The organism is Achromobacter dolens (assembly GCF_902859745.1).
In the GTDB taxonomy this organism is placed as follows: domain Bacteria; phylum Pseudomonadota; class Gammaproteobacteria; order Burkholderiales; family Burkholderiaceae_B; genus Achromobacter; species Achromobacter dolens.
In genome coordinates, this window is the sequence record NZ_CADIJW010000030.1 from 1 (window position 1) to 54,238 (window position 54,238).

58 protein-coding genes (1 of these 58 cut by a window edge) are annotated in these 54,238 nt (G+C 67.5%); 23 read left to right on the forward strand and 35 right to left on the reverse strand.

Translation table 11 applies throughout. The features are described 5' to 3' along the window. From tatB to HV783_RS19235, 24 genes are all read right to left on the reverse strand, one after another. On the reverse strand, positions 1-464 hold a 464-nt coding region (tatB, locus tag HV783_RS19120; protein WP_254603959.1), incomplete at its 3' end, for a Sec-independent protein translocase protein TatB. Positions 465-535: 71 nt separating this feature from the next. Further along, positions 536-763 carry a Sec-independent protein translocase subunit TatA gene (gene tatA / locus HV783_RS19125; protein WP_049070561.1) on the reverse strand — a complete coding sequence of 76 codons (228 nt, stop codon included), beginning with the start codon at positions 761-763 and terminating at the stop codon, positions 536-538. 14 nt (positions 764-777) lie between these two features. Beyond that, positions 778-1,146: a histidine triad nucleotide-binding protein gene (locus tag HV783_RS19130; protein WP_049070563.1), complete on the reverse strand. Its 369-nt coding sequence runs from the start codon at positions 1,144-1,146 to the stop codon at positions 778-780. Positions 1,147-1,161: 15 nt separating this feature from the next. Further along, positions 1,162-1,512, reverse strand: a complete 351-nt coding sequence (locus HV783_RS19135; RefSeq protein ID WP_054503738.1) for a phosphoribosyl-ATP diphosphatase — start codon at positions 1,510-1,512, stop codon at positions 1,162-1,164. Beyond that, positions 1,509-1,913 (reverse strand): phosphoribosyl-AMP cyclohydrolase, encoded by a 405-nt coding sequence (hisI, locus tag HV783_RS19140; protein ID WP_025139940.1) that lies wholly within the window; start codon positions 1,911-1,913, stop codon positions 1,509-1,511. Before hisI ends, HV783_RS19135 begins: the two co-directional genes overlap by 4 nt. 2 nt (positions 1,914-1,915) lie before the next feature. Continuing rightward, positions 1,916-2,734, reverse strand: coding sequence for an imidazole glycerol phosphate synthase subunit HisF (gene hisF / locus HV783_RS19145; RefSeq protein WP_006388053.1), 819 nt, complete (start codon positions 2,732-2,734; stop codon positions 1,916-1,918). After that, positions 2,731-3,471 carry a 1-(5-phosphoribosyl)-5-[(5-phosphoribosylamino)methylideneamino]imidazole-4-carboxamide isomerase gene (gene hisA, locus HV783_RS19150; RefSeq protein ID WP_006388054.1) on the reverse strand — a complete coding sequence of 247 codons (741 nt, stop codon included), beginning with the start codon at positions 3,469-3,471 and terminating at the stop codon, positions 2,731-2,733. The genes hisF and hisA overlap by 4 nt, the downstream gene beginning before the upstream one ends. Positions 3,472-3,528: 57 nt before the next feature. Then, entirely contained in the window at positions 3,529-4,227 is a 699-nt protein-coding gene (hisH, locus tag HV783_RS19155) for an imidazole glycerol phosphate synthase subunit HisH (RefSeq protein ID WP_054503736.1), read from the reverse strand. A 37-nt stretch (positions 4,228-4,264) separates the two neighbouring features. After that, the gene (hisB, locus tag HV783_RS19160) at positions 4,265-4,852 is read right to left on the reverse strand and encodes an imidazoleglycerol-phosphate dehydratase HisB (protein ID WP_006388056.1); all 588 of its coding nucleotides are present in this window, start codon (positions 4,850-4,852) and stop codon (positions 4,265-4,267) included. A gap of 12 nt (positions 4,853-4,864) precedes the next feature. After that, complete coding sequence (gene hisC / locus HV783_RS19165; protein ID WP_116791676.1) at positions 4,865-5,956, reverse strand: histidinol-phosphate transaminase; 1,092 nt, start codon at positions 5,954-5,956, stop codon at positions 4,865-4,867. Beyond that, positions 5,953-7,257: a histidinol dehydrogenase gene (hisD, locus tag HV783_RS19170; protein ID WP_054503734.1), complete on the reverse strand. Its 1,305-nt coding sequence runs from the start codon at positions 7,255-7,257 to the stop codon at positions 5,953-5,955. Before hisD ends, hisC begins: the two co-directional genes overlap by 4 nt. 45 nt (positions 7,258-7,302) lie before the next feature. Then, complete coding sequence (gene hisG / locus HV783_RS19175; RefSeq protein ID WP_020925616.1) at positions 7,303-7,977, reverse strand: ATP phosphoribosyltransferase; 675 nt, start codon at positions 7,975-7,977, stop codon at positions 7,303-7,305. Next, complete coding sequence (gene murA / locus HV783_RS19180; RefSeq protein ID WP_054503733.1) at positions 7,974-9,254, reverse strand: UDP-N-acetylglucosamine 1-carboxyvinyltransferase; 1,281 nt, start codon at positions 9,252-9,254, stop codon at positions 7,974-7,976. The genes hisG and murA overlap by 4 nt, the downstream gene beginning before the upstream one ends. A gap of 2 nt (positions 9,255-9,256) precedes the next feature. Next, positions 9,257-9,502 (reverse strand): BolA family protein, encoded by a 246-nt coding sequence (locus HV783_RS19185; protein WP_054503732.1) that lies wholly within the window; start codon positions 9,500-9,502, stop codon positions 9,257-9,259. A 5-nt stretch (positions 9,503-9,507) separates the two neighbouring features. Then, positions 9,508-10,320, reverse strand: coding sequence for an ABC transporter permease (locus tag HV783_RS19190; protein WP_006388063.1), 813 nt, complete (start codon positions 10,318-10,320; stop codon positions 9,508-9,510). Then, the gene (locus HV783_RS19195) at positions 10,317-11,114 is read right to left on the reverse strand and encodes an ABC transporter ATP-binding protein (RefSeq protein WP_175189696.1); all 798 of its coding nucleotides are present in this window, start codon (positions 11,112-11,114) and stop codon (positions 10,317-10,319) included. The genes HV783_RS19190 and HV783_RS19195 overlap by 4 nt, the downstream gene beginning before the upstream one ends. 175 nt (positions 11,115-11,289) lie before the next feature. Then, on the reverse strand, positions 11,290-11,919 hold the full coding sequence (locus tag HV783_RS19200) for an MlaC/ttg2D family ABC transporter substrate-binding protein (protein ID WP_054503731.1): 630 nt from the start codon (positions 11,917-11,919) through the stop codon (positions 11,290-11,292). A gap of 38 nt (positions 11,920-11,957) precedes the next feature. Continuing rightward, positions 11,958-12,761: an MlaA family lipoprotein gene (locus HV783_RS19205; RefSeq protein ID WP_054503730.1), complete on the reverse strand. Its 804-nt coding sequence runs from the start codon at positions 12,759-12,761 to the stop codon at positions 11,958-11,960. 91 nt (positions 12,762-12,852) lie between these two features. Next, the gene (gene mlaD / locus HV783_RS19210; RefSeq protein WP_006392340.1) at positions 12,853-13,353 is read right to left on the reverse strand and encodes an outer membrane lipid asymmetry maintenance protein MlaD; all 501 of its coding nucleotides are present in this window, start codon (positions 13,351-13,353) and stop codon (positions 12,853-12,855) included. Between the two features lie 13 nt (positions 13,354-13,366). Continuing rightward, a complete protein-coding gene (gene mlaE, locus HV783_RS19215; protein WP_006392341.1) occupies positions 13,367-14,155 on the reverse strand; it encodes a lipid asymmetry maintenance ABC transporter permease subunit MlaE in 789 nt (262 codons plus the stop codon). Next, complete coding sequence (locus tag HV783_RS19220; RefSeq protein ID WP_054503785.1) at positions 14,152-14,988, reverse strand: ABC transporter ATP-binding protein; 837 nt, start codon at positions 14,986-14,988, stop codon at positions 14,152-14,154. The genes mlaE and HV783_RS19220 overlap by 4 nt, the downstream gene beginning before the upstream one ends. A gap of 281 nt (positions 14,989-15,269) precedes the next feature. Then, the gene (locus HV783_RS19225; RefSeq protein WP_175189697.1) at positions 15,270-16,337 is read right to left on the reverse strand and encodes an NAD(P)H-dependent flavin oxidoreductase; all 1,068 of its coding nucleotides are present in this window, start codon (positions 16,335-16,337) and stop codon (positions 15,270-15,272) included. 20 nt (positions 16,338-16,357) lie between these two features. Then, complete coding sequence (locus tag HV783_RS19230) at positions 16,358-17,335, reverse strand: Bug family tripartite tricarboxylate transporter substrate binding protein (RefSeq protein WP_054503728.1); 978 nt, start codon at positions 17,333-17,335, stop codon at positions 16,358-16,360. Positions 17,336-17,356: 21 nt separating this feature from the next. Further along, entirely contained in the window at positions 17,357-18,577 is a 1,221-nt protein-coding gene (locus tag HV783_RS19235) for a YbfB/YjiJ family MFS transporter (RefSeq protein WP_175189698.1), read from the reverse strand. A 65-nt stretch (positions 18,578-18,642) separates the two neighbouring features. Between HV783_RS19235 and HV783_RS19240 the strand changes: the two genes are divergently transcribed. Continuing rightward, positions 18,643-19,515: a LysR family transcriptional regulator gene (locus tag HV783_RS19240; protein ID WP_116791679.1), complete on the forward strand. Its 873-nt coding sequence runs from the start codon at positions 18,643-18,645 to the stop codon at positions 19,513-19,515. A gap of 17 nt (positions 19,516-19,532) precedes the next feature. On the opposite strand, the gene HV783_RS19245 is transcribed toward HV783_RS19240, so the two are convergent. Both HV783_RS19245 and HV783_RS19250 read right to left on the reverse strand, forming a co-directional pair. Next, positions 19,533-20,174: an OmpW/AlkL family protein gene (locus tag HV783_RS19245; RefSeq protein WP_054503725.1), complete on the reverse strand. Its 642-nt coding sequence runs from the start codon at positions 20,172-20,174 to the stop codon at positions 19,533-19,535. Positions 20,175-20,303: 129 nt separating this feature from the next. Then, positions 20,304-21,221 (reverse strand): LysR family transcriptional regulator, encoded by a 918-nt coding sequence (locus tag HV783_RS19250; protein ID WP_049070599.1) that lies wholly within the window; start codon positions 21,219-21,221, stop codon positions 20,304-20,306. Positions 21,222-21,479: 258 nt separating this feature from the next. On the opposite strand from HV783_RS19250, the gene HV783_RS19255 reads away from it, so the two are divergent. From HV783_RS19255 to HV783_RS19280, 6 genes are all read left to right on the forward strand, one after another. Then, positions 21,480-22,250 (forward strand): 5-oxoprolinase subunit PxpA, encoded by a 771-nt coding sequence (locus tag HV783_RS19255; RefSeq protein WP_049070601.1) that lies wholly within the window; start codon positions 21,480-21,482, stop codon positions 22,248-22,250. A gap of 39 nt (positions 22,251-22,289) precedes the next feature. Beyond that, complete coding sequence (locus HV783_RS19260) at positions 22,290-22,532, forward strand: acetyl-CoA carboxylase (RefSeq protein ID WP_049070603.1); 243 nt, start codon at positions 22,290-22,292, stop codon at positions 22,530-22,532. A gap of 3 nt (positions 22,533-22,535) precedes the next feature. Further along, on the forward strand, positions 22,536-23,924 hold the full coding sequence (locus HV783_RS19265) for an acetyl-CoA carboxylase biotin carboxylase subunit (RefSeq protein ID WP_064524552.1): 1,389 nt from the start codon (positions 22,536-22,538) through the stop codon (positions 23,922-23,924). Then, on the forward strand, positions 23,921-24,796 hold the full coding sequence (locus HV783_RS19270) for a 5-oxoprolinase subunit B family protein (RefSeq protein WP_175189699.1): 876 nt from the start codon (positions 23,921-23,923) through the stop codon (positions 24,794-24,796). Before HV783_RS19265 ends, HV783_RS19270 begins: the two co-directional genes overlap by 4 nt. Then, positions 24,786-25,775 (forward strand): 5-oxoprolinase subunit C family protein, encoded by a 990-nt coding sequence (locus HV783_RS19275; RefSeq protein WP_049070609.1) that lies wholly within the window; start codon positions 24,786-24,788, stop codon positions 25,773-25,775. The genes HV783_RS19270 and HV783_RS19275 overlap by 11 nt, the downstream gene beginning before the upstream one ends. A 153-nt stretch (positions 25,776-25,928) precedes the next feature. Continuing rightward, positions 25,929-27,266, forward strand: coding sequence for a purine-cytosine permease family protein (locus HV783_RS19280; RefSeq protein WP_064524555.1), 1,338 nt, complete (start codon positions 25,929-25,931; stop codon positions 27,264-27,266). A gap of 34 nt (positions 27,267-27,300) precedes the next feature. Here HV783_RS19280 and HV783_RS19285 read toward each other — a convergent pair whose 3' ends face one another. The 5 genes from HV783_RS19285 to HV783_RS19305 all read right to left on the reverse strand — a co-directional run bounded on the left by HV783_RS19285 (position 27,301) and on the right by HV783_RS19305 (position 35,921). Continuing rightward, positions 27,301-27,828, reverse strand: coding sequence for a chromate transporter (locus HV783_RS19285; protein ID WP_054503721.1), 528 nt, complete (start codon positions 27,826-27,828; stop codon positions 27,301-27,303). Next, positions 27,825-28,403 (reverse strand): chromate transporter, encoded by a 579-nt coding sequence (locus HV783_RS19290; RefSeq protein WP_054503720.1) that lies wholly within the window; start codon positions 28,401-28,403, stop codon positions 27,825-27,827. The genes HV783_RS19285 and HV783_RS19290 overlap by 4 nt, the downstream gene beginning before the upstream one ends. A gap of 143 nt (positions 28,404-28,546) precedes the next feature. Further along, on the reverse strand, positions 28,547-30,013 hold the full coding sequence (locus HV783_RS19295) for a glutamate synthase subunit beta (RefSeq protein ID WP_054503719.1): 1,467 nt from the start codon (positions 30,011-30,013) through the stop codon (positions 28,547-28,549). 8 nt (positions 30,014-30,021) lie between these two features. Beyond that, a complete protein-coding gene (locus HV783_RS19300; RefSeq protein ID WP_175189700.1) occupies positions 30,022-34,761 on the reverse strand; it encodes a glutamate synthase-related protein in 4,740 nt (1,579 codons plus the stop codon). Between the two features lie 368 nt (positions 34,762-35,129). Further along, positions 35,130-35,921 (reverse strand): hypothetical protein, encoded by a 792-nt coding sequence (locus HV783_RS19305; RefSeq protein WP_175189701.1) that lies wholly within the window; start codon positions 35,919-35,921, stop codon positions 35,130-35,132. Positions 35,922-36,152: 231 nt separating this feature from the next. Here HV783_RS19305 and fghA point away from each other — a divergent pair, with 231 nt between their 5' ends. The 3 genes from fghA (at position 36,153) to rpoH (ending at position 38,881) form a co-directional block, all read left to right on the forward strand. Further along, the gene (fghA, locus tag HV783_RS19310; protein ID WP_175189702.1) at positions 36,153-37,016 is read left to right on the forward strand and encodes an S-formylglutathione hydrolase; all 864 of its coding nucleotides are present in this window, start codon (positions 36,153-36,155) and stop codon (positions 37,014-37,016) included. Positions 37,017-37,112: 96 nt separating this feature from the next. Next, entirely contained in the window at positions 37,113-37,802 is a 690-nt protein-coding gene (locus HV783_RS19315) for a hypothetical protein (protein WP_054503715.1), read from the forward strand. A 194-nt stretch (positions 37,803-37,996) separates the two neighbouring features. Then, positions 37,997-38,881 (forward strand): RNA polymerase sigma factor RpoH, encoded by an 885-nt coding sequence (rpoH, locus tag HV783_RS19320; protein ID WP_006388088.1) that lies wholly within the window; start codon positions 37,997-37,999, stop codon positions 38,879-38,881. Between the two features lie 327 nt (positions 38,882-39,208). Here rpoH and HV783_RS19325 read toward each other — a convergent pair whose 3' ends face one another. Beyond that, a complete protein-coding gene (locus HV783_RS19325) occupies positions 39,209-40,003 on the reverse strand; it encodes a phosphodiesterase (protein WP_496350021.1) in 795 nt (264 codons plus the stop codon). Between the two features lie 234 nt (positions 40,004-40,237). Here HV783_RS19325 and HV783_RS19330 point away from each other — a divergent pair, with 234 nt between their 5' ends. Next, entirely contained in the window at positions 40,238-43,084 is a 2,847-nt protein-coding gene (locus HV783_RS19330) for a cation:proton antiporter (RefSeq protein WP_064524562.1), read from the forward strand. A gap of 99 nt (positions 43,085-43,183) precedes the next feature. Here HV783_RS19330 and HV783_RS19335 read toward each other — a convergent pair whose 3' ends face one another. Continuing rightward, entirely contained in the window at positions 43,184-43,990 is an 807-nt protein-coding gene (locus tag HV783_RS19335; RefSeq protein ID WP_054503712.1) for an NUDIX hydrolase, read from the reverse strand. A gap of 294 nt (positions 43,991-44,284) precedes the next feature. Here HV783_RS19335 and coxB point away from each other — a divergent pair, with 294 nt between their 5' ends. From coxB to HV783_RS19355, 5 genes are all read left to right on the forward strand, one after another. Then, positions 44,285-45,442: a cytochrome c oxidase subunit II gene (gene coxB, locus HV783_RS19340; protein ID WP_049070634.1), complete on the forward strand. Its 1,158-nt coding sequence runs from the start codon at positions 44,285-44,287 to the stop codon at positions 45,440-45,442. Between the two features lie 98 nt (positions 45,443-45,540). Beyond that, positions 45,541-47,148 carry a cytochrome c oxidase subunit I gene (ctaD, locus tag HV783_RS19345; protein WP_049070636.1) on the forward strand — a complete coding sequence of 536 codons (1,608 nt, stop codon included), beginning with the start codon at positions 45,541-45,543 and terminating at the stop codon, positions 47,146-47,148. A gap of 35 nt (positions 47,149-47,183) precedes the next feature. Then, a complete protein-coding gene (locus tag HV783_RS29365) occupies positions 47,184-47,312 on the forward strand; it encodes a cytochrome oxidase small assembly protein (RefSeq protein ID WP_020925592.1) in 129 nt (42 codons plus the stop codon). Positions 47,313-47,318: 6 nt separating this feature from the next. Further along, entirely contained in the window at positions 47,319-47,543 is a 225-nt protein-coding gene (locus HV783_RS19350; RefSeq protein ID WP_006392371.1) for a DUF2970 domain-containing protein, read from the forward strand. Positions 47,544-47,581: 38 nt separating this feature from the next. Continuing rightward, entirely contained in the window at positions 47,582-48,457 is an 876-nt protein-coding gene (locus HV783_RS19355) for a cytochrome c oxidase subunit 3 (protein WP_026383359.1), read from the forward strand. A gap of 153 nt (positions 48,458-48,610) precedes the next feature. Here HV783_RS19355 and HV783_RS19360 read toward each other — a convergent pair whose 3' ends face one another. Continuing rightward, complete coding sequence (locus HV783_RS19360) at positions 48,611-48,811, reverse strand: twin transmembrane helix small protein (RefSeq protein ID WP_006392373.1); 201 nt, start codon at positions 48,809-48,811, stop codon at positions 48,611-48,613. A gap of 36 nt (positions 48,812-48,847) precedes the next feature. Between HV783_RS19360 and HV783_RS19365 the strand changes: the two genes are divergently transcribed. From HV783_RS19365 to HV783_RS19385, 5 genes are read left to right on the forward strand one after another with little or no spacing between them, the layout of a single operon-like run. Further along, positions 48,848-49,645, forward strand: coding sequence for an SURF1 family protein (locus HV783_RS19365; RefSeq protein WP_175189704.1), 798 nt, complete (start codon positions 48,848-48,850; stop codon positions 49,643-49,645). A gap of 45 nt (positions 49,646-49,690) precedes the next feature. Next, positions 49,691-50,305 carry an SCO family protein gene (locus HV783_RS19370; RefSeq protein WP_231132921.1) on the forward strand — a complete coding sequence of 205 codons (615 nt, stop codon included), beginning with the start codon at positions 49,691-49,693 and terminating at the stop codon, positions 50,303-50,305. Positions 50,306-50,326: 21 nt separating this feature from the next. Next, positions 50,327-51,361, forward strand: coding sequence for a COX15/CtaA family protein (locus HV783_RS19375; RefSeq protein ID WP_054503709.1), 1,035 nt, complete (start codon positions 50,327-50,329; stop codon positions 51,359-51,361). A 13-nt stretch (positions 51,362-51,374) separates the two neighbouring features. Beyond that, positions 51,375-52,265 carry a heme o synthase gene (cyoE, locus tag HV783_RS19380; RefSeq protein ID WP_006392377.1) on the forward strand — a complete coding sequence of 297 codons (891 nt, stop codon included), beginning with the start codon at positions 51,375-51,377 and terminating at the stop codon, positions 52,263-52,265. Between the two features lie 18 nt (positions 52,266-52,283). Continuing rightward, positions 52,284-52,889: an SCO family protein gene (locus HV783_RS19385; RefSeq protein ID WP_006388101.1), complete on the forward strand. Its 606-nt coding sequence runs from the start codon at positions 52,284-52,286 to the stop codon at positions 52,887-52,889. An 85-nt stretch (positions 52,890-52,974) separates the two neighbouring features. Here HV783_RS19385 and HV783_RS19390 read toward each other — a convergent pair whose 3' ends face one another. Then, the gene (locus tag HV783_RS19390; protein ID WP_054503707.1) at positions 52,975-53,196 is read right to left on the reverse strand and encodes a DUF3717 domain-containing protein; all 222 of its coding nucleotides are present in this window, start codon (positions 53,194-53,196) and stop codon (positions 52,975-52,977) included. A gap of 131 nt (positions 53,197-53,327) precedes the next feature. Between HV783_RS19390 and HV783_RS19395 the strand changes: the two genes are divergently transcribed. Then, positions 53,328-53,981: an outer membrane lipoprotein gene (locus tag HV783_RS19395; RefSeq protein ID WP_175189705.1), complete on the forward strand. Its 654-nt coding sequence runs from the start codon at positions 53,328-53,330 to the stop codon at positions 53,979-53,981. A gap of 43 nt (positions 53,982-54,024) precedes the next feature. Next, on the forward strand, positions 54,025-54,238 hold the 5' end (the start) of the coding sequence (locus tag HV783_RS19400) for a PhaM family polyhydroxyalkanoate granule multifunctional regulatory protein (RefSeq protein WP_175189706.1). Its footprint extends 590 nt past the window's final position; the window shows 214 of its 804 coding nt (coding positions 1-214); it begins with the start codon at positions 54,025-54,027; its stop codon lies off the right edge, out of view.

Consider the following 54,238-nt stretch of genomic DNA (forward strand, 5'->3'; position numbering starts at 1 on the left):
AGGCTCAGGTTCGGGCTGGGCGGCGCGATGGTGCGCGGCGGCTCGGCCGGCTGGGCCGCGTGCGGCGTCATCAGCGGGTCGGCCGACGCGGCCGGCGCGGCGTGCGGGTCCGCGGGGGCGGTGGTTTCGGCGCCGGCCGTCAGCGCGGGCTTGCCGCTGGCTTCCCGGGCGACTTCGTCGAGCTCGGCGCGGAATTGCTGCACCGGCTCCTGCAGCGCGTTGTGCGTATCGTTCAGCGACTGGTGCACATCCTGTGCCGCGGTCTCCATTTCGCTCTTGAATTTGCGCAGCTCGTCCAGCTCGATCTCGCGCTGGATATCGGATTTCACGTCATTGACGTAACGCTGCGCGCGGCCCAGCAGGTGGCCGACCGTGCGGGCGACCTTGGGCAGGCGTTCGGGGCCGATGACGATCAGCGCGACGACGCCGATCACCATCAGTTCAGTGAGGCTGACATCAAACATTCGACGGCCGCTCGGGAATTGAGGCTATGAGGGCCGGCCGGTGCAGGCCGGGCCCGGGGACGCGCAGGCGCTCAGGAGTTGGACTTTTCCTTGGCCTGCACGTCGATGGTGTCGCCGGCCACGCGCTGCTGGGCGATGGGTTCGGCCGGCTTGTCGCTGTTGGCGTCCTTCATGCCTTCCTTGAAGCCCTTGACGGCGCCGCCCAGGTCCGAGCCGATGTTGCGCAGTTTCTTGGTGCCGAAGATCAGCGCCACAATGACCAGAACGACCAGCCAATGCCAAATGCTAAAGCTACCCATGATGGTTCTCCGTATTACGCAGTGGGGGCCATGCGCCCTTTCCAGGGTCGCTGACCGCCGATGATGTGGAAATGCAGATGCGGGACTTCCTGGCCGCCTTCGACGCCAGAATTGATCATGATGCGAAACCCGCCATCAGGGCCCGGGGTGCAACCGTTTTCAGCGGCAAGCCGCGGCGCCAATGCCATCATTCTACCCAACCAACCTGCGTCCTCGGCCGTAATATCCTGCATGGATGTGACATGACGTCGAGGGATCAGCAATAAATGCACCGGCGCGGCCGGGTTGATATCGTGGAATGCAACAAAGTCCTCGTCCTCGTAGACCTTCTTGGACGGGATCTCGCCGGCGGCGATCTTGCAGAAAATACAGTTGGCGCTCATTTTTCCGGTTCCGTGTCAGTCCTGGGGACGGCTGGCCTTTTCGGCCAGGCCCGACAGCCCTTCGCGGCGGGCCAGTTCGGCCAGCACGTCGTCGGGGCGCAGGTTGAAGTGCGTCAGCGCCACCAGGCAATGAAACCACAGGTCGGCGGTTTCGCTGACGATGCGTTCGGGCACGCCGTCCTTGGCGGCCATGACCAGCTCGGTGGCTTCCTCGCCGATCTTCTTGAGGAAGGCGTCGGGGCCCTTGGACAGCAGCTTGGCCGCGTACGAGGCCTTGGGGTCGCCGCCATTCTCGGGGCGGCGGGTCTCCAGCGTGTCGGCGATGCGGGCCAGGACGTCGTGGGCGGTCAGGGGCGAGTTGGTCATTTGTAGATCAGTTCGGGGTCTTTCAGCACCGGGTCCACGGTAACCCAGGCGGCCTGGTCGGTCTGCCCTTCCAGGCGGCGGTAGAAGCAACTGGCTCGGCCCGTGTGGCAGGCGATGCCGCCTTCCTGGTGCACCTTGAGCAGCACCACGTCGCCATCGCAGTCCAGGCGCAGCTCGTGCACCTGCTGCACGTGGCCGGATTCCTCGCCCTTGCGCCACAGGCGCTGGCGCGAGCGCGACCAGTACACCGCGCGGCCGGTGGCGGCGGTCTCGGCCAGCGATTCGCGGTTCATCCAGGCCACCATCATGATTTGGCCGTTGTCGGCGTCCTGCGCGATGGCGGGGATCAGGCCGTTCTCGTCGAAGACGACGTCGGCCATCCAACTGGGTTCGTTGCTCATCGTCATATCCTTACTTCGATGCCCTGCTCGGCCATGAAGCGCTTGCATTCCCCGACCGTGTGCTGGCCGAAGTGGAAGATGCTGGCGGCCAGCACGGCGCTGGCGCGGCCGGTGGTGACGCCGTCGGCCAGGTGCTGCAGGGTGCCGACGCCGCCCGAGGCGATGACCGGCACCGGCACGGCATCCGACACGGTGCGGGTCAGTTCCAGGTCGAAGCCGGATTTGGTGCCGTCGCGGTCCATGCTGGTCAGCAGGATCTCGCCGGCGCCGTAGGCGGCCATGCGGCGGGCCCAGGCCACGGCGTCCAGGCCGGTGGCCTTGCGGCCACCGTGGGTGAAGACTTCCCAGCGCGGTGCTTCGCCCGCGGCCGAGACCCGGCGCGCGTCGATCGCCACCACCACGCATTGCGAGCCGTGGTAGTCGGAGGCCGCGCGCACCAGTTCCGGATTGGCCACGGCGGCGCTGTTGATGCTGATCTTGTCGGCGCCGGCGTTCAGCAGGCGCTGGATGTCGGACACCTGGCGCACGCCGCCGCCCACCGTCAGGGGGATGAAGACCTGCGAGGCGACCTGCTCGATGATGGGCAGGATCAGGTCGCGGCCATCGCTGGTGGCGGTGATGTCCAGGAAGGTGAGCTCGTCGGCGCCCTGCTCGTTGTAGCGGCGGGCGATCTCGACGGGGTCGCCGGCGTCGGCCAGGTTGACGAAGTTCACGCCCTTGACGACCCGGCCGGCGGTGACGTCAAGGCAGGGAATGATGCGGCGGGTCAGCGCGCTCTGGGCGGGCGCGCCCGCCCCGGAGGTACTGCTGGAGGTGGTCATTTGGCCAATTCGTCGGCGCGGGCCTGCGCCGCCTGGAAGTTGAGCGTGCCTTCGTAGATGCTGCGGCCCAGGATGGCGCCTTCGACGCCCTCTTCCTCGACGGCGCACAGCGCCTCGATGTCCTGGATGCCGGCGATGCCGCCCGAGGCGAACACGGGAATGCGCACGTGCTGCGCCAGGCGCACGGTGGCCTCGACGTTCACGCCCGACAGCATGCCGTCGCGGCCGATGTCGGTATAGATGATGGCTTCGCAGCCGTAGTCCTCGAACTTCTTGGCCAGGTCGAGCACGTCGTGGCGGGTCAGCTTGCTCCAGCCGTCGGTGGCGATCTTGCCGTCGCGGGCGTCCAGGCCAACAATGATCTGGCCGGGGAAGGCGCCGCAGGCATCCTGCAGGAAGCCCGGGTTCTTGACCGCGGCGGTGCCGATGATCACGTAGGAGATGCCGGCGTCGAGGTAGCGTTCGATAGTGTCGAGATCGCGGATGCCGCCGCCGATCTGGACGGGGATGTCGTCGCCGACGGCGTCCAGGATGGCCTTGATGGGCGCTTCGTTCTTCGGTTTGCCGGCGACGGCGCCGTTCAGGTCGACCAGATGCAGGCGGCGGGCGCCCTGGTCGAGCCATTGCGAGGCCATGGAGGCGGGGTCTTCGGAGAACACCGTTGCATCGTCCAGGTCGCCCTGGCGCAGACGCACGCAGCGTCCGTCTTTGAGATCGATGGCGGGGATCAGCAGCATGGTGGGCAGCGGGAAAATATGGGGTTGAACGGGCTGGCGCGCGTCGGCCGGGTGGGCTTACGGCTGCCAGTCTACAAAATTGCGATACAGGCGCAAACCGTGCTCGGCGCTCTTCTCGGGGTGGAACTGCACCGCGAAAATGTTAGCTGCCGCCACCGCGCAGGTAAAGGCGACGCCGTAATCGGTTTCACCAACAGTCAGGCTCGTATCGGCTGGGTCGGCGTAATAACTATGGACGAAATAGAAATGCGTGTCGTCCGGAATGCCGTCCCAGATAGGGTGAGAGCGCGTCTGGCGCACTTTGTTCCATCCCATGTGCGGGACTTTCAGGCGCTCGGGGCGGACATCGACCGGGCCGGCCGTGCCGGTGTCGGCCTCGCAGGCCGCGTCGTCGGCCGCGACCGGGTCGGCGAAGCGCGGACCGGCAAAGCGGCGCACCACGCCGGGGAACAGGCCCAGGCACGGGGTGGCGCCCTCTTCGCTGGAATCGAACAGCATCTGTTCGCCCACGCAGACGCCCAGCAGCGGCTTGCTGCGGGCGGCCTTGACGACCGCTTCGCGCAGGCCGGATTCGTTCAGGGTGCGCATGCAGTCGGCCATGGCGCCCTGGCCCGGGAACACCACGCGGTCGGCCGCGTCGATTTCATGGGGCTGGTTGCAGATGCGGATGTCCGCGTCCGGGGCGGCGTACTTGAGCGCGCGCGCGACGGAGTGGAAGTTGCCCATTCCGTAGTCGACGATGGCGATAGTGGTCACTTCGGTTTACCTGATGCGTGGCGGGAGGTCGCGCAGCTTACAGCACGCCCTTGGTCGAGGGGACGACGTCGCCCATGCGCGGGTCGACTTCGATGGCCATGCGCAGCGCGCGGCCACAGGCCTTGAAGACCGTTTCGCATTGGTGGTGGGCGTTGGTGCCGCGCAGGTTGTCGATGTGCAGCGTGATCAGCGCGTGGTTGACCAGGCCCTGGAAGAATTCGCGCGTCAGGTCGACGTCGAAGGCGCCGATGTGCGAACGGGTGAACGGGATGTGGTATTCCAGGCCGGGACGGCCCGAGAAATCGACCACCACGCGCGACAGCGCCTCGTCCAGCGGCACGTAGGCGTGGCCGTAGCGGCGCAGGCCGGCCTTGGTGCCGACCGCCTTGGCGATGGCCATGCCCAGCGTGATGCCCACGTCTTCCACCGTGTGATGCGCATCGATGTGCAGGTCGCCCTCGGCTTTGATGTCGAGGTCGATCAGGCCGTGGCGCGCGATCTGGTCCAGCATGTGGTCCAGGAAGGGCACGCCCGTGTCGATCGTCTGCTTGCCGGTGCCATCCAGATTGATGGCCACGCGGATGCGGGTTTCGTTGGTGTTGCGGGTGATCTCTGCGGTACGCATGTCAGGACTCGATTAGGCACTCAGGATGTCTTGCAGTGCCGATAGCAAAGCGGCGTTCTCGTCCGGGGAACCTACCGAGATGCGGAGGCAGCCGGCCAGGAGCGGATGGGCGTTGGAGAAGTTTCGAACCAATATTTTGCGCTGTTTCAGGGCAAGATGCACGGCGTTGCCGTCCAGCTTGCCGGAAAAGCGCGCGAGTATGAAGTTGGCCGCGGAAGGGAATACCCTGACGCCGGGCAGCGCCGCCAGCGCCGCCGCCAGCGGTTCACGGTCGGCGCGCAGGCGGGCCGCCTGCTCGTCCAGCACCGCTTTGTGGCGCAGCACCGTCAGCAGCGCGGCCTGGGTCAGCACGTCCAGGTTGTAGGGCGGGCGCACTTTGTCCAGTTCGGCAACCCAGTCCGGGTGGCCGGCCAGGTAGCCGAAACGCAGGCCCGCCAAGCCGATCTTGGACACCGTGCGCATCACCACCACGTTGGGCGCGTCCAGCAGGCGCGGCATCCAACTGCGGTCGGTGAACGGCTGGTAGGCCTCGTCCACCACCACCAGGCCGGGGGCGGCGGCGATGATGGCGGCCATGTCGGCGTCCGACCAGGCGCCGCCGGTGGGATTGTTGGGCACGGCCAGGAACACCACCTTGGGCTGGTGTTCGCGGATCGCGGCCAGCATGGCGGGAAGATCAAGGGACAGATCTTCGGCGAGCGGCACGCCGACGAAGCGGGCGTGGTCGAAGCGCGCCGCCATGTCGAAATAGACGAACGACGGCCACGGCGCCAGCACCACCTCGCCCGGGTTGCAGCAGGCCTGCACCACGATGTGGATCAGCTCGTCCGAACCATTGCCGAACAGCACGCCCGCGCCGGCGGGCACGCCGAAGGCCGCCTTCACGGCCTGGCGCAGTTCGGACAGGTCGGCGGCCGGGTAGCGGTTCAGCGGCGTATCGCGCAGCACCCGGGCGAGGTCGTCGCGCACCGCCTCGGGCAGTTCGTAGGGCGATTCCATCGCATCCAGTTTGATGCAGCCTTCGGCGTGCGCCACCGGATACGCGGTCAGTTTGCGGATATCGGGCCGGATGGTGCCGGCGATGCGGCCGGCGACCTCGCTCATGGCTGGTCGATCCGGTACTGGGCGCTGGCGGCGTGGGCCTGCAGGCCTTCGCCCAGCGCCAGTTCGGCGGCGATACGGCCGAGCGTCTGGGCGCCCTGGTGCGAGACCTGGATCAGGCTGGAGCGCTTCTGGAAGTCATAGACGCCCAGCGGCGACGAGAAACGCGCCGTGCGCGAGGTCGGCAGCACGTGGTTGGGGCCGGCGCAGTAGTCGCCCAGGGCTTCCGAGCTGAAGCGGCCCATGAAGATGGCGCCGGCGTGGCGGATCCTGGCGGTCCAGATTTCCGGTTGCTCGGTGGAGATCTCCAGGTGTTCCGGGGCGATGTCGTTGGCGATGCGGCAGGCTTCGTCCAGGTCGCGCACCTGGATCAGCGCGCCGCGGTTGGCCAGGCTGGTACGCAGGATGTCGGCGCGCGGCATGGTCGGCAGCAGGCGCGCGATGGCGGCCTCGACCTCGGCGATGAAGGCGGCGTCCGGGCACAGCAGGATGGATTGGGCCAGTTCGTCGTGTTCGGCCTGCGAGAACAGGTCCATGGCGATCCAGTCGGCCGGCGTCTTGCCGTCGCAGATCACCAGGATTTCGCTGGGGCCGGCGATCATGTCGATGCCGACCACGCCGAACACGCGGCGCTTGGCGGCGGCCACGTAGGCGTTGCCCGGGCCGACGATCTTGTCCACGGCCGGCACGGTGGCGGTGCCGTAGGCCAGCGCGCCCACGGCCTGCGCGCCGCCGATGGCGAACACGCGGTCGACGCCGCTGATGGCGGCTGCGGCCAGCACGATGGGGTTGCGCGTGCCGTCCGGCGTGGGCGTGACCATGACCAATTCCTGCACGCCGGCGACCTTGGCCGGGATGGCGTTCATCAGCACGGACGACGGATACGCGGCCTTGCCGCCCGGCACGTACAGGCCGACGCGGTCCAGCGGCGTGACCTGCTGGCCCAGCACCGTGCCGTCGGCTTCTGTGTAGGTCCAGGTCTCGGCGCGCTGGCGTTCGTGGTAGCGGCGCACGCGCTCGGCGGCGGCCTGCAGCGCGTCGCGCTGGGCGGCCGGCAGCGCGGCCAGGGCGGCGTGCCAGTCGGCCTTGGGGATTTCGAGCGTGTCCGCGGACGCGTGCGGCATGCGGTCGAAGCGCTGGGTGTATTCCACCAGCGCGGCGTCGCCGCGGGCGCGCACGTCGGCCAGGATGCCGGCGGCGGCGCGGTCGATGGACTCGTCCTCGGTGGCTTCGAAGGCCAGCAGCTTGGACAGGGCGGATGCGAATCCGGGATCGCGGGAGTCGAGACGATTGATCAGGGCCATGGCGTTCAGGCGGGTGGCGGCCGCCGCGCGGGGCGGCGGCCTGGGTCAGGCGTTGCGGGAGGCGGCGCGCTCGAAAGCGTCCAGCAGCGGTTGTAGGCGTTCGCCGCGGGTCTTCAGCGCGGCCTGGTTGACGATCAGGCGCGAGGAAATCGGCATGATGTCCTCGACCGCGACCAGGTCGTTGGCGCGCAGCGTGCCGCCGGTGGACACCAGGTCCACGATGCAGTCGGCCAGGCCCACCAGCGGCGCCAGTTCCATCGAACCATACAGCTTGATGATGTCGACGTACACACCCTTGGAGGCGAAGTGTTCACGGGCTGACTGCACGTACTTGGTGGCCACGCGCAGGCGCGCGCCCTGGTGCACCGCGGCCTCGTAGTCGAAGCCGTTGCGCACGGCCACGGCCAGGCGGCACTTGGCGATGTTCAGGTCGATCGGCTGGTACAGGCCGCCGGGCTGCTGCGCGGCGTGCTCGATCAGCACGTCCTTGCCGGCGATGCCGAGGTCGGCCGCGCCGTACTGCACGTAGGTCGGCACGTCGGAAGCGCGCACGATGATCAGGCGCAGGCCGGGATCGCTGGTCGGCAGGATCAGCTTGCGCGAACTTTCGGGGTTCTCGGGCACCTCGATGCCGGCTTCCGCCAGCAAAGGCATGGTTTCTTCGAAGATCCGCCCCTTGGACAGAGCCAGGGTCAGCGGGGCGAGCGGGGCATTGCTCATGCCGATTCCTTGCCGCTAGTGCGTTCAACGACGCGTTGAATATTGGCGCCCAGGGCGCGCAGTTTGACTTCCATCCGATCGTAGCCGCGATCCAGATGGTAGATGCGGTCGACCAGCGTGTCGCCATCGGCGGCCAGGCCGGCGATCACCAGGCTGGCCGAGGCCCGCAGGTCGGTGGCCATGACCGTCGCGCCCGACAGGCGGGCAATGCCGCGCACCACCGCGGTGTGGCCGTCGATGTCGATGTCCGCGCCCATGCGGCGCAGTTCCTGCACGTGCATGTAGCGGTTCTCGAAGATGTTCTCGACGATCACCGAGGTGCCTTCGGCCACCGTGTTCAGCGTCATCAACTGGGCCTGCATGTCGGTGGCGAAGCCGGGGTACTCATGGGTGCGAAAGCCCACGGCCTTGGGGCGCTTCGACATGGCGCCGCGGATCCAGTCGGGGCCAGTCTCGATGGCCAGGCCGGCCTCGGTCAGCTTGTCGAGCGTGGCGCCGAGGATGCCGGCGTCGGTGTTGCGCAGCACGATGTCGCCGCCCGCCGCGCCCACGGCGCACAGGAAGGTGCCGGCCTCGATGCGGTCGGAAATCACGCGGTGCTCGGCGCCGTGCAGGCGTTCGACGCCGTCGATCACGATGCGGTCGGTGCCGTGGCCCTGGATGCGGGCGCCCATTTTGATGAGCAGCTCGGCCAGGTCCACCACCTCGGGCTCGCGCGCGGCGTTTTCCAGCACGGTCTGGCCTTCGGCCAGCACGGCGGCCATCAGCAGGTTCTCGGTGCCGGTGACGGTGACCATGTCGGTGCGGATCGAGGCGCCCTTCAGGCGTTTGGCGCGCGCCACCACGAAGCCGTGCTCGATGCTGATGTCGGCGCCCAGCGCCGCCAGGCCCTTGATGTGCTGGTCCACCGGCCGCTGGCCGATGGTGCAGCCGCCCGGCAGGCTGACGCGGGCTTCGCCGAAGCGCGCCACCAGCGGGCCCAGCACCAGGATCGAGGCGCGCATGGTCTTGACCAGGTCGTACGGCGCTTCGAGGCTGTCGACGCGGTCGGCCTGCAGGGTCACGATGCCGTCGTTGGCGCGTTCGGCGCGCACGCCCATGCGGCCCAGGAGGCGCAGCATGGTGGCGGTGTCGTTCAGGTGCGGCACGTTGGCGATGGTCAGCGGGTCCGCCGTCAGCAGGCCGGCGCACAGGATCGGCAGGGCCGAGTTCTTGGCGCCGGAGATGGTGACTTCGCCATGCAGGCGCGCACCGCCGGTAATGCGTAGCTTGTCCATGGTCACTTGCCCGCCTGGGTGTATTCGGCCGGGGTCAGGGTGCGCATCGACAAAGCGTGGATCTCGGCTTTCATGCGGTCGCCCAGCGCCGCGTAGACCAGTTGGTGGCGCTGGATCAGGCGCTTGCCTTCGAAGGCGGCGCTGACGATGACCGCGTCGAAATGCGAGCCGTCGCCCTGTACGTCGAGGTGTTCACAGGGCAGGCCGTCCGCGATGTATTGGCGGACTTGCGCGGGAGTGGGAAGCATGGACGTCAGTTCCTGAGTTTGTAGCCGCTGGCCAGGAGCCGCAGCGCATAGATCGAAAGCGCGAGGAACACCCCCGTCACCACCGCCAGGCTGCGCCAGGGGGAGACGTCCGACACCGAGAAGAATCCGTAGCGGAAGCCGTCGATGGTGTAGAAGATGGGGTTCCAGTGGGACACGCCCTGCCAGAAGGCCGGGAGCGTATGGATGGAATAGAACACGCCGGACAGGAAGGTGGCCGGCATGATGAGGAAGTTCTGGAACGCCGCCAACTGGTCGAATTTCTCGGACCACAGGCCGGCGATGAGGCCCAGCACGCCCATGATGCCGCAGGCCAGCACCGCGAACACCAGCAGCCACAGCGGGTTGGACGGCACCAGCGAGACGAAGAACAGCGCCACCACCCACACGCACAGGCCCACGGCCAGGCCGCGCACCACGGCCGCCAGCACGTAGGCGGCGAAAATGTCGCGGTGCGACAGCGGCGGCAGCAGCATGAACACCAGGTTGCCGGTGATGCGGCTCTGGATCAGCGACGACGACGGGTTGGCGAAGGCGTTCTGCAGCATGCTCATCATCATGAGCCCGGGGATCAGGAACGCGGTGTACGGCACGCTGCCGTAGACCATGACGCGTCCTTCCAGCACGTGGGCGAACACCAGCAGGTACAGCAGCGCGGTGATGACGGGCGCGGCGATGGTCTGGAAGCTGACCTTCCAGAAGCGCAGCAATTCCTTGCGCAGCAGGGTCGGAAAGCCCGAGCCCGCGTCCAGGCGGGGCTGCACCAGCGGCTGGCTGGCATTGGCGGCGGGCTGCGTCATTGCGGAATCTCTTCGGGTTGCGGGGCGTCGTCCTGGTGCATGATGCGCACGAAGGCGTCCTCGAGGTCGACGCCGCCGACGCGGGCCAGCAGCGCCTGGGTGGTGTCCAAAGCCACGATGTGGCCGCCCTTGAGCATGGCGATGCGGCCGCACAGGGCTTCCGCTTCTTCCAGGTAGTGGGTGGTCAGCATGATGGTGTGGCCGGCCTTGTTCAGGCGCGAGATGAATTCCCACAGGGTGCGGCGCAGGTCGACGTCGACGCCCGCGGTGGGCTCGTCCAGCACGATCACGGGCGGGCGGTGCACCAGCGCCTGCGCCACCAGCACGCGGCGCTTCATGCCGCCGGACAGCGCGCGCATGTTCGAGTTGGCCTTGTCGGCCAGCCCCAGGTTGAACAGGATCTCGTCGATCCAGTCGTCATTCTTGCGCAGGCCGAAATAGCCTGACTGGATGCGCAGCGTCTCGCGCACCGTGAAGAACGGGTCATAGACCAGTTCCTGGGGCACGACGCCCAGCGCCCGCCGTGCCGACTTGTAGTCGGCCACGACGTCGTAGCCACAGACGGTGGCGCGGCCGGCGGTGGCATGCGCCAGCCCGGCCAGGATGGAGATCAGGGTGGTCTTGCCGGCGCCGTTGGGCCCGAGCAGGCCGAAGAACTCGCCGTGCTCGATGTTCAGGCTGACATTGTCGAGGGCCTGGAAGCCGGCGCCAGGCGCGCGCCCGGTGAGCTTGCCCCAGCCGCTGCGGCGCGGCGAGTAGATTTTGGAGACGTTCTCAAGACTGACGGCAGACATGACGGCGGCGAGGGTGCCCGGCAAAGAGCGAATTGATCATTATATAAGCGCCCCGCTACGCGAGGCGCCGATAGCCCCGGCGGCCGTGGGGGCGTGGCGCAATGGTCCGTCCCCAAAATGACAGGCCCGGCGGACCGCAGGGGCGCGCCGGGCCGGGACAAGCCGGACGGGATCGTTACTGGTTGCGCTGGTTCAGCGCCTGGATCAGGCCGTCGATGCCATTCTGGTTGATCTGCTGGGCGAACTGGTTGCGGTAGTTCTCGATCAGCCAGATGCCTTCGACGTTCATGTCGTAGATCTTCCAGCCCTGGGGCGTCTTTTCCAGGCGGTAGTCGACGCCGACCGGCTGGCCGTTGGGCTGGCTGATGAGCGTGCGCACGACCGCGTCGTCGGCCTTGGGGTCGCCGCGGAACGGCAGGGCCGTAATGGTGGTGCCCGACGTGACGCGCGTCAGCGCGCCGCTGTAGGTGCGCACCAGGGTGCCGCGGAAGGCGTCGGCCAGGGCGGTCCGCTGCTGTTCGGTGGCCTGGCGCCAGTAGCGCCCGGCGGCCAGCCGCGTCGTCTTCTGGAAGTTGACGTAAGGCAGGATGTGCTCGTTCACGACCTGGTTGATGCGGGCCGTGTTGCCGGCCTTGACGGCGCCGTCGGCCTTCAGGACGTCCAGCGCCTCATTGGCGGCCGCCAGCACGAAATCGTTGGGCGCGCCGTTGGCGTTGGGTTGCGCCTGCACGGCGGGCGTTGCCGCGAGCCCCAGCAGGCCGGCAAAGGCCAGGCGTTGGAGCAGGGGAAAAAAAGAAAACCGCATGGAAACTCCTTGCTGTACTGAAAACGCAATCCGACAGCTTACTTGGTTGCGGGGTTGGCGACCGGCGCGGCCGCGCCCTTGGCCTTGGCGGCGTCGTCCTCGTCGTCCTCGTAGTTGGGCAGGCTGGATTCGTCATCGACGCGCTGGCCGTTGACCATCGCGGCGCGGCGCTGCAGGTAGGCGTCGCGCACGAAGCTGTACGGGTCGAGCGCCACGCGGTCGATGGTGTCGGTGGCGTTGAGCAGGCTGGCGCGCGTGTCGACCACTTCCAGGCCCCACAGCGAATTGCGCAGGGCCACGTTGTCGATGGCGCTCACGCCCATGTAGCCGCGCATGCGGCCCTGCCAGTCGCCGACCAGGCCGACGCCATCACGCACGCTCGCCGAGCCGAAGAACGGCAGCACCAGGTACGGCCCCTGGCTGAAGCCCCAGACGCCCAGCGTGGTGCCGAAGTCGTTCGGGATCTTGCGCGCGCCGTTGGCCGAGGCGACGTCGAAGCAGCCGCCCACGCCCATGGTGGTGTTGAACAGGAAGCGGCCGAGCGTGTTGACGAAGTCGTGGCCGCGACCCTGCAGGAAGCTGTTGGTGCCCGACCAGAGATCGCCGACGTTGCTGAAGATGTTGTGGACGCAACTGCGCACGGGTTCCGGCGTGACGTAGGTGTAGGCCTGCGCCACCGGCTTGAAGACCGCGCGGTCGACCGTGTCGTTGAACTTGTACACGCCGCGGTTGAAGCCTTCCCAGGGATCGCGCGGATCCGGGTGCTGCGGCGCGGCGCAGCCCGCCATCAGTGCGCCGGCGGCGGCGACGGTGGCAATGCGGGAAAGAGCTTTCGTGTTCATGATCAGGGCATCCCTATCAGCAGATTTCTATTTTTATTGCAGCGTGCGGCGCGTCAAGCTTCGGGTTGTTGCCGGGCGTGACGGGTCCTCTTCAATTCGGGGCTTTCGCGTCGGGCGCGCCAGCCGCGTTCGTGCCTTCCTTCTCGGCCGAGCCGTACAGGAACTTGCTGATGAGCTGTTCCAGCACCACGGCGCTTTGGGTATAGCGGATTTTGCCACCCTCGGCCAGATTGTCGTCTTCGCTGCCCGGCGTCAGGCCCAGGTACTGCTCGCCGAGCAGGCCCGAGGTGAGAATGGCCGCGGAAGAGTCCTTGGGGAACTGGTAGGCGGTTTCCAGGTTCATCGCGACGACCGCCTGGAAGGTCTTGTCGTCGAAGGAGATCTTGGAGATCCGGCCCACCACGACCCCGGCGCTTTTCACGGGCGCGCGCACTTTGAGGCCGCCTACGTTATCGAAATTGGCCGTCAGCGTATAGGTGGGGGCAAAAGAAAAGGTGCTCAAGTTGCCGGCGCGCAACGCCAGGAACGCCAGCGCGGCCGCGCCCAGCAAGACGAACAGGCCTACCCAGAAATCGGTTTTTTCGCGAGACATGATCGATCCGTAATCAGTTTCCAAACATCAAGGCGGTCAGCAGGAAGTCCAGCCCCAGCACCGCCAGCGAGCCCACCACCACCGTGCGGGTGGTGGCGCGGGCGACGCCTTCGGGGGTGGGCTTGGCCTGCCAGCCTTCGTAAAGCGCCACCAGCGTCACCGTGACGCCGAAGACCAGGCTTTTGATGACGCCGTTCAGGACGTCGTTCCAGACATCGACGCCGCCCTGCATCTGCGACCAGAAGGCGCCGGCATCGACCCCGATCATCAGCACGCCGACCACCCAGCCGCCCAGGATGCCCACCATGGAGAACACGGCGGCCAGGATCGGCATGGCGATGATGCCGCCCCACAGGCGCGGCACCAGCACGCGGCGCATCGGGTCGACGGCCATGACTTCCATGGCCGACAGTTGTTCGCCCGCCTTCATCAGGCCGATCTCGGCGGTCAGCGAGGTGCCGGCACGGCCGGCGAACAGCAGCGCGGTCACGACCGGCCCCAGTTCGCGCACCAGCGACAGCGCCACCAGCAGGCCAAGCGATTCCTCGGCGCCGTAGCGGTTCAGCGTGTAATAGCCCTGCAGGCCCAGCACGAAGCCCACGAACATGCCGGACACGGCGATGATCAGCAGCGAAAAGTTGCCGATGAAATGAATTTGCTGCGACACCAACCGCGGCCGCGACAGCGCGATGCCGCTGCGGGCCAGCATGGCGCCGAAGAAACGGGTGAAGTAGCCGATGCCGGCGATGCGGGTGCGCACCCAGCCGCCCAGCGCGCTCACGGCGTTGTTGGATCCGCTCATGCCTTGCGCCCTTGTTGTTGCGACAGCCACTTCTGGAAAGCCGGCGTTTCGGGATACTGGAACGCGACCGGGCCGTCGGGCTCGCCTTTGAGGAATTGCTGCACGTAGGGGTCCTGCGATGCCGAGAGGCTCTCGGGCGTGCCGGCGGCCTTGAGTTGGCCCTGGCCCACGAGATAGACCTGGTCGGCAATCGCGAACGATTCGTGCACGTCGTGGGTGATCAGCACCGAGGCGCATCCCAGGCGGTCGGCCAGGCTGCGGATCAGGCGGGCGGTGATACCCAGTGAAATCGGATCGAGGCCGGCGAAGGGTTCGTCGTACAGGATCAGTTCGGGTTCCAGCACGACCGCGCGGGCCAGCGCCACCCGGCGCGACATGCCGCCGGAGATCTCGGCCACCTTCAGGTGGGCGGCGGCGCGCAGGCCGACGGCGTCGAGCTTGTCGAGCACGCGCGCCGTGATTTCGGATTCGGCCAGCGTGGTGTGTTCGCGCAGCGGGAAGGCGACGTTCTCGAACACGTTCAGGTCGGTGAACAGCGCGCCCTGCTGGAACAGCACGCCCATGCGCTTGCGCAGCGACTGCAGTTCGGCGGGGGTGGCGCGGGCGATGTCCTGGCCGAACGCCAGCACGGTGCCTTGTTGCGCAGTGAGCTGGCCGGTGGCGGCCCGCAGCAACGTGGTCTTGCCTGAACCCGAGCCGCCCATGATGGCGACCACCTGGCCCGAACGCGCTTCCATGGAAATGTCGCGCAAGACGGTGAAATCACCGTAGCCTAGCGCCACACCTTGCAGGCGCAGGGCGAATTCCGGGGTGCTGCGGGTTTGATCGGGCATGGGCAACAAAAGGGTGTTTCGGTGGCGAATGCCCTGCCGCCACGTTCGTGCCTGGGCGGATCATCCGGCCGGCGCGAGCGAGACGGGCTGCGTCGGGAAGCGCCCTGTTACTCATATGCCGGGGACGAGGGAAGACCCGTCGCACCCGGCGGCGAGGGGCCATTGTAGCCCGACGAACTGTCATCGCAGTGCGTTAGGGTTGTCTATGGAACAGTGTTTTCGGCATTGGGAACAATCGGCGGGGCCTGTCGGCCCCCCGGAATCCCTTGCGCCGGCCCCGTTCAGGCCCGGCCGCGGCCGCGCGCCGCGGCGGTTTCGCGGGCCAGCCGCGCCACCAGCGCGGCCGTGCTTTCGCGCCGCGCCAGCGGCGCGCCCTGGCCGGCCCACAAAGACAGGACGGCGACGTTGCCGGCCTGGCCGCCGGCGGTGCGCATGGGGCGGGTCAGCGCGTTCTGCAGCGGGTAAGGCAGGATATCGTCTGAAAGTTGATCGGCGTCGCGCATGAACGAATTCGCGATGCCGCGCGCCGGGCGTCCGGAAAAGGCCCGGGTCACCCGCGACTGTTCGGAACGCGAGGCCGGCAGCACCGCCTTGTAGGCATCGCCGATGCCGGCTTCGTCCGTGGTCAGGAAGGCCGTCCCCATTTGTGCGACATCCGCGCCCAGGGCCAGCGCCGCGGCGATGCCGCGGCCGTCCATGATGCCGCCGGAGGCGATCACCGGGATCGATACCGCGTCGGCCACCTGGGGCACCAGGGCCATGGTGCCGACCAGCGAATGCTCGAAATCGTCCAGGAAGGTGCCGCGATGCCCGCCCGCCTCCGCTCCCTGCGCCACGACGGCATCGACGCCATCCTGCTCCAGGACCACCGCTTCGCGCACGGTGGTGGCGGTGCCGATCGTCAGGATGCCCAGTTCGCGGCAGCGCGCCAGCACGTCCGCGGGCAGGCGGCCGAAGGTGAAGCTCAGGACCGCCGGTTTCACGCGCAGCACGGCCTCGATCTGGCCGGGCAGCGGGTCGGCCTGCGGGCCGGGCGCGACGGGCGCCGGCAGGCCCAGTTGGGCGTGGTAGCGCGCCAGCAGCGCCAGCATGCGGCTGGCGTCGCCCTGGTACGGTTGCTCCGGCACCGCCGCGAACAGGTTGATGCCGAACGCCCGGTCGGTGCGCGCGCGGATCCCGGCGGCCGCCGTCTCGATCTGATCGGGCGACAGGTAGGCCGCGCCCAGCGAACCCAGGACACCCGCCTTGGAAGCCTCCGACACTAGTTCCACCGTCGTCGCGCCGCCCGCCATGGGCGCCTGGATGATGGGGTGGTCAAGCTTGAGCAGATCGGATAGGCGGGATGTCATGGGGAAACCTCCTGGTTGGCTTATTGCAGCTGGATGTTTCCAGCCTGGATGACGTGCGCCCACTTGTCCGTTTCGCTCTTGATGAACGCGCCGAATTCCTCGGGCGTGCCGCCGCCGGCCTGGCTGCCGGTGTCGGCGATGGCCTTCTGCACGTCGGGTTCCTTCAGGATGCGGTTGAACTCGGCATTGAGCTTGGCAATGATGGGCGCGGGGGTTCCGGCGGGGGCGACGATGCCCTGCCAGTTGTACGACTCGAAGCCCGGCAGGCCGGATTCGGCCATGGTGGGCACGTCCGGCAGCACCGCCAGGCGCTTGGCCGAGGTCACCGCGATCGGGTGGATCTTCTGGCCCTGGATGGCCGGCAGCGCCGAGTAGCCCATCTCGAACATCATCGAGATATGGCCGCCCATCAGGTCGGTCGCGGCCAGGCTGCCGCCCTTGTAGGGCACGTGCACGATGTCGATCTTGGCTTGCTCGCGGAACATCTCGCCGGACAGGTGATGGGCGCCGCCCACGCCGGACGAACCGAACGACAGCTTGCCCGGCTGCTTTTTGGCCATGGCGATCAGGTCGGCCAGGGTCTTGACCGGCAGCTCATTGTTCACGCTCAGCACCAGGGGGCTGTTCTCGATCAGGATGACGGGCGCCAGATCCTTCTGCGGGTTGTACGGCATGTCCTTCATCAGCGACGGGTTGACCGCCATCGGCGCCAGGTTGCCGGTGCCGATGGTGTAGCCGTCGGGCGCCGCCTTGGCGATCAGGTTGGTGCCGACCACGCCGCCCGCGCCCGCCTTGTTCTCGACCACGATCGGCTGGCCCAGCGATTCGCCCAGCTTGCGCGCCAGCAGGCGCACACGGGTATCGGCAAAGCCGCCCGGGGCGTAGGGCACGATCATGGTGATGGGCTTGGCGGGCCAGTCGGCGGCCTGGGCGTGGGCGGTGCCGCTCAGGGCGGCGAAGGTGGCCAGGGCGGCGACCAGGGGGCGTAGCGATTTCATGCTGGGTGACTCCTCTTTCTCTTAATGTGATGGTTCCCGGGAACCGATCGCATTATGCCCAGCGTTGCCGCCCGTGGTGCTGATTTTCCCCAAGCGCCAGGCCGACAGCGCCAGCAATGCCGCGCCTGCCGCCAGCACTTGCGGCAGCGTGGCGCCCCAGCGCGCGGCGGCGGAGGCCAGCAGCGGCCCCACGATCTGGCCGGCGGCGAAGGCCGAGGTCATGACGGCCGCGGCCCGTGGCGCGGCGCTGCCGGCCAGTCGTTGCGCCACCAGCATGCCCGATTGCGTGATGACCATGAAGGTGCCGCCCACCAGCAGCGCGGCGACGATGATCGCGGCGATGTCGTGCCATAGCGCCGCCGCCAGCATGCCCAGCGCCATCAACGCCTGCGCCCCGCGCCACACCGTCTTGTCCTCGCGGGCTTGCGCCACGCGCGGCGCCACCAGGCAGGAGAGCGCGGCGGCCAGGCCGAACAATGGCCAGGCCCAGCCGAACACGGCGGGATCGGGAATGATCTCGCGCGCCATGGCGGGCAGGAAGGTGGCGGGAATGATGTAGCCGGCGCCGAACACGCCGTAATGCAGCGCCAGGCGGCCGATACCCGGCGGCAGGCGCCCGGGCGCGGGCGCGGCGGCCAGGTGGCGGGCCGGCCCGGGGCGCTTCAGCCCGGGCCAGGCCAGGACCGACAGCAGCAGCGCCAGCGCGCCCAGCGCGATCCAGTTTGCATTGGCGCCGACGCCGGCGGCCATCAATCCCAGACAGGCCAGGCCGGTCAGCGCGATGCCCGCGCCGACGCCGGCGTAGGTGATGGCCGACACGGCTGGCGCGCGCGGGTCGCCCGGGGCGACCGCGCGCGACGCGGCCACGCAGATGAAGGCGCTGGCGCTGCCATAGCCCGCCGCCAGCCGCAGCAGGCTCCAGGCCAGGACGCCGTGGAACGCCGGCATGGCCAGCGTCAGCACGGCCACGGCCAGCAGGCTGATCGCCAGCATGGCGCGCGGATGGCGCGGCGGCCGCACCGCCGCCGCCAGTGCGCCCAGCAGGTAACCCGCGTAATTGGCCGACGCCAGCCAACTGCCCTGAGCCAGCGACAAGCCGGCCTCCTGCGCCATCAACGGCCAGACCGGCGTGAAGGCGAAGCGGCCGATGCCCATGGCGGCGGCCAGCGCCAGCGCGGCCGGCAAGGCCAGGCGGATGGCGCCGCGCGGGGACGCGGGATCGGGGTGGGCGGCTATTGACATGGCTCCCACTCTACGGCTGTACTAATATCTTGAATAGTGAATTATTAAGAACATGAGTTCTTGAAATGAGAAATTTGGATCTCGACGCGCTGCAGATCTTCAAGGCGGTGGCCGACCACGGGGGCGTGGCGCGCGCCGCGGCCCACCTGAACCGGGTGCAGTCGAACGTCTCGACCCGCCTCAAGCAGCTTGAAGCGACGCTGGAGGCGCCGCTGTTTCGCCGCCAGAACCGGCGCCTGGTGCTGTCGGAACAGGGGCGCGTGCTGCTGTCCTACGCCGACCGCATGCTGCGCCTGTCGGCCGAGGCCCAGGCGGCCGTGCGCGACGGCGCGCCGCAGGGCCTGCTGCGCATCGGCACCATGGAAAGCACGGCCGCGGCGCGCCTGCCCCCTATCCTCGCGACGTATCACGCGGCCTGGCCGAAGGTGCGGATCGAACTGGTTACGGGCACGTCGGGCGCGTTGGCGGCCATGGTGCGCAACTACGAGATCGAGGCCGCCTTCGTGGCGCAGCCCTTCGACGCGCAGGGCCTGGCGCAGCAACCGGCTTTCGAGGAAGAATTGGCGCTGATCTCGCCGCTGGCCTGGCCCGAGATCCATGGCCCCAAGGATGTCGGCGATCGCAGTGTCATCGCGTTCGCGGCGGGCTGTTCGTATCGACGCATCCTGGAATCGTGGTTCGGCCAGGAAGGCGTGGCGCCGGGCAAGGTGATGGAATTCGCGTCGTACCACGCCATCGTCGCGTGCGTGGCGGCAGGCTCGGGCGTGGCGATCGTGCCGCGCTCGGTGCTGGCGCTGCTGGGCGCGGAGCCGTCGCTGCGCGTGACGCCGCTGGCTGGCAGGCACGGCCGCGCGCAGACGCGATTGATCTGGCGCGCGGACGACGAAACGCCTGCATTGCAGGCGTTGCGGCAGCTACTGGCGCAGCGGCGCCAGTAGCCGATGGGACGTGGGTATCAGAAGCGGTAGCCGACGCCCAGCGTGGCGACCCACGGGTTGATGCGGGCGGTGCCGATGTGTTCGCCGTTGAGCTTCACCTTGGACTTGATGTCGATGTAGCGGATGTCGGCGTTCATGAACCAGCGTTCGCTGATCTTGATGTCCGCGCCCAGTTGCGCGGCCACGCCCCAGGAATCGCCCATCTTCAGGTCGGAACCCTTGAGCGCGCCCTCGGCCTTGGTGTCGAAGAACTTGGTGTAGTTGACGCCGACGCCGATGTAGGGTTGCACCATGCTGTCGGGCAGGATGTGCCATTGCAGGCTGAGGGTCGGCGGCAATTGCTTGCTGGAACCGATCTTGCCCAGGCCGCTGCCGCGCACGTCATGCTGGAACGGCCAGGCGCCCAGCAGTTCGATGCCGATGTTGCGCGTGGCCATGTAGGCCAGCGTGAAGCTGGGGCGCACGTTGTTGTTGGCGTCGAGCTTGACGGTGCCATCGAGCACCGTGCCGTTGTTGGACGCGGGGCGTACCTGGGTCGCGCCGACCCGGAACAGGATGTCGCCGGCTTCGTGGGCATGGGCGGGGGCGGCAAGCATCAGGGGGGCGCCGCAGGCAGTGGCCAGGGCAAGGGCGCGCAGGCGCCGAGACATCGCGAACATTTTCCTCTCTCCGTGTATTGCGTGAATGCAGGCATTCAGGTTCGCAGAGGCGGGAAAAGCGGGCCTTGACGTGTATCAAGCGGCAACGCGGCGCGTGGTAGCGGCGCCACAAATACGTACGAATCGGACTCAACGCAAGTTGTCGGTGCCACGCGGCACGGCATACGCGTGGCGGAAATAGTCGCGCACCGCGCGCATCGGGCCGGTGATGTCCGCGCCCTTGCGCCACGCCAGCCCCACGTTCATCGGCGGGATCGGATCCTTCAACTGGATGGTCTCGATGCGCCGGCCTTCCAGCGACCACGGCCGATAGACCATGTCCGACAGCACCGCCACGCCGCCGCCATTGGCCACCATGCTGCGCACCGCTTCCACCGAAGAGGTGCGCAGGCGCACGTCGGGGCGGAACGGCGTCTCGCTCCAGTACCGCAGTGCGGTGTGCGCGGCCTCGTCGACGGTCAGCATGATGAACGGTTCATGCGCCACGTCTTCCAGCGTGACAGTGTCGCGCGCCAGCAGCGGATGGCGCGCCGGCACCCACAGCCGCCGCGGCGAGCCGAAGAAATGCTCGACGGCCAGTTCCGGGTTCACCACGTTCGAGGTCAGCAGCACCGCCATGTCGTAGCGGTGTGCGATCAAGCCTTCCTCGATGGCGTTGCGGTTCAGTTCGTGAAGTTGGATGTCCAGGTTGGGATAGAGCTGCGACAGGCGCTGCAGGTGGTACGGCAGGAAGTAGCCGATCACGGTATAGGACGCAGCCAGCAGCAACCTCCCGCTCTCGCGACCGTCGGCGCTGGGCATGCGCAGCGCCTCGTCGACCGACGACAGGATGTTGTAGGCGTGGTTGAGGAAGCCGCGCCCGGTCTCGGTCAACGCCACGCCGCTGGCACTGCGCTGGAACAGCGGCGAGCCCACGATCTCCTCGAGTTCGCGGATGGCGGTGGTGACGGCGGATTGCGAGATCGCCAACTGGATCGCCGCCTGCGAGATCTGCCCGAGTTCGGCGGCCGCGACGAAATACTTGAGCTGCCGGAGGGTAAGCGACATGGCGGCAATATCTGATTAATAGATAGTCAGCCACCAGAATATCTGTTTATCCGCGCCATGGGGGTGCGCCGAATCTCAGGGAAATCCCTGAAATTTCATAGGAATCCGGTAATCGCCCTGATTTGGTGCGTAATGCAGGGCATCAAAAATTCAGATAACCGTTGATCCGAAAAAAGAACTTTTTATCCCTCGGGCGCTTCGCTACTGTGCAGGCATTGCGCGGGCCACCGGCCCGCAGATGGAAGGAGATCCTGTTTCATGAGCAAGGCGACGATAGACCTGAACTCCGACATGGGCGAGGGATTTGGTTCCTGGAAGATCGGCGATGACGTCGACGACGCCATCATGCCGCTGATCAGCTCGGCCAACATCGCCACGGGCTTTCACGCCGGCGATCCCAACATCATGAACCGCACCGTGGTGATGGCGCGCGAGCATGGCATCGGCATCGGCGCGCATCCCGGCTTTCGCGACCTGGTCGGCTTCGGCCGCCGCGATCTGAACGAGAACGCCGAGGGCCTGGTCAACGACATCGTCTACCAGGTCGGCGCGCTGCGCGAATTTGCCCGCCTCTATGGCCTGCGGCTGCAGCACGTCAAGCCGCATGGCGCGCTCTACATGCGCGCCGCGCGCGACGAAACCCTGTCGCGCCGCCTGGTGCAGACGCTGCGCGACCTGGAGCCCACGCTGATGCTGTATTGCATGGAGAACTCGCTGACCTGCAAGGTGGCGCGCGAGCTGGGCCTGCCGGTGGTGCGCGAGTTCTACGCGGACCGCGACTACGACGCCAGCGGCTCGATCGTGTTCACGCGCTACACCCAGGCGCTCGATCCGGAGCAGGTGGCCGACAAGGTGCTGCGCGCGTGCACCGACGGCAAGGTGCGCACCGTGGATGGCCGCGACATTCCGATCGGCTTCGACTCTGTCTGCATCCACAGCGACACCCCCGGCGCGCTGGCGCTGGTGCAGGCCACCCGCGCCCGCCTGGAGGCGCACGGCATCCGCATCGCGCCGCCGCGGCTGTCCTGATCCGCCCATCATTCCCATACATTCCAAGGAGAAAACCCCATGTCGCAGCAAGAAATCCAGAGCCCCCTGCCCGGCACCTTCTACCGCCGTCCCAGTCCCGACGCCGCGCCGTTCGTCGAGGTGGGCGCCGCCATCCAGCCCGGCGACGTGGTCGGCATCGTCGAGGTGATGAAGCAGTTCAACCAGATCGAGGCCGAGATCGGCGGCGTGGTCGCCGAGATCCTGGTGGCCGACGGCGACCCGGTCGAACCCGGCCAGGCGCTGCTGCGGATCGAGGGCTGAGGCATGGGCGTGCATTCCTTCTACCGGCCGCGCCGCATCCATACCCTGCTGGTCGCCAACCGCGGCGAGATCGCGCTGCGGGTCATTCGCGCCGCGCGCGAGCTGGGCATGCGCACAGTGGCGGTCTATAGCGACGCCGACCGCGACGCGCTGGCGGTGCGCCTGGCCGACGCGGCGGTGCACATCGGACCGGCGCACGCCACGCGCAGCTATCTCAACGCCGAGGCCCTGCTGGCGGCGGCGCGCGAGAGCGGCGCCGACGCGATCCACCCGGGCTACGGCTTCCTGGCCGAGAACGCCGACTTCTCGCAGGCCGTGACCGACGCCGGCCTGGTGTTCGTTGGTCCCGATGCGCGCACCATCCGCAGCATGGGCGACAAGGCTGCCGCGCGCGCCTGCGCCAAGGCGGCGGGCGTGCCGACGGTGCCGGGCAGCGAGGGCGTGGTGGGCTCGCTGGACGAGGCCCTGAGCCATGCGGCGCAGATCGGCTATCCCCTGATGATCAAAGCCAGTGCCGGCGGCGGCGGCCGCGGCATCCGCGTGGCCGCCGACGAGGCGCAACTGCGCGAAGCCATTCCCCTGGCCCAGGCCGAGGCGCGCGCCGCGTTTGGCGATGGTGGCGTTTACCTGGAGCGCTACCTGCCGCGCGCCCGTCATATCGAGGTGCAGGTGCTGGGCGACGGCGAGCGCGCGGTGCACCTGTTCGAGCGCGAATGCTCGCTGCAGCGCCGCCGCCAGAAGGTGTTCGAGGAAGCGCCGTCGCCGGCGCTGAGCCCCGCGCTGCGCCAGGCGCTGTGCGAATCGGCGCTGCGCCTGACCGAATCGGTGGGCTATCGTGGCGCCGGCACGCTGGAATACCTGTACGACGAGACCCGCGGCGAGTTCTACTTCATCGAGATGAACACGCGCATCCAGGTCGAGCATCCCATCACCGAGGCCATCACCGGCATCGACCTGGTGCGCGAGATGCTGCGCATCGCCGATGGCGAGCCGCTGCGTTTCAAGCAAGCGGACATCGTCATGCGCGGCGCCGCCATCGAATGCCGCCTGAACGCCGAAGACCCGGCGCGCAACTTCGCGCCGGGCCCCGGCACCGTGTCGCACGTGCGCTGGCCGGCCGGTCCGGGCGTGCGCATTGACTCGATGGTGTATGCCGGCAGCGTGGTGCCGCCCTATTACGATTCGCTGCTGGCCAAGTTGATCGTGTGGGACGAGGACCGCGACGCCGCGCTGGCTCGCATGGCGCGCGCGCTGGACGAAACCGAATTCGAAGGCGTGCCGTCGACGCTGTCCCTGCATCGCGCCCTGGTGGCCGACGCGGGCGTGCTGGCGGGCGACTATCACACCAACTATCTGGAAAGCTGGATGCAGCAGCGGGAGGGGACCCAATGACGGTGCGCTACACCCATGGCGGCGATGAGTTCATCTTCGCCGAGATCAGCGAATCGATGTCGCTGGCCGCGTTCTTCAAGGGCATGGCGATCACGCGCGCGCTGCGCGAACGCGCCGTGCCCGGCGTCACCGAGATCTGCCCGGCCAACGCCTCGTACCAGATCCGCTACGACCCCGAGCAGGTCGCGCCCGAGGCCATGCTGGCCATCCTGCGCGATATCGAGGCCACCATCGACCTGGACAACCTGCGGCTCGACACCCGCGTCATCCAGGTGCCGGTGCTCTACAACGACCCCTGGACCCACGAGACGCTGATGCGCTTTCGCGAGCGCCACCAGGACCCCGACTCGACCGACCTGGAATACGCGGCGCGCATCAACGGCTTTGCCGATACCGATGCATTCATCGCCGCGCATTCCAGCGCGCCGTGGTTCGTGTCGATGGTCGGCTTCGTGGCCGGGCTGCCGTTCATGTTCCAGATGGTCGAACGCGAACGCCAGTTGGAAGTGCCCAAGTACCTGCGGCCGCGCACCGACACGCCCAAGCACACGGTGGGACATGGCGGTTGCTTCGCCTGCATCTATTCCGTGCGCGGCGCGGGCGGCTACCAGATGTTCGGCGTGACGCCGGCGCCGATCTTCGAGCCCGCGCAGCGCCAGGCGCACCTGCGCGACTCGATGGTGTTCTTCCGTCCCGGGGACATCGTCAAGTTCAAGCCGATCAGCCGCGGCGAGTACGACGCCGCGGTGGCGCGGGTCGAGGCCGGCACCTTCCAGCTCGACATCCGTCCCGTGTCGTTCTCGCTGTCCGAATTCATGGCGGCGCCCGAACAGTACAACGCCCGCCTTCTGGAGACGCTCCATGTCGCATGACGAACCGCTCATCGAAGTGATCAAGCCCGGGCTGGCGACGTCGGTCCAGGATCGTGGCCGCCAGGGCTACTACCACCTGGGCATTCCACCCTCGGGCGCGCTGGACCAGTACGCGCTGGCCGCCGCCAACCTGCTGGTGGGCAACCCCGAGGACGCGGCGGTGCTGGAATGCACGCTGATGGGGCCCGAACTGCGCTTCACCCGCGCGGCGGTGATCGCCGTCACCGGCGCCACCATGACGCCCAAGATCGATGGCCAGGCACAGGCCTGCAACACCGCGCTGGCGGTGCCGGCCGGCGCCAGGCTGTCATTCGATTTCGTGCAGGCCGGCGCGCGCGCCTGCCTGGCGATCGCCGGCGGCATCGACGTGCCCGAGGTGCTGGGTAGCCGCTCGACCTACACGCTGGGCGCCATCGGCGGCTTCGAGGGCCGCCGCCTGCAGGCCGGCGACCGCTTGCGCGTGGGCGCGCCGCGCCCCGGGACGCGGGTCGGCCGCGCGCTGCCGGCGGCGCTCGCCAGCGAGTGTCCGAAGGAACAGGTGCTGCGCGTGGTGCCGGGCCTGTACGACCATCGCCTGATGCCGGAATCGGCCGCATCGTTCTACGAAGACGCCTGGAGCGTGACCTCCGAGGCGGACCGCATCGGCTACCGCTACAAGAAGGGCCGCGCGCTGAAGTTCCAGCCGCGCGAACAGCCGTTCGGCGCCGGCGCCGATCCGTCCAACATCGTCGACGCCTGCTATCCCATTGGTTCGATCCAGGTGCCGGCGGGGGTGGAACCCATCATCCTGCATCGCGATGCCGTGTCCGGCGGCGGCTACGCCATGATCGGCACCGTGATCAGCGCGGACCTCGACAAGGTCGGCCAGATGCAGCCCAACCAGCAGGCCCGCTTCGAGCGGGTCACGCTGGAGACGGCCTTGCAGGCCCGCAAGGACTACCGCGCCCGCCTCGAGCGGCTGCGCGCCGCCCTGGGCTGATCTCCGCCCCGCTTTCCCGTTGATTGCCGCTTTCCTTCCGGCCCGTTCCGACGGGCCGGACGGGCGCGCTCGCGCCTGTGCATTTGAGTTTCACACGCTGCACGCCGTACCCGTCCGCATTCCGCGGTTCTTCAGCACGTCAGGAGAGCCTCCATGGCCAACCTTGCTTCCAGCTCCTCGTCCTCCGACCGGGACACTTCCCTAGCCACCGTGGCCGATGCCGACCGCATGGGCCGATTCCCGCTCACCATGGCCTGGTGGGCCGTGTGCAGCGCCATCTTCTACATCGTGGTCGGCGCCACGCTGGCGCTCAACTACGGCGCCCGCAACGCCATCATCGGCATGGTGCTGTCGGTGATTTCCTATGGCCTGATCAACGCCGTGATCTCGCGTTACGCCATCCGCACCGGCCAGTCGGTGGCGCTGTTCTCTCGCAGCGTGTTCGGCACCTCGGGCGCGGCGCTGGCCACCCTGATCTTCTTTGCCACCGCCATCTATTACGCCGTGTTCGAGGGCTCGGTGATGGCGGTCGCCGCGCACCACATGTTCCCGGCCGTGCCCTACTGGGCCTTCGCGCTGCTGGTGGTCGTCTACAGCGTGCTGCTGATCTTCGGCAGCGTGCAGCGCTGGCTCGACAAGTTCAACGGCGTGCTGCTGCCCTTCTACCTGGGCGGCCTGCTGCTGGCAGTGGCGCTGGCCACGCGCGAGTACGGCTACAGCGACGCCTGGCTGGCATTCGGCCCGGCCGGAGGGCCGGTGGCGGGCGGCTGGTGGGACGCCTACGTGTACTACATGGGCGTGTGGATCCTGATGATGTTCACCTTCGACTACGCGCGCTTCGGCCGCCGCGAAGACGCGCGCTACCACGGCCGCTACAACTTCGGCATGCCGTTCTACCTGGTGACCTTCCTGCTAAACGGCGTGGCCGGCATCTACCTGGTCGCCATCATTCCCGGCGATGGCGCCCTGAGCGAAGTGTCGGTGGTGCTGGCGCTGCTCAAGCTGATGGGGCTGGGCGGCCTGTTCTTCGTCTGGGTGACGCAGACCCGCATCAATACCGCCAACTACTACCTGGCCACCATCAACATGCAGGCCTTCTTCGCGCGCTTCGGCCGAGCGCGCCTGTCCAAGGCCGCCTGGGCGGTGATCGTGGGCGCGGTGTCATACGCGCTGATGCTGTTCGACGTGTTCGCCTATCTGCTGCAGGCGCTGGCCTACCAGGGCATCTTCGTGGTGGCGTGGGTCGCCGTGGCGCTGGTGCACATCCTGGCGGTGGACGAAGCCGCGCCGACGCCAGGCGGGGGCAGCGCCTACAACCGCCGCGGCCTCGGCGCCTGGTTCGCGGGCGCGGCCAGCGGCCTGGTGCTGATGCACCTGAACGGCGTTGCGGCGACCTTCGCGGCGCCGGCCAGCTTTGTGGTGGCGGGCGCGGTGTACTGGCTGGGGCAGGCGGCGGTCTCGGGGCCGCGCATGCAGCGCGGCGGCGCCTAGTCGCGCGGCGTCCCTCGCTGGTCGGGGCGCCGGCTCAGGCCAGCGCGGCCAGGAACACGAGCGCGCCCAGCGCCAGCATGAGGAAGGGGCTGATGCGCGTGTAGACCAGCGCCAGCGTGGAGACCGCGGCCACGCCCCAGGCCCAGGCGCCGCCTTCGGCGGCCCGCAGTACCGTGCACGACGAGGCCAGGATCATGCCGGCGGCCACCGGCACCAGGCCCGCCTCGATGGCGCGGACGCAGGTGGCCTGGCGGTAGCGCGCCCAGACCCGCGCCAGCGCGTAGATCAACAGCGAGCAGGGCAGGAAGATCGCGATCGACGCGGCAATCGCGCCCAGCCACCCGCCCACCTGCCAGCCGATCAGCGTCACCAGCAGCGACGCCGGGCCCGGCGTGATGCGGGACAGCGCAAAGTAATCCAGGAACTGCGATTCGCTGATCCAGCCATAGCTGTCCACCGCCTGGCGGTGGATGTCGGGCAGGATGCTCTGGCCGCCTCCGACCGTCAGGAACGACAGCGGCGTGAACACCGAGAACAGGTCGTGCAGCGTGGCCAGGTTCATGGTTGCCGCTCCCGGCGCCGCAGCCGCGCGTAGGCGATGCCGATCGACAGGGGCGCCATCGCGCCCACCACCCACAGCAGCGGCAGGCGCAGCAGGAAGATGGCGGCGAAGGTCGCGCCCATGACGGCGGCCGGCACCCAGCCCTGCAGCGCGCGCCGGGCGGCGCGCAGGCCGGTCTGCAGCGACACCCCGACCGCCGCCGCCGCCACGCCCGCCATGGCCACGTGCAGGCCCTGCGACTGCGCCATGCTGGCGAACAGCGCGGCCGCGCCGATGGCCACCAGCATCGGCGGCACGGTGATGCCCAGGCCGCCCAGCAGCGCGCCGGCGCCGCCGCGCAGGCGAAAGCCGATCCAGATGGCCAGGTTCACCACGTTCACGCCCGGGAACGACTGCGCCAGCGCCAGGCCGCTGAGGAAATCGGCTTCGGACAGCCAGCGCCGCTGCTGCACGAATTCGCGCATCATCCAGCCGCTCAGGCCGCCGCCGAAACTGGTCAGGCCGACCTTGGCGAAGGCCAGGAAAATCTGCGGCAGTGTCGGCGGGGCGGCAACGGCGGGGTCAGCGGAGGACATGGCGGGCGGCGCGATGGGGTCAATGACCGCATCTTACGCAATGCGAAATGTCGGCTGGCTGAAAGAATTTCGCCGCCGGGCACGACGTGCCGGGCGGCGAAAGCGGGGGCCGGGTCGGTGACCGGCGCGGCAGCGCGGCGCGCTCAGCGCGGCAAGTCGCTCGACCCCATCAGGTAGGCGTCCACCGAGCGCGCGCACTGGCGGCCTTCGCGGATGGCCCAGACCACCAGCGACTGGCCGCGACGCATGTCGCCGGCGGTGAAGACCTTTTCCACGTTGGTGCGGTAGTCGTCGGTGTTGGCGCGCACGTTGCCGCGCGCGTCGCGGTCGACGCCGAAGGCATCCAGCACGGCCTGCACGGGCGACACGAAGCCCATGGCAAGCAGCACCAGGTCGGCCTTGATCTCGAATTCCGAGCCTTCGACCTCGCGCATCTTCATCTGGCCGGTCGATTCATCCTTGAACCACTCGACGCGGGCGCCGACCAGCTTCTCGACCTTGCCGTTGCTGCCCTTGAGCAGCTTGGTGGTCACCGACCAGTCGCGTTCGCAGCCTTCCTCGTGCGAGGACGAGGTGCGCATCTTCAGCGGCCAGTAGGGCCAGGTCATGGCCTTGTTCTCGGACTCGGGCGGCTGCGGCAGCAGTTCGAACTGGGTGACCGAGGCGGCGCCATGGCGGTTGCTGGTGCCGACGCAGTCGGAACCGGTGTCGCCGCCGCCGATCACCACCACGTGCTTGCCCTTGGCCAGCGTCTGGTTGGTGAGGCGGTCGCCCGCCACGGCCTTGTTCTGCTGGCGCAGGAAGTCCATGGCGAAATAGACGCCCGACAGCTCGCGGCCCGGCACCGGCAGGTCGCGCGGGGTTTCCGAACCGCCGCTCATCACCACGGCGTCGAATTCGGCCAGCAGCGAGTCCGGGGTGCGCACGGTCAGGCCGTCGGCCACCGGGTCGGTCGGCTTGCCGACGTAGGTCGAGGGCGCGAATTCCACGCCTTCGGCTTCCATCTGCGAGATGCGGCGGTCGATCTGGTGCTTTTCCAGCTTGAAGTCGGGGATGCCGTAGCGCAGCAGGCCGCCGATGCGGTCGCTCTTCTCGAACAGCGTCACCGAGTGGCCGGCGCGCGCCAGTTGCTGCGCGCAGGCCAGGCCGGCGGGGCCGGAGCCCACCACGGCGACCTTCTTGCCGGTCTTGCGCGCCGGCACTTGCGGCGTCACCCAGCCCTCGGCCCAGCCCTTGTCGATGATGGCGTGCTCGATGGACTTGATGCCCACGGCGTCGCTGTTGATGTTCAAGGTACAGGCAGCCTCGCACGGCGCCGGGCAGATGCGGCCGGTGAATTCCGGGAAGTTGTTGGTGGAGTGCAGCACGTCCAGCGCGCGGCGCCAGTCCTGCTTGTACACCAGGTCATTCCAGTCGGGGATGATGTTGTTGACCGGGCAGCCGTTGTTGCAGAACGGGATGCCGCAGTCCATGCAGCGCGCCGCCTGCTGCTTGGCCTGGTCGTCGGTCAGGTGCAGCACGAATTCGCGCCAGTTCTTCAGCCGCTTCTGCGGGGCCTCGGAGGCCTCCTGCAGGCGCTGGTATTCCATAAAGCCGGTAATCTTTCCCATGGTATCCCTCACGCAGCCAGTTGTTGCGGGTTGGCTGCACGCCACATTTCACCCAATGCGCGGCGGTAGTCCGTCGGCATGACCTTTACGAATTTGCCGCGCGAGGCTTCCCAGTCGCCCAGGATTTCGCGGGCGCGGAAGCTGCCGGTGTAGCGGAAGTGGTCTTCCACCAGGCGGCGCAGGATGGCTTCATCCGTCTCGCGCTCGCCGCCGCGCTGCGCGCTGTGCCAGACGTCGATGTTGTTCTGGGCCTGCTGTTCCGCGTGCGGCAGCACGGCTTCCAGTTCGACCATCGACAGGTTGGCGCGCTGCTTGAGCGTGCGTTCCGGATCCCACACGTACGCCACGCCGCCCGACATGCCGGCGGCGAAGTTGCGGCCGGTGGCGCCCAGCACTACCACGGTGCCGCCCGTCATGTATTCGCAGCCGTGGTCGCCGGTGCCTTCCACGACCGTGGCGGCGCCCGAGTTGCGCACCGCGAAGCGTTCGCCGGCCACGCCGTTGAAGAAGGCCTCGCCCGCCAGCGCGCCGTACAGGACGGTGTTGCCGGCAATGATGTGGTCGGGGCCGAAGCCGCGGAAGTCATTGGGCGAGCGCACGATGATGCGGCCGCCCGACAGGCCCTTGCCGACGTAGTCGTTGCCTTCGCCCACCAGGTCCATGGTGATGCCATGGGCCAGGAACGCGCCGAAACTCTGGCCGGCGGTGCCGTTGCACTGGATGTGGATGGTGTCGTCCGGCAGGCCGTCGTGGCCGTAGCGCGCGGCCACGGCGCCCGACAGCATGGCGCCGATGGTGCGGTTGCGGTTGCGCACCGGCACGATGAACGAGACCTTCTCACCGCGCTCCAGCGCCGGCTTGCTGCGCTCGATCAACTGGTGGTCCAGCGCGCCGGCCAGGCCATGATCCTGTTCTTCGGTCTGGCGCACTTCGGCATCGGACTGCGTCTGGTGGAACACGCGGGTGAAGTCCAGGCCCTGCGCCTTCCAGTGCTCGACGCCCGAGCGCATGTCCAGCAGGTCGGCGCGGCCGATCAGGTCGTCGAACTTGCGGATGCCCAACTGGGCCATGATCTCGCGCACTTCCTCGGCGATGAAGAAGAAGAAGTTGACGACGTGCTCGGGCTTGCCCTGGAACTTCTTGCGCAGCACCGGATCCTGCGTGGCCACGCCCACCGGGCAGGTGTTCAGGTGGCACTTGCGCATCATGATGCAGCCTTCGACGACTAGCGGCGCCGTGGCGAAACCGAATTCGTCGGCGCCCAGCAGCGCGCCGATGACGACGTCGCGGCCGGTCTTCATCTGGCCGTCGGCCTGCACGCGGATGCGGCTGCGCAGGCGGTTCAGCACCAGCGTCTGCTGGGTTTCGGCCAGGCCCAGTTCCCAGGGCGTGCCGACGTGCTTGATGGACGAGACCGGCGAGGCGCCCGTGCCGCCGTCATGGCCGGCGATCACGACGTGGTCGGCCTTGGCCTTGGCCACGCCCGCGGCCACCGTGCCGACGCCGACTTCCGACACCAGCTTGACCGAGATCGAGGCCTTGGCGTTGACGTTCTTCAGGTCGTGGATCAGTTGCGCCAGGTCTTCGATCGAGTAGATGTCGTGGTGCGGCGGCGGCGAGATCAGGCCCACGCCCGGCACCGAGTAGCGCAGCTTGGCGATGTACTCCGAGACCTTGTGGCCCGGCAACTGGCCGCCTTCGCCGGGCTTGGCGCCCTGCGCCATCTTGATCTGGATCTGGTCGGCCGACGACAGGTACTCGGCGGTGACGCCGAAGCGGCCGGAGGCCACCTGCTTGATCTTCGAGCGCAGCGAGTCGCCCTTCTTGAGCGCGACGTCGGCTTCGATGCGTTCGGAGCCGAGCACCGAGGCCAGCGTGTCGCCGTCCTTGATGGTGCTGCGGCCTTCGCGCATTTCGGCGCGGTAGCGCAGTTCGTCTTCGCCGCCTTCGCCGGTGTTGGACTTGCCGCCGATGCGGTTCATGGCCACGGCCAGCACCGAGTGGGCCTCGGTCGAGATCGAGCCCAGCGACATGGCGCCGGTGGCGAAGCGCTTGACGATGTCCTTGGCCGGCTCGACGTCATCGAGCGGGATGGCGCGCGACGGATCGAAGCGGAACTCGAACAGGCCGCGCAGCGTCATGTGGCGGCGGCTCTGGTCGTTGATGATCTGCGCGTACTCCTTGTACGTGCGGTAGTTGTTGGCGCGCGAGGCGTGCTGCAGCTTGGCGATGGAATCCGGCGTCCACATGTGCTCTTCGCCGCGCACGCGGTAGGCGTACTCGCCGCCCGCTTCGAGGTCGTTCGCCAGGACCGGGTCGCTGCCGAAGGCGGCGCGGTGCTGGCGCAGCGCTTCCTCGGCCACCTGGAAGATGCCGATGCCTTCGATGTTGGAGGCGGTGCCGGTGAAGTACTTGTTCACCAGGCTGCTCTGCAGGCCGACCGCTTCGAAGATCTGGGCGCCGGTGTAGGACATGTAGGTGGAGATGCCCATCTTGGACATCACCTTGTTCAGACCCTTGCCGATTGCCTTGATGAAGTTCTTGACGGCCTTTTCCGGGTCGCTCATCTTGCCCAGCGATTCCAGCGCCAGGTAGGGGTGGATGGCTTCGGCGCCATAGCCGCCCAGCAGCGCGAAGTGGTGCACTTCGCGGGCCGAGCCGGTTTCCACCACCAGGCCGGTGTTGGTGCGCAGGCCGGCTCGGATCAGGTGCTGGTGCACCGCCGAGGTGGCCAGCAGGGCGGGGATGGCCACGCGCTCGCTGTCGACCAGGCGGTCCGATACGATCAGGATGTTGTAGCCGCTTTGCACCGCGTCCACGGCGCGCGCGCACAGCGCGGCCACGCGGGCTTCGATGCCCTCGGGGCCCCAGGCGGCCGGGTAGGTGATGTCCAGCTCGAAGCTGCGGAATTTCTTGCCCGTCACCTGCTCGATGTCGCGGATCTGCGCCATGGCGGCGAAGTCCAGCACCGGCTGCGACACTTCCAGGCGCAGCGGCGGGTTGACGTTGTTGATGTCCAGCAGGTTGGGCTTGGGGCCGATGAACGACACCAGCGACATCACCATCTGCTCGCGGATCGGGTCGATCGGCGGGTTGGTGACCTGGGCGAACAACTGGCGGAAATAGTTGTAGAACGGCTTGGCGCGGTCGGACAGCACGGCCAGCGGGGCGTCGTTGCCCATCGAGCCGATCACTTCCTCGCCGGTCGAGGCCATGGGTTCGAGGATGAACTTGTAGTCTTCCTGGGTCCAGCCGAAGGCCTGCTGGCGATCCAGCAGCGACACCGACGATTGCGTGGCGACGGCGGCCTGGCGCGGGGCCGGCAGCGATTCCAGCTTGATCTGCAGGCGTTCGATCCACTGGCGGTACGGACGGCTGTTGGCCAGTTGCAGCTTGATCTCGGCGTCGTCGATGATGCGGCCCTGTTCCAGGTCGATCAGGAACATCTTGCCCGGCTGCAGGCGCCACTTCTTGACGATGCGGTTCTCGGGGATCGACAGGGTGCCGGCTTCCGAGGCCAGGATGACCATGTCGTCGTCGGTCACCAGGTAGCGCGCCGGGCGCAGGCCGTTGCGGTCGAGCGTGGCGCCGATCTGGCGGCCGTCGGTGAACGCGACCGCGGCGGGGCCGTCCCACGGCTCCATCATGGCGGCGTGGTATTCGTAGAAGGCGCGCCGGCTTTCGTCCATCTGCGTGTGCTGTTCCCAGGCTTCCGGGATCATCATCATCATGGCGTGGGCCAGCGAGTAGCCCGAGTTCACCAGCAGTTCCAGGCAGTTGTCGAACGTGGCGGTGTCCGACTGGCCTTCATAGACGATGGGGTACAGCTTCTTCAGGTCGTCGCCCAGCACGGCCGACTGCATCATGCCTTCGCGGGCGCGCAGCCAGTTGAAGTTGCCCTTGACCGTGTTGATTTCGCCGTTGTGGGCGATCATGCGGTACGGGTGGGCCAGCGGCCAGGCCGGGAAGGTGTTGGTCGAGAAGCGTTGGTGCACCAGCGCCAGCGCCGACACGGTGCGCGGATCGGCCAGGTCGCGGTAGTAGCGGCCGACCTGGTCGGCCAGCAGCAGGCCCTTGTAGACCACGGTGCGCACCGAGGCCGAGGGCACGAAGTATTCCTTGCCGTGCGCCAGGTGCATGTTCTGAATGGCGTGGCTGGCGGTCTTGCGGATCACGTACAGCTTGCGTTCGAGCGCGTCGGGCACCATCACATCGGCGCCGCGGCCGATGAACAACTGGCGGATCACGGGTTCGCAGTCGCGCACGGTGGGCGACATCGGCATGTCGACGTCCACGGGCACGTTGCGCCAGCCCAGCACGACCTGGCCCTCGGCGCGCACCGAGCGCTCCAGTTCCTGTTCGCAGGCCAGGCGCGAGGCGGTTTCCTTGGGCAGGAACACCATGGCCACGCCGTATTCGCCGGGCGGCGGCAGGGTGATGCCGTGCTGGGCGAACTCGTCGCGATAAAGCGTGTCCGGGATCTGGATCAGGATGCCGGCGCCGTCGCCCATCAGCTTGTCCGCGCCCACCGCGCCGCGGTGATCGAGGTTTTCCAGGATCTTCAGGCCCTGCTGGATGATGGCGTGGCTTTTCTTGCCCTTGATGTGCGCCACGAAGCCCACGCCACAGGCGTCATGCTCGTTATTGGGGTTGTACAGGCCCTGGGCCGGCGGCAGGCCGATGCGGCTGGCATCGATCGGGGTCGCCTTGGGGGTGGGACAGGATTCGTTCGGGGTGATTTGGGGCATGGCGCGCTCCGCAGTAAGACTGCGTTCTAATGTTGCAGTGCAGGAACGGACAATACCCCCGTAGGCAGTAGGGTGCAATAGAAACATAAGGGGTGCGACCCTAATTTATTCATTGCACCGTCATAGAGCATTAATATGGGGACATAACAAGGCCCGCACCAATCAAGGCTTGCGGCGACGGTGCGCCGACCCGCACGGGCCTCAAGGGGGTGAATCCCTCGATTTCGCCATATTTTGTCCCCAATTATTGTGATGCTTTTTGGCGAATTCGGAGGCCGGTCGGCGCCTCTCGGCTGGCGTGCGAACGCACGCGATCCTGCCGCCTCGGAGATTGCGGCGGTATGAAAAAAGCGCCCGAAGGCGCCTGGTCAGGAGGATGATCCGCTTCCGGAGGTTCCGTTGGATGGCGGTGACGCCGGCGTCGCGGCCCCCCCGGCATCGCTGCCGGACTCGGCGGCGGCCGGCGCGGCCGGCTTTTTGCGCGGCCGTCCGCGTTGGCCCGGGGCCACGCGGCGGCTGGCGGTATGGGCCAGGCTGGCGATGAAGCTCGGGCCGCCCAGCGCCCACTGGCCAGAAACAGCCTGTTCGATGCGCTGGCTTTCCTCGCGCGACAGGCCGTCCTGCAGGCGCTTGCGGTAGTTGGCCTGGCGGTCGAAGGGCGTGTTGCCGCAGGCCCAGTAGTCGGCATGGTCGGACTGCCACTGCGCCGGCGCGGCCGTGGTATTGCCGGTATGGCTGGAGGCCGAGGACCAAGGCCAGGAATCGGGATCCTGCGACGCGCCGCTGCGCACCGGATAGGTTTCCAGCCAGACCAGCGCGGGCAGAACCCAGGCGCCGGGCTCGAGCAGGGCGGATCGATAGCGGCCCGCGAACACCCGACCGCCGCGCAGGCGCGCCGCCAGGTTGCGGCCCAGCGTCTGCATCAGGCGCGGCAGGCCTTCCTCGTCGGCGGGGGTGGCCAGCAGCAGGATGCGGTCGTTGGCGAGCAGCCAGCCATGCACCGACACGCGGTGGCGCTGGGCCGATTCGCCCAGCCACGTGGCAAGCTGATTGAGGATATCGGCCGGGGCGGGCTGCGATGCCGCCGCCAGCGGCTGAATGAAATTGGCCTGCACCAGTTGGGGCAGCCCAGGGGCGTACAGACGGGGCAGACGGGCCATAGTGTCAGGGCTTGCGCTTCCAGAAGAACGGGTTGTCTTCTCTCACGTATATAAATAGTGCCACGGTGAACGCTGGTCAAGCCCCGCGATCACAATATGGGCGCGGAATCGCTACTTTTTGTGGAAAGGACTCCGATTCGGGCAGGTTAACATTCGGCGACGGATCCTCGTACCGTGGATATACCCTAATTCCGACCGAATTTTCTTCAGCCTCAGACCCGGAGACCTCCCATGCCCGCCTCCCTGGAACTCATTTCCCAGCATCGTTGTTTCGGGGGTTCGCAGCGCTATTACCGCCATGAGTCGGCCGAGATCGGCCTGCCGATGCGGTTTTCGGTGTTCGTCCCGCCGCAGGCCGAGCACGGCCCGGTGCCGGTGCTGTTCTACCTGGCCGGCCTGACCTGCACCGAGGAAACCTTCATGATCAAGGCGGGCGCCCAGCGCCTGGCCGCCGAACTGGGCGTGATGCTGGTGGCGCCCGACACCAGTCCGCGCGGCGCCAACGTGCCGGGCGAAGACGAGAGCTGGGACCTGGGCACCGGCGCTGGGTTCTACCTGGACGCGACCACCACGGCCTGGCGCGCCCACTACCGCATGGATAGCTACGTGACCCGCGAGCTGCATGGCATCGTCACCACCGCCCTGCCCGGCGACGCCGCGCGCGTCGGCATCTTCGGCCATTCGATGGGCGGTCACGGCGCGCTGGTGCTGGCGCTGCGTCACCCGGGCAAGTTCCGGTCGGTCTCGGCGTTCGCCCCGATCGCCGCGCCCAGCCAGTGCCCGTGGGGCCAGAAGGCGTTCGGCGCCTACCTGGGCGAGAACCGTGACGACTGGGCCGCCTACGACGCCTCGGCCCTGATGCGCGGCTTGCGCCAGCCATTCCCCGGCGGCATCCTGGTCGACCAGGGCACCGCCGACCAGTTCCTGGCCGAGCAGTTGTATCCCGAGGTATTCGAGGCCGCCTGCGCCAGCGCCGGCCAGCCCCTGGTGCTGCGCCGCCAGGACGGCTACGACCATGGCTATTACTTCATCTCGACCTTCATCGAGGATCACATCCGGTTTCACGTCGAGCGGCTTGGAAAGCCGGTCGCCTGACCCCTCGCTTCTATACTGGGCGGCCTGCCGTGGCAGGCCCGCGGCGGCTCCCGCCCGGCCCCTGGCCGCGGCGCCCTTTGCATAGGATCGGCTGATTTGATCAACGGAATCGCTCCCTTCGTCTGGATTCTGCTGGCCGCGGTGGTCGTCTTCCTGCCGGGCCTGGCGATGCTGCTGGGCAAGGGCGGCCCGCGCGACGAGCGCGGCCGGCGCACCTTCCAGTTCCGCCCCGTGCGGCGCGTGTTCGGCCTGTTGCTGCTGTTGCTGGGCGGCGTGTCGGGGCTGCTGGCGCTGTCGCTGGTCCAGTTCTTCAAGCTGACCACCGACGAACCGGTGGCCCGGATCGAGGTCCGCCAGCAGGCGGAAGGCCAGTTCCAGGTCAGCGCCGCCGCGCCGGGCGTGGGCGCCAAGCAATATGTGCTGTATGGCGACCAATGGCAGATCGACGCCCGCGTGGTGCGCTGGCGCCTGCCGGCCCTGATGGCGGGCGTGTCGCCGCTGTATCGCCTGGAGCGCCTGTCCGGCCGCTACAGCGACGCCGCGCGCGAGGCCTCGGCGACGCGTTCGGTGCATGCGCTGGACGACTGGCCGGCGCCGGACCTGGGGTCGCTCAAACAGAGCTTCCCGAACTGGTTTCCCTTCGTCGATGTCCAATTTGGCAGCGCGGCCTACATGCCGCTGTTCGATGGCGCGAAATACCAGGTCTATATGGATCCCCGCGGCGCGTTGTTCGTACGCCCGGATGGCGAGGCCACCGCGGCGGGACTGAAGCGGCTGGGGTGGTAGCCAACGCGTCCGGAGCCGTGCGATGGCCTGCCCGGCAAGGCGGATGGCCCTGCGGGCAGGTCGGAATTTAAAATGGGGTCGCATCGCGTGGAGGAAACTTTGACGCGTCGCAATAGTCGAATTAGCACTCCCTTTACTAGAGTGCTAACATCGAATCCATGTCTTTACCCCTTCGCTTTCCGGAGACCGCCGCAATGAAGCAACCCAGTACCTCGTTGGCCACGTCCGGCAACGCTCTGGCGTTGGCCATCGCCAATCCGGGCGCGCTCGGCACGATCGATGCCTACATCTCGGCCGTGAACCGCCTGCCGGTCCTGTCGGCCGAACGCGAAACCGAACTCGGCCGCCGCCTGCGCGACAGCGAAGACCTGGGCGCCGCGCGCGAGCTGGTGTTGTCGCACCTGCGCCTGGTGGTGTCGGTCGCGCGCCAGTACCTGGGCTATGGATTGCCCCACGCCGACCTGATCCAGGAAGGCAATGTCGGCCTGATGAAGGCCGTCAAGCGGTTCGACCCCGAGCGCGGCGTGCGCCTGGTGTCGTTCGCCGTGCACTGGATCAAGGCCGAAATCCACGAATACATCATCCGCAACTGGCGGCTGGTCAAGGTGGCGACCACCAAGGCGCAGCGCAAGCTGTTCTTCAACCTGCGCAGCATGCGGCCGGACGGCCAGACGCTGGATCCGGAACAGGTCGATCACATCGCGCGCGAACTCAACGTGCGCCGCGAGGATGTCAGCGAAATGGAAGTGCGCCTGTCCGGCCGCGACATGTCGCTCGAGAACCAGGACGACGATGACGACAGCTACGCGCCCATCGCCTACCTGTCCGACGAAGGCCGCCAGGAGCCGACCCGCGTGCTGGAACGCGCCGCCCGCGACCAGTTGCAGAGCTCGGGCCTGTCGAGCGCGCTGGAAGCACTCGACCCGCGTTCGCGCCGCATCGTCGAGGCCCGCTGGCTGCAGGACGACGGCGGCGCCACGCTGCACGAGCTGGCGCAGGAATTCGGCGTGTCGGCCGAACGCATCCGCCAGATCGAGGCCGCCGCGTTGAAGAAGATGCGCGGCAACCTGGCCGCCTGATTTCCCGCCGCATCCATGCCCAGGGCCGCGATTCGCGGCCCTTTCCATTTGCCCCGCCGACCGCCCAGACCCAGGGAAGGGGCCGTGGCGGCCATTGTCGCGTCGCACCAATAAATTGATACAAATTCGCCGCGAAATAACCGCCGATTTCAGAAACTTAATGCAGTGCGCCCCGCCTAACTTCACGTAGACCGCAAACTTTGGTTGGCAGTCTTGTCATCCGTCTCGGCTTCTCCTCTTTCCCCTCCCCTATGAGACGGATGCTTGCGGGGCACCACGCATATGGTGCCCCGTTTTTTATTGCGCGCGCCAAACGCGTCGGGCCGTTCAGGCCGCCTGCGCGCTGGCCGGACCGGGCTGCGTTGCATGCCACAGGGCGTCCTGCACGCGCCGCACGCCGGTGGCCATCGAGCCATCCTGGTAGAGCTTGATCCAGCGATACCCGGGGGCGAGGTTGTCGACCACATGCTTGCCGTCGCGGATGCTGAACTGGAAGCAGGTGGAGGGCGTGGCCAGCATGCGCAGGTTGTGGCGGCGGCGGTCGAACTCATGGTGCACGTGGCCCCACAGCAGCACACGCACCTGCGGCCAGCGCGCCAACAGCTTGAACAGCGCCTGCGGGTTGTCGATCATCATCGAATCATGCCAGTGGCTGTCGATCTGCATCGGGTTGTGGTGCATGGCCAGCAGCGTGTGTCGTCCGGGCGCCTCGGCCAGCGCCGCTTCCAGCAGATCGAGCTGGCTGTCGGGCAGGTGGCCGGCGTTCGAGCCGGGCACGGTGGTGTCCAGCGAAACCACGCGCCAGGCGCCCACGTCCGTCACGGGCACCGACCATTCGGGCAGTTCATGGCGCATCGCCACAGGCAGGTCGTGGTTGCCCGGCAGGCAACGGATCCGGGCGCCCTCCAGCGCCGGCGCGGCGCCCAGGATGGCGGCCAGGCGCTGGTAGGCGGCGGGCTCGCCGTCCTGGGACAGGTCGCCCGTGGCCAGCAGCAGGTCGGGGTGCTTGCCGTCGGCCTCGATCTGGCGCAGCACGGCGCGCAGGCTGGCATCGGTGTTGACGCCGAGCATCGCGGTGCCCGGTTCGCCGAACAGGTGGCAATCGGTCAACTGGACGAGCATGGCTGGGGCGTCGGTGCGCCGGGCCAGGGTATGGACGCGTGCCAAGTGCGGCTCCTGCGAAGTTTCTGCACGGGCTCCTACCTTACCTAAAAAACATGTCCTGGCGCGTATCGCCCCACCCGATCGGGGTAACGAAACGTGCGCCGGAAATAGCCGTTCGCCGGAATCGACTGGAAAACCCGCTATTCTTGTGGAACTTCTCACAAGCTTCATGATCGGGACGCGGCGTTATCCATGGATGTAGGTTTTCTCGTATTCGGCCTGGCCGGGCTGTTGACCCTGGTGTGCTTCATGCCGCCGCTGGCTGGCCGCCTCAAGCTGCCCTACTCGGTGCTGCTGGCAATCGTCGGCTGCCTGCTGGGCATCATCGTGCACGTCCATGGCTGGGCGCCGAGCTGGATCGGCGACTTCCTGGATTCGCTGGAGCGGTTCGAGATTTCCTCCGAGACCTTCCTGATGGTGTTCCTGCCGGTGCTGCTGTTCGAAACCGCGCTGTCCATGAACGTACGGCGGCTGATGGACGACATCGGCCCGATCCTGATGATGGCGATCGTCGCCGTGGTGGTGTGCACGGTGGTGGTGGGCGTGACGCTGGACGCGATCTCGCCCTATGGCCTGGTGGTCTGCCTGCTGCTGGGGGCCATCGTGGCGACCACCGACCCGGTGGCGGTGGTGGGCATCTTCCGCGAAGTGGGCGCGCCCAAGCGCCTGACCACGCTGGTCGAAGGCGAAAGCCTGTTCAACGACGCCGCGTCGATCGCCCTGTACTCGGTGCTGCTGGCCGTGCTGGGCGGCCATGGCGAGTTGACCGCCAGCGGCATCTTCAATGACTTCATTGTGCACTTCATCGGCGGCGGCATCGCCGGTTTCGCCATGGGGCGGCTGGCCTGTTTCCTGTTCGCCTGGCTGCGCGGCTTTCCCACGGCCGAGATCACGCTGACGCTGACGCTGGCCTACCTGTCCTTCTTCATTTCCGAGCACTACCTGAACGTGTCGGGCGTGGTCGCCACGGTGATCGCCGGCCTGGTGGTGGGGTCGACCGGCCGCACCCGCATGTCGCCGACCACCTTCGAATACCTGTCGAGCGCCTGGGAACAATTCGGCTTCTGGGCCAACTCCCTCATCTTCCTGTTCGCGGCCATGCTGATTCCCAAGCTGATGGCGGCCGCCGACTGGCAGGAACTGGTGCTGGTGGCGGTGGTGTTCGTGGCGACGCTGGTGGCGCGGGCCATCGTGGTGTTCGGGCTGCTGCCGTTGCTGGGGCTGACCAAGCTGGGCACCAAGGTCAGCAATCCCTACAAGGTGGTGATGCTGTGGGGCGGCCTGCGCGGCGCGGTGTCGCTGGCCCTGGCCCTGGCCGTGACCGAGCAGACCGGCGTGCCCGAGGAGGCGCGCCAGTTCATCGCCGTGGCCACCACCGGTTTCGTGCTGTTGACGCTGTTCGTCAACGGCATCAGCCTGCGGCCGCTGATCCGCATGCTGGGGCTGAACCAGTTGTCGCCGGTCGAGCGCACCATCCGCAACCAGGCGCTGGCGGTGGCGCTGGAGGACCTGCAGGGCAAGACCGAAGAAGTGGCCAAGACCGAGCACATCGGCAGCGAGGTGCGCGACCGTATCCGCGCGGTGTTCGACGCCAGCCTGACCAGCGTGCACGATGGCCAGGTCAGCCAGATGAGCGACGAGCAGCGGGTGGCCGTCGGGCTGGCGATCGTGGCGCAGCGCGAGGAGGAAATGTTCTTCGACATCCTCAAGGCGCAGATCGTCGACTGGCGCATGGCGGAAACGCTGCTGGCGCGGGCCGAACGGCTGGAGGACGCGATCCGCATGGGCGGGGTGCCGGGCTTCGAGCGCGCCATCATTGCCGACGTGCGCTATTCCACCGGCTTCCGGCTGGCCTTGCGGCTGCACTACCTGTTCGGTTTCCAGGGCTGGCTGGCGCGCGAACTGGGCCAGCGTTTCGCCAACCTGATGAGCAAGCGATCGGTGGCCCAGCGCCTGATCGTGTTCGCGCGCGAGCAGATCACGCCGCTGCTGGGCGAAACCGCCACGCAGCGCATCGTGTCGCTGCACCAGCGCCGCCTGGACCTGATCGAAAACGCGATGCAGGCGCTGAACCTGCAATATCCGTCGTACGCGCAGTGGCTGCAGGAGAGCTACCTCGGCCGGGTGGCGCGCGAGCTGGAACGGATCCGCTATCGCGACATGCTGGAGCAGTTCCTGATCAGCGGCGAGGTCTACGCCGACCTGATGGCGCAGTTGAAGAGCCGCTGGGCGCACATCGACACGCATCCGCCGCTGGACATCGAAATGAGCGCGGCCGACCTGATCAAGCGCGTGCCGCTGTTCGAGGGGCTGTCGGCCGATTCGTTGCGCGCCATCAGCAAGCTGCTCAAGCCGCGCCTGTCGTTGCCCGACCAGCGCGTGCTGACCAAGGGGCGGCATGGCGAAGAGATGTGCTTCGTGGCGTCGGGCGCGGTGGCGGTGCACCTGCCGGACAACACCATGATCGAACTGGGCAGCGGCGAGTTCTTCGGCGAACTCGGCCTGCTGGGCGAACAGCAGATCGCGCCCGAGGTGACCTCGCTGGGCTACAGCAAGCTGCTGATGCTGTCGTCGCGCGATTTCCACGCCCTGCTTGCCCGCGACGAAAACCTGCGCGAACGCATCCAGGTGGTGGCCAAGCAGCGCCTGCGGGCGATCGAGGTCTGGAAGCAGTTCTCGCAGGCCAACGCGACGCCCGCGCCCGCTCCCGCGCCGGCGTCGGCGCCTTCGCCCTCACAGGCGGCGGAAGCGGCCGAGGCCGCGGGGGTGCAGAGCGGCCTCGATACGCGGGCGGTGCAGGCGTTGAGGGCGGCCGAGCCGGGCGCAGCGGTGGCGCTGCCGGCAGTGGGAAGCGGGTCGGAGCCGCAGCAACAACGTCCGCGGCAGGTCGAGACACGGCCTGTCGAGGCGCATCCCGCGCAGCCGCTACAGGTCGAGACGCACGCCGCGCCGTTGCAACAAGTGGAGACGCGCCAGGCCGACGCGCACAAGGCCGATGCGCGCGAGACGGATGCGGCGCCGGGAGGCGCCAGCGCCTGATGCGGGCAGGTGCGCGCCGGCAGGCCGGCGCGGTCGTGCCGCGCGCTGTCTGAGCCCCGCGCCGCTGGGCGCATCGGCCCGCCGCGCGGGAGCGCCGGTTCAGATTTCGCCGGCCGCCCGGCGCTGCATGATGTCTTCGATGATCACCAGCGCCGCTTCGAGCGTGAACTCTCCGTCGGCCACGCGCCGCACCACGGTGTCGACGTCGGCGGCCGCGATTTCCATCACTTCGCCATCGCGGTTGGCGGGCCGCGCGTCCGCCGCCAGCACGCAGGTGCTGGTCAGCACGTCCTCGACCTGGTAGCCCTCGGGCAGGCGGCGGTGGATGCGCAGGATGGTGCGCAGCGGCGAGCGCTGCGCCAGGTCCGGCGCGTCCAGGCCGGCTTCCTCGCCGCATTCGCGCACCAGTGCAACGTCCAGGTCTTCGCCGCGGCCGGCCAGGCCGCCCACCAGGGTGTCCCACATGCCGGGGTCGGTGGATTTGCTGAGCGCGCGCCGGGCGATCCAGATGCGGCCATCGGGCGTCCAGGCGTTCAGGTGGACGGCCTTGGTCAACAGGCCCAGCGGCCGCATCGCCGCGCGTTCGATGACGCCGAGCGCGGTGTCGCCATCCAGCACGTCGAGTAATTCATCGCGCCAACCGCGCAGGCAGTTGGCTTGGCGCAACAGTTGCGCGACCTGTTCGAGCGCCGCGTCGAGGGCCGGGCCGGGCGACAGCCTCGCGCCGATGTGCAAGGCGTCGGCATCGGACTCGATATGGGCGGCGCCCCGCAAGGCATCGCAGGCGGCATGCGTGGCCCAGCCGCAGCGGCGCCCCGCTATATAGAGCGCGTGCGCGCCAACCGGGGCAGGCTCCTGGGCCCGTGCGCTCAGGGCGGCATACAGATCGGACAACTGTTTGGGCATCGTGAGGCGGTGTTAATAAGACTGTCCGCGATTTTATGCCACCCCTGTTTACCCTGGGTCGTGAACGAACGCGCGCAGATGGGGGCGGGCGGTATGAATTCAAGAGCACAAACTTACATCCATTTGCGCGTCCGCTATAATCCGCCAGTTTCTTTGTGATTTCGAGTGGGAACGCGGGGGCCGCTCTATCTCCCCCTGCCTAACCCTGCCATCTAATAATTGCGCGTAGTCCTGTTGCAGTGACATCCGTGCCAACAGGCGACAAGGGCCCTCGCGCCGTGTTTCGAGGTAAGCATGAAGAAGTGGAGAGGGATACTGGGCGCTTGTGCGCTGCTGATTGGCAGCGCGGCCATTGCCCAGGTGCAAGACATGCCCGGCGGCCCGAAGGTCAATCAGCTGAACCTGCATGAGGGCGTTACGCAGATCACGCGTGATGTCATGTGGTTGCACTGGCTACTGCTCACGATCTGTATTGTGATTTTCGTGGGCGTCTTCGGAGTGATGTTCTACTCCATCTGGGCGCACCGGAAATCCCGCGGACACAAGGCCGCGACCTTCCACGAACACCTCGGCGTGGAAGTGGCCTGGACGGTCATCCCCTTCATCATCGTCATCGCCATGGCGCTGCCGGCCACCAAGACGGTCGTCGCCATGAAAGACACTTCCAGCGCCGACCTGACCATCAAGGTCACCGGCTACCAGTGGAAGTGGGGCTACGAATACCTCGACGGCCCCGCCGCTGGCGTCAAGTTCCTCGCCACCCTGTCCACGCCGCGCGCCCAGATCGAAGGCCGCGAGCCCAAGGGCCAGTTCTACCTGATGGAAACGGACAACCACATGGTGGTGCCCGTGGACAAGAAGGTGCGCGTCGTCCTGACCGCCGCCGACGTCATCCACTCCTGGATGATCCCGGACTTCGGCGTCAAGCAGGACGCGATCCCCGGTTTCCTGCGCGACGCCTGGTTCCGCGCCGAAAAGCCCGGTATCTACCGTGGCCAGTGCGCCGAACTGTGCGGCAAGGACCACGCCTTCATGCCCATCGTCGTGGAAGTCCTGGCGCAAGCGGACTACGATAAGTGGGTTGAGGACCAAAAGAAGAAGATGGCGGCAAACGCCGACGATCCCAATAAAGAGTGGACGGAAGCCGAACTGGTTGCCCGTGGCGAGAAGGTCTTCGCCGCCAATTGCGTGGCCTGTCACCAGGCCAACGGCAAGGGCATCCCGGGCAGCTTCCCCGCCCTCGATGGAGACAAGGTTGTGCTGGGCCCCAAAGCCGCCCAGATCAACACCGTGCTGAAGGGCAAGCCCGGCACCGCCATGGCGGCGTTCGGTCCCCAGCTCAATGATGTCGAGATCGCCGCGGTCATCAGCTATACGCGCCATGCCTGGAGCAACGCCGGCAAGGGGCAGGACCCGACAGTGATGCCGAAGGACGTGGCGGCCGCGCGTTGATCGCGCCCGCTTCCCAACGCAGAGCTGGTTCCGTTTAGTCAGAGATACCCTGCCGGTTCCGTGGAACGGAGCCGGCACTCAGCAGGAAGGAGTCCATCATGAGCAGCGTCACTGTAGACCACGTGTCGCCGGGCCACGGCCACGGTCACGATGACCACCACCACGCCACCCCCACCGGCTGGCGCCGCTGGCTTTTCGCCACCAACCACAAAGACATCGGGACGATGTATCTCATCTTCTCGTTCGTCATGCTGCTCGAAGGCGGCACGCTGGCGCTGCTGCTGCGTACCGAGCTGTTCGAGCCGGGCCTGCAGTTCTTCCGCCCCGAACTGTTCAACCAGTTCACCACCATGCACGGCCTGATCATGGTGTTCGGCGCCATCATGCCGGCGTTCGTGGGCTTCGCGAACTGGATGATCCCGATGCAGATCGGCGCGTCCGACATGGCGTTCGCCCGCATGAACAACTTCAGCTTCTGGCTGCTGCCGGTGGCCGCGATCATGCTGACGGCCTCGTTCTTCGTGCCGGGCGGCGCCACCGCCGCCGGCTGGACGCTGTACGCGCCGCTGTCGCTGCAGATGGGCCCGGGCATGGACCTGGCCATCTTCGCCATGCACATCATGGGCGCGTCCTCCATCATGGGCGCCATCAACATCATCGTGACCGTGCTGAACATGCGCGCGCCGGGCATGACGCTGATGAAGATGCCGCTGTTCTGCTGGACCTGGCTGATCACCGCGTTCCTGCTGCTGGCCGTGATGCCGGTGCTGGCCGCCGCCATCACCATGGTGCTGACCGACCGCCACTTCGGCACCGGCTTCTTCAACGCCGCCGCCGGCGGCGACCCGGTGCTGTACCAGCACGTGTTCTGGTTCTTCGGGCATCCCGAGGTCTACATCATGATCCTGCCGGCGTTCGGTATCGTGTCGGCCATCGTGCCCGCGTTCGCCCGCAAGAAGCTGTTCGGCTACGCCTCGATGGTGTATGCCACCGCCTCGATCGCCGTGCTGTCGTTCATCGTGTGGGCCCACCACATGTTCACGACGGGCATGCCGGTGACCGGCCAGCTCTACTTCATGTACGCCACCATGCTCATCTCCATCCCGACCGGGGTGAAGGTGTTCAACTGGGTCGCCACCATGTGGCGCGGCTCGATGACGTTCGAGACGCCGATGCTGTTCTCGATCGGCTTCATCTTCGTGTTCACCATGGGCGGCTTCACCGGCCTGATCCTCTCGGTGGCGCCGATCGACATCCAGGTGCACGACACGTATTACGTGGTGGCCCACTTCCACTATGTGCTGGTGGCCGGCTCGCTGTTCGCGCTGTTCGCCGGCACCTACTACTGGCTGCCCAAGTGGACCGGCCGCATGTACAGCGAAAAGCTGGGCAAGCTGCACTTCTGGTCGACGCTGATCTCGTTCAACGTGACCTTCTTTCCGATGCACTTCCTGGGCCTGGCCGGCATGCCGCGCCGTTACGCCGACTACGCCGCGCAGTTCACGACGTTCCACCAGATCGCCACCATCGGCGCGTTCTGGTTCGGCCTGTCGCAACTGATCTTCCTGTGGGCGGTGCTGCGCTGCTACATGGGCAAGGGCGAGAAGGCCACCGCCAAGCCGTGGGAAGGCGCCGAAGGCCTGGAATGGACGGTGCCGTCGCCCGCGCCGTTCCACACCTTCGAGACGCCGCCCGAAGTCAAGTGAGCGCCGATCCGAAACCCGCAACAGGCAGCATGGCCATGACCCCCGAGCAGCGCCGACGCAACAAGATCGCAGGACTGGTTCTGCTGGTATTCGTCATCGCCGTGTTCGCCTGGACCGTGTTCCGCGGTTCGGCGCTGCTGGCGGGCAAAGCCATCGGCGGCTAGCGAACCATGAGCGACGACCTGCGTGAATCCGCCCAGCGCAAGCTGAGTTTTCTTCAGACGATGAAGGCGGTGGCGTGGGGGTTTTTCGGCGTCCGCAAGGGCGCGGGCTACCGCGAGGACAGCGCCAGGCTCAATCCCGTGCACGTGATCGTGGCGGGACTGTTGGCGGCGGCGATCTTCGTGACCGTGCTGGTGTTAATTGTGCGTTGGGCGGTTTCCAGCCTGACTTGAATCACTTAATTCTATAAATCAGTACCAGGGAGAAAGCCATGAGTGCAAGCCACTCGGTTCAAGGTAAAGAGGCACCCTATTACTACGTGCCCGCCGATTCGGGTCATCCCGTGCGCACGGCGGTGGCGCTGCTGCTCATGGGCCTGGGCGCCGCCGGCTGGATCAACGGCGTGAGCTGGGCCAAGTGGTCGGTGCTGGTCGGCTTCATCGCGCTGATCGTGGTGCTGTACTACTGGTTCGGCGACGCCATCCAGGAATCCGAGGCCGGCATGAACAGCAAGCGCATCGACGGGTCGTACCGTTGGGGCATGAGCTGGTTCATCTTCTCGGAAGTGATGTTCTTCGCGGCGTTCTTCGGCGCCCTGTGGTACGTGCGCACCATCACCACGCCGTGGCTGGGCGACATGGACCACCGCCTGATGCTGTGGCCCGACTTCCAGGCGGTGTGGCCCAACTTCGGTCCGGCCGGCGTGGTCGAGCACTTCCAGACCGTGGGCCCCTTCTGGCTGCCGACGATCAACACCGCGCTGCTGCTGAGCTCGGGCGTGACGCTGACCATCGCCCACCACGCGCTGCGCGAGAACCATCGCGGCAAGACCATGTTCTGGCTGGCCGCCACGGTCATCCTGGGTTTCATCTTCGTGGCCTGCCAGGCCGCCGAATACCACCATGCGTACACCGAGCTGAACCTGAAGTTCAATTCGGGCGCCTACGGTTCGCTGTTCTATATGCTGACGGGCTTTCACGGCTTCCACGTGATCCTGGGCGCCACGATGCTGACGGTCATCCTGATCCGCCTGATGCGCGGCCATTTCCGGCCCGATCACCACTTCGGCTTCGAAGGCGCCGCCTGGTACTGGCACTTCGTGGACGTGGTGTGGCTGGGCCTGTACCTGTTCGTCTACTGGTTCTGAGGCGCGGGCCCGGCGCTGCCGGGCCGGCGGCTGGACGGGGCGAGGCTGGCGGGCCGCCGGGAAACCGGCGCCGCCGGCCTCGCCCTTCGCTCGATGGCGGTCCGTGTTCCAATAGGCGGCTGGACGCGCGCCGGGAACCGGCGGCCAGCGGGGCTATCTAAGCCCGGTGCTTTCGATCCAGCCCATGTGGTGGGCGAACAGCACGAACAGGAACAGCGCCACCGACAGGCCGATGCGCACCGTCAGCGCGTTGACCGTGCGGTTGGTGCTGCCTTTGTCCCGCATCAGGTAGACCAGGGCGGATGCCAGACTGGCCAGGATACCGATGAAGGCCAGTACGACGAAAACGCGCATGATGGTCTCCGGACAAAATCGATTGATTCAATACAGATGGCCCGACCGCATTCAACCCGCTACACGGTAGCCGCTTTGCTCCTGCTGGGGATCGCCGTGGTGATCCTGGCCTCGCTGGGCCAATGGCAACTGCGGCGGGCCGACGAGCGACGCGACATTCTGGCGGCTATCGAGGCCGGCCGCAAGCAAGCGCCGCTGGTGCTGGCGCCGTCGACCGCGCCGGCCGACCTGAAGCCGTGGCGCGTGGCGCAGGCCAGCGGCACCTGGCTGCCTGAATTCAGTGTACTGCTGGACAACCGCAACCACGATGGCAAGCCGGGCTACTGGCTGGCCACGCCGCTGCTGCTGGATGCGGAAAAGCGCACGGCGGTGCTGGTGCTGCGCGGCTGGCTGCCGCGGGTGATCCAGGGCCAGGGCGCCCCGGTGCTGCCCGTCGCGCCTGAAGGCGTACAGACCATCAAGGGCGAGCTGTCGCCGCGCGTGCCGCGCATGTTCGAGCTGTGGTCGCTGGGCGGCCAGGACGCCTCCAGCCTGCCTGCCACGCTGCCGGCCGCCGGTGGCGTCGTGCCGCAGGTGCAGAACCTGCCGCTGGAGGCCTACGCAAAGGCCACCGGACTGACCCTGCTGCCCACGGTGGTGAGCCAGTTCGGCCTGGGCGAGGACGACGGGCTGGTGCACGACTGGCCGCAGCCGTCGGTGAATTTCCAGCAGAACACGGTGTACGCCGTCGAGTGGTTTTCCTTCGCCTTGTTTGCCGCCATCGCCTGGCTGGTGGTGCTGGGGGGCGCCATCAAGCGCATGCGCCAGCGCGCGGCCGACGATCCGGCGGCCTGACCGCCTCTCCCGACAATAGAATCCATGACCCACGTGGCTCGCGACATGACTGCTTCCAAACCCGCCCGGCGCTCGCTGACGCCGATGGTGCTGGTGTTCCTGTGCACGCTGGCGCCTATCGTGGCGGCCTTCGTGGTCTACATGAACCCGCAATGGTGGCCGGCGGACGCCAGCAACTACGGCCAACTGGTGGAGCCGCAGCGGCCCGTGCCGGCGCCAGGGGCGCTCAAGCTGACCACGCTGGACGGCAAGCCGTTCGACCTGCAGAGCCTGAAGGGCAAGTGGCTGCTGGTCGCGGCCGACGGTGCAGCCTGCCCGGAAAGTTGCGCCCGCAAGCTCTACATCACCCGCAATACCCACGCCAGCCAGGGCAAGAACGTCGATCGCCTGGCGCGCGTCTGGTTCATCACCGACGATGGCCCGGTGCCGGACAAGGTGTTGGAGGCCTACCAGGGCACGATCATGCTGCGCGCCGATCCGGACCAGTTGGCGCGCTTCCTGCTGGCGCGCGATGCCGCGGCCGGACAGCCCGGCCTGGCGCAGCCGATCTGGGTGATCGACCCCCTGGGCAACCTGATGATGCAGTATCCCGCCGATGCCGACGGCGTGAAGGTGCGCAAGGACATCAGCAAGCTGGTCTATAACTCGCGCATCGGTTGAATCGGTATTTAGTTGATTTCCATGGAACGCATCAAAGCGCGGTATCGCAAACTCGTCTTCTTCACCTGGTTCCTGACGCTGGACCTGATCATGTTCGGCGCCTTCGTGCGCCTGACGGACTCGGGCCTGGGCTGCCCGGACTGGCCCGGCTGCTACGGCAGCGTCACGCCGCTGGGGGCGATGGGCGATATCCACGAGGCCTCGCAGGCCATGCCGTTCGGGCCGGTGACGCTGTCCAAGGCCTGGATCGAGATGATCCATCGCTATGTCGGCTCGATTCTGGGCATGTTGATCATCGGCATCGTCTACATGGCCTGGCGCTACCGCCGCGAACTGGGCCGCTCGCCGGCCCTGGCGGTGACGACGCTGGTGGCGGTGTGCGTGCAGGGTGCGTTCGGCGCCTGGACCGTGACCCACAAGCTCATGCCCGCCGTGGTCACGGCGCACCTGGTGTTCGGCCTGTCGGTGCTGGCGCTGATGACCTGGCTGTCGGCGCGTGAACGCCCGCACCATGCGGTGGCCGCCGCGGCGCGGCGCTTCAAACCGTGGGTGGTCGGCGGCTTCATCCTGCTGCTGATCCAGGTGACGCTGGGCGGCTGGGTCAGCACCAACTACGCGGCGCTGGCCTGCATGGATTTCCCCATGTGCCACGGCAAGTGGGTGCCGGACATGGACTTCCATGGCGGCTATTCCATCATCCGCGGGCTGGGCGAACTGCCGTCCGGCGAAATGATCTCGCAGCCGGCGCTGACGGCGATCCACTGGGTGCACCGCAATTTCGCCTTCGTCGTGTTTGCCTACCTGGGCGTGCTGGCCTGGCGCCTGCGGGCCGACCGCGGCCTGCGGGGACCGGCCACGCTCATGCTGGCGCTGCTGGGCGCGCAGTTGCTGACCGGCCTGACGACGATCTTCTTCCAGTGGCCTTTGTTGATCGCGGTGTTGCACAATGGTGGAGCCGCCGGCCTGACGCTGGCCGCGGTGGTCCTGATGGTGCGCCTGTCCACCGCGGGCGGGGCGCCGGCCGGGGGCTACGGCCCCAATTCGGTGCGCGTTTAAAATAGGGTGCATGATGACCAGTCTTGCCGCTCCCCAATCCGGATTGCTCCGCCAGTATTTCGTTCTCACCAAGCCGCGCGTCACCCAATTGGCGGTGTTCTGCGCGGTGATCGGCATGTTCCTGGCCGTGCCGGGCGTGCCGGACATGCGCCGCGTGCTGTTCGGCACGCTCGGCATCTGGCTGCTGGCGGCCGCCGCCTTCGCCATCAACTGCCTGATCGAGCAGGAAGTCGACGCCCGCATGCTGCGCACAGCGCGGCGCGCCACCGCGCGCGGCACCATTTCCGCGTTCCAGGTGCTGAGCCTGTCCGGCCTGCTGGGCGGCGCCGGCATGTTCGTGCTGTACACGCTGGTCAACCCCCTGACCATGTGGCTGACCTTCGCCACCTTCGTCGGCTACGCCGTCATCTACACCATCATCCTGAAGCCGCGCACGCCGCAGAACATCGTCATCGGCGGCCTGTCGGGCGCCATGCCGCCGGCGCTGGGCTGGGCGGCGGTGGCCGATTCCGTGCCGGCCGAGGCCTGGCTGCTGGTGCTGATCATCTTCATCTGGACGCCGCCGCATTTCTGGGCGCTGGCCCTGTATCGCAACCATGACTACGTCAAGGCCGGCCTGCCGATGCTGCCGGTGACGCATGGCCAGCAGTTCACGCGCCTGCAGATCCTGCTCTACAGCATCGCGCTGGTCGCCACCACGCTGCTGCCCACCGCGATCCGCATGAGCGGCGCGCTGTACCTGGCGTCGGCGCTGGTGCTGGGCGGCATGTTCGTGTCGTACGCCTGGCGGCTGTACCGCAACTACAGCGACGAGCTGGCGCGCAGCATGTTCCGTTTTTCCATTCTCTACCTGGCGCTGCTGTTCGGCGCCCTGCTGGTGGACCACTGGGTCGCGCTGATCTGACCCCCTGGAGATAAGTCGATGTCCGTATTTTCCGCCAGCCGGCGCCTGGCCCTGCGCCTGGCCACGGCCGCCGCTTTCACCGTCGCCCTGGCCGCCTGCGGCGACAACGCTCCGCAGTTCAAGGGCAGCGACATCAGCGGCACCCAACTGGGCCGCGGCCTGGAGCTGTCGGACTACAACGGCAAGACGCGCACGCTGCAGGACTTCGCCGGCAAGGCGGTGGTGGTGTTCTTCGGCTTCACGCAGTGCCCGGATGTCTGCCCGACCTCGCTGGCCGAGCTGACGGAGGTCATGAAAAAGCTGGGCCCGGACGCCGAGCGCGTCCAGGTGCTGTTGATCACGGTGGATCCCGAGCGCGACACGCCGGAAGTGCTCAAGCAATACGTAACCGCGTTCGACCCGCGTTTTCTGGGTTTGACCGGCACGCCCGACCAGGTGAAGAAGGCGGCGGCCTCGTTCAAGGCCTATTACGCCAAGGCGCCGACCAAGGACGGCAACTACACCATGGACCACACCGCGGCTTTCTACCTGCTGGACGGCAAGGGCGAATCGCGCGTGCTGGCCAACAACAACATCGGGGTCGACGCCCTGGTGCACGATATCCAGGCCCTGCTCAAGGGCTGATCCGGGACGCGCTTGCCTGGTCCGCCCTCAGGCGGTCCGCGGCGCACCGGCTGCTTATCCCAGGCCTGGCGCGTGCCGGCCGGCTTTACACGCCGCCCGCCGCCGTCCAGCCGGACAGCGCGGCACGGGCCTGGTCGCTGAGTTCGGCGGCGGGGATTTCGCGGCGGTGCGACATGATCATCAGGGCATAGGGGGCGGCCAGCGCGGCGGCTTCGGGGCACAGGCGTGATTCGTCGCCGGTCGACGGCGACACATTGCGCCAATAGTTGATGGCCGCTTCGATCTGAGGCAAGGTGATGGCATTCATGGTCCTATTGTCCACGAATGCCGCGGGCTGTGCACCCGCCCTGGCGCAGCAATGAAGCGTCACCATCGCAACATGCCGAAACCGCATCCGGGTGCTATACCACTGCCGGTTAGTAACGATGGAGCATCGTCATGAATTACCCCGTCCCAACCGAATCTTCCCGCCGCGGCCTGCATCCGCTGGTCGCGGCCGCCGCCATCGCGGTGATCGTCATGTGCTCGGTCGGTGTCGCCGCCGTGATGGGCTGGCTGCCGACGCCATCGGCCACGCCGCACGCCGAGGACCCGGCGCTCGCGCAGGCCGGACCCGAGGCCGCCAACCTGGCTCCGGCGCAGCCCGCGCCCGCCCAGCCGCAAGCCCCGGGCGCACGACCACAGGCCCAGGCCCAGGGCCGTCCCGCGCCGGCGCCCGCTCCCGCGCCGGCGGCACAGGCCTGCCGCACCTGCGGCGTGGTGGAAACCATTCGCCAGGTGCAGGTGCCGGTCAAGGACAATAGCGACCACCTGGTCGGCACGATCGCCGGCGGCGTCGCCGGGGGCGTGGTCGGCAACCAGTTCGGCGGCGGCAACGGCAAGACGGCGCTGACCGTGCTGGGCGCGGTGGGCGGCGCTTTGGCAGGCCGTGAAGTTGAGCGTAATATCAGGCAGCAACAAACGGTGACGCACTATGAGCTCACGGTTCGCATGAACGACGGCAGCACGCGGCAGTTCCGCAGCGCGCAACCGTTCGCGTTTGCGTCCGGCGACCATGTGCGCGTGGAGAATAATCAGCTGCTGCCGGGGTGACCAGTCAGGCCGGCGGCGCTTTGCGATCTATGGGAAGACAGGAATGAGCGACCAACACAGCAACCCGTTCGTCCTGCCCGGCATGGGCCAGAATTCCGACCTGTCGGGCAATCCGCTGCTGGCCAGCATGGAAATGATGCGCCAGGCCTGGGCCGGCCTGACCGGGCCGGGCGGGCTGGCGAGCAGCCTGCCGATGGCGCCGCCCATGAACCTGGAAGACCTGGACCGCCGTATCACCGAACTGCGCTCGGTCGAAA

What these genes read in the sequence shown, in the direction of transcription:
- tatA (WP_049070561.1), bottom strand. Translation starts at nt 763, where the DNA reads ATGGGTAGCTTTAGCATTTGGCATTGGCTGGTCGTTCTGGTCATTGTG.
- HV783_RS19130 (WP_049070563.1), bottom strand. Translation starts at nt 1,146, where the DNA reads ATGAGCGCCAACTGTATTTTCTGCAAGATCGCCGCCGGCGAGATCCCG.
- HV783_RS19135 (WP_054503738.1), bottom strand. Translation starts at nt 1,512, where the DNA reads ATGACCAACTCGCCCCTGACCGCCCACGACGTCCTGGCCCGCATCGCC.
- hisI (WP_025139940.1), bottom strand. Translation starts at nt 1,913, where the DNA reads ATGAGCAACGAACCCAGTTGGATGGCCGACGTCGTCTTCGACGAGAAC.
- hisF (WP_006388053.1), bottom strand. Translation starts at nt 2,734, where the DNA reads ATGACCACCTCCAGCAGTACCTCCGGGGCGGGCGCGCCCGCCCAGAGC.
- hisA (WP_006388054.1), bottom strand. Translation starts at nt 3,471, where the DNA reads ATGCTGCTGATCCCCGCCATCGATCTCAAAGACGGACGCTGCGTGCGT.
- hisB (WP_006388056.1), bottom strand. Translation starts at nt 4,852, where the DNA reads ATGCGTACCGCAGAGATCACCCGCAACACCAACGAAACCCGCATCCGC.
- hisC (WP_116791676.1), bottom strand. Translation starts at nt 5,956, where the DNA reads ATGAGCGAGGTCGCCGGCCGCATCGCCGGCACCATCCGGCCCGATATC.
- hisD (WP_054503734.1), bottom strand. Translation starts at nt 7,257, where the DNA reads ATGGCCCTGATCAATCGTCTCGACTCCCGCGATCCCGGATTCGCATCC.
- hisG (WP_020925616.1), bottom strand. Translation starts at nt 7,977, where the DNA reads ATGAGCAATGCCCCGCTCGCCCCGCTGACCCTGGCTCTGTCCAAGGGG.
- murA (WP_054503733.1), bottom strand. Translation starts at nt 9,254, where the DNA reads ATGGACAAGCTACGCATTACCGGCGGTGCGCGCCTGCATGGCGAAGTC.
- HV783_RS19185 (WP_054503732.1), bottom strand. Translation starts at nt 9,502, where the DNA reads ATGCTTCCCACTCCCGCGCAAGTCCGCCAATACATCGCGGACGGCCTG.
- HV783_RS19190 (WP_006388063.1), bottom strand. Translation starts at nt 10,320, where the DNA reads ATGACGCAGCCCGCCGCCAATGCCAGCCAGCCGCTGGTGCAGCCCCGC.
- HV783_RS19195 (WP_175189696.1), bottom strand. Translation starts at nt 11,114, where the DNA reads ATGTCTGCCGTCAGTCTTGAGAACGTCTCCAAAATCTACTCGCCGCGC.
- HV783_RS19200 (WP_054503731.1), bottom strand. Translation starts at nt 11,919, where the DNA reads ATGCGGTTTTCTTTTTTTCCCCTGCTCCAACGCCTGGCCTTTGCCGGC.
- HV783_RS19205 (WP_054503730.1), bottom strand. Translation starts at nt 12,761, where the DNA reads ATGAACACGAAAGCTCTTTCCCGCATTGCCACCGTCGCCGCCGCCGGC.
- mlaD (WP_006392340.1), bottom strand. Translation starts at nt 13,353, where the DNA reads ATGTCTCGCGAAAAAACCGATTTCTGGGTAGGCCTGTTCGTCTTGCTG.
- mlaE (WP_006392341.1), bottom strand. Translation starts at nt 14,155, where the DNA reads ATGAGCGGATCCAACAACGCCGTGAGCGCGCTGGGCGGCTGGGTGCGC.
- HV783_RS19220 (WP_054503785.1), bottom strand. Translation starts at nt 14,988, where the DNA reads ATGCCCGATCAAACCCGCAGCACCCCGGAATTCGCCCTGCGCCTGCAA.
- HV783_RS19225 (WP_175189697.1), bottom strand. Translation starts at nt 16,337, where the DNA reads ATGACATCCCGCCTATCCGATCTGCTCAAGCTTGACCACCCCATCATC.
- HV783_RS19230 (WP_054503728.1), bottom strand. Translation starts at nt 17,335, where the DNA reads ATGAAATCGCTACGCCCCCTGGTCGCCGCCCTGGCCACCTTCGCCGCC.
- HV783_RS19235 (WP_175189698.1), bottom strand. Translation starts at nt 18,577, where the DNA reads ATGTCAATAGCCGCCCACCCCGATCCCGCGTCCCCGCGCGGCGCCATC.
- HV783_RS19240 (WP_116791679.1), top strand. Translation starts at nt 18,643, where the DNA reads ATGAGAAATTTGGATCTCGACGCGCTGCAGATCTTCAAGGCGGTGGCC.
- HV783_RS19245 (WP_054503725.1), bottom strand. Translation starts at nt 20,174, where the DNA reads ATGTTCGCGATGTCTCGGCGCCTGCGCGCCCTTGCCCTGGCCACTGCC.
- HV783_RS19250 (WP_049070599.1), bottom strand. Translation starts at nt 21,221, where the DNA reads ATGTCGCTTACCCTCCGGCAGCTCAAGTATTTCGTCGCGGCCGCCGAA.
- HV783_RS19255 (WP_049070601.1), top strand. Translation starts at nt 21,480, where the DNA reads ATGAGCAAGGCGACGATAGACCTGAACTCCGACATGGGCGAGGGATTT.
- HV783_RS19260 (WP_049070603.1), top strand. Translation starts at nt 22,290, where the DNA reads ATGTCGCAGCAAGAAATCCAGAGCCCCCTGCCCGGCACCTTCTACCGC.
- HV783_RS19265 (WP_064524552.1), top strand. Translation starts at nt 22,536, where the DNA reads ATGGGCGTGCATTCCTTCTACCGGCCGCGCCGCATCCATACCCTGCTG.
- HV783_RS19270 (WP_175189699.1), top strand. Translation starts at nt 23,921, where the DNA reads ATGACGGTGCGCTACACCCATGGCGGCGATGAGTTCATCTTCGCCGAG.
- HV783_RS19275 (WP_049070609.1), top strand. Translation starts at nt 24,786, where the DNA reads ATGTCGCATGACGAACCGCTCATCGAAGTGATCAAGCCCGGGCTGGCG.
- HV783_RS19280 (WP_064524555.1), top strand. Translation starts at nt 25,929, where the DNA reads ATGGCCAACCTTGCTTCCAGCTCCTCGTCCTCCGACCGGGACACTTCC.
- HV783_RS19285 (WP_054503721.1), bottom strand. Translation starts at nt 27,828, where the DNA reads ATGAACCTGGCCACGCTGCACGACCTGTTCTCGGTGTTCACGCCGCTG.
- HV783_RS19290 (WP_054503720.1), bottom strand. Translation starts at nt 28,403, where the DNA reads ATGTCCTCCGCTGACCCCGCCGTTGCCGCCCCGCCGACACTGCCGCAG.
- HV783_RS19295 (WP_054503719.1), bottom strand. Translation starts at nt 30,013, where the DNA reads ATGGGAAAGATTACCGGCTTTATGGAATACCAGCGCCTGCAGGAGGCC.
- HV783_RS19300 (WP_175189700.1), bottom strand. Translation starts at nt 34,761, where the DNA reads ATGCCCCAAATCACCCCGAACGAATCCTGTCCCACCCCCAAGGCGACC.
- HV783_RS19305 (WP_175189701.1), bottom strand. Translation starts at nt 35,921, where the DNA reads ATGGCCCGTCTGCCCCGTCTGTACGCCCCTGGGCTGCCCCAACTGGTG.
- fghA (WP_175189702.1), top strand. Translation starts at nt 36,153, where the DNA reads ATGCCCGCCTCCCTGGAACTCATTTCCCAGCATCGTTGTTTCGGGGGT.
- rpoH (WP_006388088.1), top strand. Translation starts at nt 37,997, where the DNA reads ATGAAGCAACCCAGTACCTCGTTGGCCACGTCCGGCAACGCTCTGGCG.
- HV783_RS19325 (WP_496350021.1), bottom strand. Translation starts at nt 40,003, where the DNA reads ATGCTCGTCCAGTTGACCGATTGCCACCTGTTCGGCGAACCGGGCACC.
- HV783_RS19330 (WP_064524562.1), top strand. Translation starts at nt 40,238, where the DNA reads ATGGATGTAGGTTTTCTCGTATTCGGCCTGGCCGGGCTGTTGACCCTG.
- HV783_RS19335 (WP_054503712.1), bottom strand. Translation starts at nt 43,990, where the DNA reads ATGCCCAAACAGTTGTCCGATCTGTATGCCGCCCTGAGCGCACGGGCC.
- coxB (WP_049070634.1), top strand. Translation starts at nt 44,285, where the DNA reads ATGAAGAAGTGGAGAGGGATACTGGGCGCTTGTGCGCTGCTGATTGGC.
- ctaD (WP_049070636.1), top strand. Translation starts at nt 45,541, where the DNA reads ATGAGCAGCGTCACTGTAGACCACGTGTCGCCGGGCCACGGCCACGGT.
- HV783_RS29365 (WP_020925592.1), top strand. Translation starts at nt 47,184, where the DNA reads ATGACCCCCGAGCAGCGCCGACGCAACAAGATCGCAGGACTGGTTCTG.
- HV783_RS19350 (WP_006392371.1), top strand. Translation starts at nt 47,319, where the DNA reads ATGAGCGACGACCTGCGTGAATCCGCCCAGCGCAAGCTGAGTTTTCTT.
- HV783_RS19355 (WP_026383359.1), top strand. Translation starts at nt 47,582, where the DNA reads ATGAGTGCAAGCCACTCGGTTCAAGGTAAAGAGGCACCCTATTACTAC.
- HV783_RS19360 (WP_006392373.1), bottom strand. Translation starts at nt 48,811, where the DNA reads ATGCGCGTTTTCGTCGTACTGGCCTTCATCGGTATCCTGGCCAGTCTG.
- HV783_RS19365 (WP_175189704.1), top strand. Translation starts at nt 48,848, where the DNA reads ATGGCCCGACCGCATTCAACCCGCTACACGGTAGCCGCTTTGCTCCTG.
- HV783_RS19370 (WP_231132921.1), top strand. Translation starts at nt 49,691, where the DNA reads ATGACTGCTTCCAAACCCGCCCGGCGCTCGCTGACGCCGATGGTGCTG.
- HV783_RS19375 (WP_054503709.1), top strand. Translation starts at nt 50,327, where the DNA reads ATGGAACGCATCAAAGCGCGGTATCGCAAACTCGTCTTCTTCACCTGG.
- cyoE (WP_006392377.1), top strand. Translation starts at nt 51,375, where the DNA reads ATGACCAGTCTTGCCGCTCCCCAATCCGGATTGCTCCGCCAGTATTTC.
- HV783_RS19385 (WP_006388101.1), top strand. Translation starts at nt 52,284, where the DNA reads ATGTCCGTATTTTCCGCCAGCCGGCGCCTGGCCCTGCGCCTGGCCACG.
- HV783_RS19390 (WP_054503707.1), bottom strand. Translation starts at nt 53,196, where the DNA reads ATGAATGCCATCACCTTGCCTCAGATCGAAGCGGCCATCAACTATTGG.
- HV783_RS19395 (WP_175189705.1), top strand. Translation starts at nt 53,328, where the DNA reads ATGAATTACCCCGTCCCAACCGAATCTTCCCGCCGCGGCCTGCATCCG.